Raw genomic sequence first — 55,202 nt, 5'->3', positions numbered from 1 at the left:
ACGCCGTCGGCGACGGAGAGGATGTGCGCGGGGTCGACGCCGGGGTTGGCGCCGACGTGGTAGGTCACCGGGTCGGCGTGCAGCAGGATCTGGAAGCCGTCGGGGGCGGCCTGGCGGACCGCGCGGACCGCGGTCTCCTGGAGCGTGCGGGCGGTTTCGTCGCGCCACGCGCGCGTGGCCGCCGCGTTCGACTCGCCGAGCAGCTTCTCGACGTCGGCCCAGCCCTCGTCGGCGACGGTGCCCTGCCACAGCGGTTCGAGACCGGCGCGTACGGCGGCCGCCAGCTCGTCGGCGTCCAGGCCCTGGGCGCCGTAGCCCTCCTTGCAGGTCGGGCAGAAGCAGAGCGCCATCAGGTACATCCCGGCGTCGCCGAGCGGCACCCCGCCGGTCTTGTCGTGCGCGTGCAGATGCTCGAGGCCGTACCAGCCGAGGGACTCCAGTTCCGTGCCGCGCGCTCCGGGCCGTACGGCGGCCTCGGCGGCCAGTTCGACGAGGTACGCGCGCGTGGCGGGCTGTGCGATGCAGGGGGCCCAGGGGTAGCGGTCGCCGTAGGCGTTGACGACCGAGGTGTCCGGGTGCTCGGCGCCCAGGCGGGAGTTGTGGGCGAGGACCACCCAGGTGTGCACCTCCAGACCGGCGGCGGTGAGCGCGGCGGCCGCCTCGCCGAAGGCGTCGCCGGGGGCCCAGTCACCGGCCGGGTACGGGCGCAGCGCGCGGCCCTGCCACCGGTCGTCCGTCGGGTACAGCACGGCCGCGTGTTCGGCGGTGACGATGCGGTGGCGCGGGTGGCGCGGGGTGAGGGCTCGGGTGGAGTGGTAGGCGGCGGCGAGCGTCACCTGTCGCACGCCGAGCGCGGCGATCCTGCCGGGCGCCTCCGGGTCTCCGTTGATGTCCCAGGGGTAGACGAATGTCGACGCCTTCACTTGGTGTCCTCCAGCTCCTTCTCCAGCAGCGCGTAGCCGCGCTCGACCATCTCGGCGAGCTGCTTCACATGATCCTCGCCCGGCTCGTGCAGCGGCGACCGGACCTCCCCCACGTCCAGGCCGCGCATCCGTACGCCGGCCTTGACCAGGGCTACGGCGTATCCGCGGCCCTGGGCGCGCAGCTCGACGAACGGGCGGTAGAAGCCGTCCAGGAGGCGGGTGACGGTCGTGTCGTCGCCCGCCTCCAGCGCCCGGTAGAAGGCGAGGGCGATCTCCGGGGCGAAGCAGAACACGGCGGAGGAGTAGAGGGTGACGCCGATCGCGCGGTAGGCGAGCTGGGTCTGTTCGGCGGTCGGCAGGCCGTTGAAGTAGAGGAAGTCGCCGGGGACCTCGGAGCGTACGGCGCTGACGATGCGTTGCATGAGGTCCAGGTCGCCGAGGCCGTCCTTGAGGCCGATGACACCGTCCGTGCGGGCCAGCTCGACGACGGTGGCCGGGGTGAACACGGCGTTGTCGCGCTGGTAGACGATCACGGGGAGCGCGGTCGCCGCCGCGACCTCCCGGTAGTGCCGCAGCAGCCCCTCCTGTCCGGCGACGACGAGATACGGCGGCAGGGCGAGCAGCCCGTCCGCCCCGGCCGCCTCGGCGAGCCGCGCGTACCGCACGGCGAGCGCCGTGCCGTACCCGGCGCCCGCGACGACCGGTACCCGTCCGTCGGCCGCCTCGACGGCCGTCCGGACGCACGCCTCGTACTCCTCGGGCGTCAGCGCGTGGAACTCCCCGGTGCCGCAGCAGGCGAACACGGCGGCGGCCCCCGCCTCGACGCCCCGGCGCACATGGGTGCGGTAGGTGTCGAGGTCGACCGTGCCGTCGGGGCCGTAGGCGGTGACGGGGAAGAACAGTGGCCCGCCGGGGACGCTGAGGCGTGCGGCGAGGGGGGCAGGCGTCACGGGCTCTCCCTGGAAGAGAACGGGCGAGTGCAGGTTTCTGATCGGAGTTTACATTTATGAACGATACCTCTGCCACCCTTGACGAAAGTGGGTAGAGATCCTTAACTGGTCCATGAATGTGAATACCAGGCATGCATGAGGCCGATGACTCAAGGAGAACCGAGGATGCCAGCGCCCCGCACCGTTCTGCTCACCGGCGCCGCCGGCGGCCTCGGCACCCTGATGCGGGACCTGCTCCCGGCGTACGGCTACGAGCTGCGGCTGCTCGACCTGCACCCCATCGAGGGCGAGCCGGACGCGATCGTCGCCGACCTCGGCGACCGGGAGGCGCTGCGCGAGGCCGTACGGGGCGTGGACGCGATCATCCATCTCGCGGGCATCTCCCTGGAGGCCCCGTTCGAGAAGATCCTGCGCGCCAACATCGAGGGCACCTACAACCTGTACGAGGCCGCCCGCGAGGAGGGCGTCGGACGGATCGTCTTCGCCTCCTCCAACCACGCGGTGGGCTTCACGCCCCGCCCCCAGGGCGACGACCCCCTCATCCCCATCGAGACCCCGCGCCGCCCGGACACCTTCTACGGCCTGTCCAAGTCCTTCGGCGAGGACCTCGCGCAGTTCTACTGGGACAAGCACGGCCTGGAGACGGTGTCCGTGCGCATCGGCTCCTGCTTCCCCGAGCCCACCAGCGTGCGCATGCTCTCGGTGTGGATGAGCCCGGCCGACGGCGCCCGCCTCTTCCACGCGGCCCTGACCGCCGAGCACGTCGAGCACACGGTCGTCTACGGCTCCTCCGCGAACACCCGCCTGTGGTGGGACCTGACCACCGCCCGCTCCCTCGGCTACGACCCGCAGGACGACTCCGAGCCCTACGCCGAGAAGCTCATCGCCGAGCAGGGCGAGCTGGACCCGGACAACATCGCGCACGCCTACCTGGGCGGCCAGTTCATCAGCGACCCCCCGATCTGGCCGTACTGACCGGAAAGAGTCGTCACGGACAGCGGGCGGGCACCGAACGGGCCCGCCCGCCGCCGTATTCGGGCAGAACCCGGGCTCGCCTCCCGCAGGCCAGGACACGGCACCACCACCCACCCAAGGGGCGCGGGGAACTGCGCGACCAGCCACGACGCGCCAGCAGCCACCACACGACCGCACCCCCCGAGCTCCGAGTCCGCCCCGGGCACACACAAGACCGAACGGGCACACACCGGGCAGTATCACCCCCGTAACAGACCTGGTCACCACCCCGCACCCGCTGTAGAACTTCCCCCAAGGCCCACAGCAGGGCCCGAACGGGCAGCCCAGCGAGAAGGCAGGTGACGACCATGAACCGAACCGCGGAGGAACGCCAGCGCGCAATCGTCCGCACCGCCCGCGCGAGCGGCTCCGTCGACGTCACCGCGCTCGCCGCCGAACTGGGCGTGGCCAAGGAGACCGTACGGCGGGATCTACGCGTCCTGGAGGACCACGGACTGCTCCGCCGCACCCATGGCGGCGCCTACCCCGTGGAGAGCGCCGGCTTCGAGACGACGCTCGCCTTCCGTGCCACCAGCCATGTCCCCGAGAAGCGCCGGATCGCGGCCGCGGCGGCCGAGCTGCTCGGGGACGCCGAGACCGTCTTCGTCGACGAGGGCTTCACCCCACAGCTCATCGCCGAGTCCCTGCCCACCGACCGGCCGCTGACCGTGGTCACCGCGTCCCTTCCCGTCGCGGGCGCCCTCGCCGAGGCCGAGCAGGTCTCCGTGCTGCTGCTCGGCGGCCGGGTACGGTCCGGCACGCTCGCCACCGTCGACCACTGGACGACGAAGATGCTGGCCGGATTCATCATCGACCTGGCGTTCATCGGCGCCAACGGCATCTCCCGCGAGCACGGCCTGACCACCCCCGACCCGGCCGTCAGCGAGGTCAAGGCGCAGGCGATCCGGGCCTCGCGCCGCGCGGTGTTCGCGGGCGTGCACACCAAGTTCGGAGCGGTCAGCTTCTGCCGGTTCGCCGACATCGGCGCACTGGAGACGATCGTGACGAGCACCCTTCTCCCGGCGGCCGAGGCCCACCGCTACTCCCTTCAGGGCCCCCAGGTCATCCGCGTCTGACAACCGACCCCACTCCCCAGGGGGCCTCCGCACGCCCCCACGCACCCCTTATCTCCCGATTTCCCCCAATCGTCCCCTAATCGTCCAGGAGCGATCCATGCGAACCCAGAGCCGACGACGGCCACCGCGAGCCACGCTCGCCATGGCCGCCGCAGGGACGCTGCTCGCCCCGCTGCTCTCCGGCTGCTGGGTCGGAGCCGGCGGGGCGGGGTCGGGCGGCGACTCGATCAACGTCCTGATGGTCAACAACCCCCAGATGACCGAGTTGCAGAAACTCGCCCCCCGCTTCACCGAAGAGACCGGCATCAAGGTCAACTTCACCGTCCTGCCCGAGAACGACGTCCGCGACAAGATCAGCCAGGACTTCGCCAACCAGGCCGGCCAGTACGACGTCGCCACCCTCTCCAACTACGAGATACCGATCTACGCCCGCAACGGCTGGCTGCACGAGATGAACTCGTACGTCGCCAAGGACCCCGGATACGACGAGCAGGACGTCCTGAGGCCGATGCGCCAGTCCCTGACCGGCGACGACGGCAAGCTCTACGGCCAGCCCTTCTACGGCGAGTCGTCCTTCCTGATGTACCGCAAGGACGTGTTCGAGAAGGAGGGTCTGACGATGCCCGCGCACCCCACCTGGCAGCAGGTGGCGGACCTCGCGGCGAAGACGGACGGCGCCGAGCCCGGCATGAAGGGCATCTGCCTGCGCGGACTGCCCGGCTGGGGCGAGGTGATGGCACCGCTCACCACCGTCGTGAACACCTTCGGCGGCACCTGGTTCGACAAGGACTGGAAGGCCCGGCTGGACTCCCCCGAGTGGGAGAAGGCGACGAAGTTCTATGTCGACCTGGTCCGCGAACACGGCGAGTCCGGAGCCGCCCAGTCCGGATTCGCCGAGTGCCTGAACAACATGACCCAGGGCAAGGTCGCCATGTGGTACGACGCCACTTCCGCCGCCGGTTCCCTGGAGTCGGCGAAGTCCCCGGTCAAGGGCAAGGTCGGCTACGCACCCGCGCCCGTGGAGAAGACGGAGTCCGCCGGCTGGCTCTACACCTGGGCCTGGGGCATCCAGCAGGCCTCCCGCAACCCGGACAACGCCTGGAAGTTCGTGTCCTGGGCGTCCGGCAAGCAGTACGAGCAACTGGTCGGCGACGAGATCGGCTGGTCCAACGTGCCGGCCGGCAAGCGTGCCTCCACCTACGCCAACCCGGCGTACCGCCAGGAGGCGGCCGCCTTCCAGGAGATGACGAAGGAGGCCATCGAGGGCGCCCGCCCGAACGACCCCGGCGTACAGCCGCGCCCCGCGCCCGGCATCCAGTTCGTCGGCATCCCCGAGTTCACCGACCTCGGTACCAAGGTCTCCCAGGAGATCAGCGCGGCCATCGCCGGACGCCAGTCCGTCGACTCGGCCCTGAAGAAGTCCCAGCAGCTCGCCGAGAAGATCTCCGAGGAGTACGAGGGGCGATGACAGCGACGACCACGGCCCCGGTGGCCACGACTCCGGTACGCACCACCCGTCCGTCCTCCGCCCGGCTGCGCGCCTGGGCGACCCGGGCCCCCTTGCTCCCCGCCCTGATCTTCATGATCGCGGTGACCCAGCTGCCGTTCGTGGCCACGCTGGTGATCTCGTTCTTCGACTGGAACTCCCTCTACCCGGACGCCCGGAAGTTCGCCGGCCTGGGCAACTACCAGGAGGTCCTCACCGACGCCGACCTGCGCCACTCGGTCTGGACGACCGTGCTGCTGACGGTCGCGGTGGTGCTGGCCAGCCTGGTCATCGGCCTGGTGCTCGCCCTGCTGCTGGACCGCAGGTTCAAGGGCCGCGGGGTGGTCCGCACCCTGCTGATCGCCCCGTTCCTGGTGGTCCCGGTGGCGGCGGCCCTGCTCTGGAAACATGTGCTCTACAACCCTGAATACGGCCTGTTCAATGGGCTGTTGCACTATGTGGGCGGCCCACAGCCGGACTGGATCTCCAACACGCCGCTCCTCGCGGTCGAGGCCTCCCTGGTCTGGCAGTGGACGCCGTTCATGATGCTGATTTTGCTGGCCGGCCTGCAGAGCCGTGACCACGAGCAGATCGAGGCGGCGCGCGTCGACGGCGCGAGCGACTGGCAGATCTTCCGCCACCTCACGCTCCCGCACCTGCGCCGCTACCTCGAACTCGGCGCCCTGCTGGGCTCGATCTACATCGTCCAGAACTTCGACGCGGTCTTCACGATCACATCCGGCGGCCTGGGCACGGCGAACCTCCCCTACACCGTCTACCAGAGCTTCTACCAGGCCCACGAGAACGGCCTCGCCTCGGCCGCGGGCGTCCTGGTGGTCATCGGCTCGATCATCATCGCGACCTTCGCGCTGCGCGTGGTGTCGTCCCTGTTCCGCGAGGAGGCGTCACGCGCATGAGTGCAGCAGCCGTACGACTCGGAACACGCAGCCGCCGCAAGGGAGTTGGCCTCGGCCTGGTGGCCTGGCTGCTCGGCATCCTGTTCTTCCTGCCGATCGCGTGGATGGCCCTGACGTCCTTCCACTCCGAGGAGGACGCGGCGACCAACCCGCCGTCCTTCGCCGCGTCACTGACGCTGGACGGTTACCGCGAGTTCTTCGGCGCGGGCGGCGGCGCGAGCCCCTGGCCGGCGCTGATCAACTCGACGGTGGCGTCGCTCGCGTCGACCCTGTTCGTCCTGGTCCTGGCCCTCCCGGCGGCGTACGCGTTGTCGATCCGCCCGGTGAAGAAGTGGACGGACGTCCTGTTCTTCTTCCTCTCCACGAAGATGCTGCCGGCCGTGGCAGGCCTCCTGCCCCTCTACCTGTTCGCGAAGAACACGGACATGCTCGACAACATCTGGCTGCTGGTCATCCTCTACACCTCCATGAACCTGCCGATCGCGGTGTGGATGATGCACTCCTTCCTGGCCGAGATCCCGGTCGCGATCATCGAGGCGGCGAGGGTGGACGGAGCGAAGCTACCGACGATCCTGACCCGCGTCGTAGCCCCCATAGCCCTCCCGGGCATCGCCGCGACGGCCCTCATCTGCTTCATCTTCAGCTGGAACGAGCTGCTGTTCGCCCGCGTGCTGACCGGCGTGGTGGCGGAGACAGCCCCCGTCTTCCTGACCGGCTTCATCACCAGCCAGGGCCTGTTCCTGGCGAAGGTGTGCGCCGCGTCGCTCGCCATCTCCCTGCCGGTGCTCGCCGCGGGGTTCGCCGCCCAGGACAAGCTGGTCCAGGGCCTGTCGTTGGGAGCCGTGAAATGAAGGCCGCCGTCATCGAGTCCGTGGGCAAGGCAGTCGTCGCCGAGGTCCCCGACCCGACACCCGGCCCGCGCGAGGTCGTCGTCGAGGTCGCGGCCTGCGGCCTGTGCGGCACCGATCTGCACATCCTCCAGGGCGAGTTCGCGCCCAAGCTGCCGATCGTGCCCGGACACGAGTTCGCGGGCGAGGTGGTCGGGGTCGGCACCCAGGTCACGGAGCTGTCGGTCGGCGACCGGGTGGCGGTCGACCCGTCGTTGTACTGCTACGAGTGCCGCTACTGCCGTACGGGCCACAACAACCTCTGCGAACGCTGGGCGGCGATCGGCGTGACCACGGCCGGAGGCGCCGCGCAGTACGCGGTGGCCCCGGTGGCGAACTGCGTACGGCTCCCCGAGCACGTCCGCACCCAGGACGCGGCCCTGGTCGAGCCCCTGTCCTGCGCGGTCCGCGGCTACGACGTCCTCCAGTCCCGCCTCGGCGCCCACGTCCTCATCTACGGGTCCGGCACGATGGGCCTGATGATGCTGGAGCTCGCCAAGCGGACGGGGGCGGCGAGCGTGGACGTGGTGGACGTGAACCCCGCCCGTCTGGAGACGGCACGCCGGCTCGGCGTCTCGGCATCCGCCGCCGACCCCGACGAACTGGACCGTCCCCAGGGCTGGGACCTCGTCGTCGACGCCACCGGCAACGCGGCCGCGATCCAGGACGGCCTGGACCGGGTGGCCAAGGCCGGGACCTTCCTCCAGTTCGGGGTGGCCGACTACTCGACCCGCGTGACGATCGACCCGTACCGCATCTACAACCAGGAGATCACCATCACGGGCTCCATGGCCGTCCTCCACAGCTTCGAGCGGGCGGCGGAGTTGTTCGCGAACGGGGTCCTGGACCCGGAGATCTTCATCAGCGACCGGATCCCGCTGGAGCGGTACCCGCAGGCCCTCGAACAGTTCGCATCGGGGGTCGGCCGCAAGATCGTGGTGGTCCCGTAGGCTCCTCCGCCCCTGCCGCCCCTACCCATCCCATCCCCAGGGGCTCCGCCCCTTCGACCCCGGGTCGTCCTCCGGGTGCGGCCCCGGTGCGGGCTGGTCGCGCAGTTCCCCGCGCCCCTTTAGGCCCTTCAGCCCGTCCGGCGTTGAGGACGAGGCCCGGAGGGCCGATCAGGGGGTCTGGGGGCGGAGCTCCCAGGGATGGGACGGGTAGGGGCGGCGGGGGCGAGAAACGTTGGGCTTGCCTCGCCGGGCCGCATCCGCCAAATGGTCGCCAGGTAAGGGAACGGTAAAACGCCCCCGCTCGTTCACCCGGCATGACAGCTATGACCCCCGGCTCGAACATCCCTCTCCCCGCCGCGCGCGTGACGGTGGACGTCGCCGCCCCGGTGCGGCTCGACGTATCGGGCCTGCTGCTCACCGCCGACGGCAAGGTGCGCTCCGACGACGACTTCATCTTCTACAACCAGCCCCAGGGCCCGGGCGTGACCTACCGCTCGGGCGGCGGCACCAGCCCCGACGCGATCACGGTCGACACCGCGGCCGTACCCCCCGGCATCGAGAAGATCGTCGTCACCGCCAGCCCGGACGCCGCCGGCCAGACCTTCCAGGGCATCGAACCGACCGCCACCATCCGTAACGCGGACGACAACAGCGTCCTGGCCACCTTCACACCCCCGCAGCTCGGCACCGAGACGGCACTGGTGATCGTCGAGGTCTACCTGCGCAACGGCGCCTGGAAGGCCCGCGCGGTCGGCCAGGGCTACGCCAACGGCCTGGCCGGCATCGCCACCGACTTCGGCGTCACGGTCGAGGAACCGGCCCCGGCCGCCACCCCCGCGGCCCCCGCCGCCCCACCTCAGCCCACCATGCAGCCCCCGGTCACTCCCCCGGCGCCCCAGGCCCCCGCCGCTCCCCCGGCCCCGCCCGCGCCGCCCGCGCCCCCCGCGCCCCCCGCGCCCGGCGCCGGGAAGATCAACCTCGACAAGGGCCGCGTCAGCCTCCAGAAGAACCAGACCGTGTCCCTCGTCAAGGGCGGCCGCCCCCTGCTCTCCCAGGTCAAGATGGGCCTCGGCTGGGAGCCGGCGTACCGCGGCAAGGACATCGACCTGGACGCCTCGGTCATCGCCTACGGCCCGCAGCGCAACCACATCGACAGCTGCTACTTCGGCAAGCTCCAGATCGTGCAGGGCGCGATCCGTCACTCCGGCGACAACCTCACCGGCGAGGGCGGCGGGGACGACGAGGTCATCACCGTCGACCTCGGGCGCCTCCCCCAGGAGGTCACCGGACTCGTCTTCACGGTCAACTCGTTCTCCGGCCAGAAGTTCACCGAGGTCGCCAAGGCGTACTGCCGGCTGATCGACGCCGCCTCCGGCGAGGAACTCGTCCGCTTCGACCTGACCAACGCCGAGGCCCAGACGGGCGTGATGATGGCCAAGCTGATCAAGCAGTTCTCCGGTGAGTGGGAGATGACGGCCATGGGCGACTTCGTGAAGTCCCGCACGGTGCGGGGCATGGTGAAGCCGGCGGCCCAGGCGCTGTAGAAACCCGAGTCCGCGGCACGACGTCCAGGGCGCCCCGGTCGAAGGGGCGCCCGGCGTGTATTCGGGAGGGCTCACATGCGGGGAGATCTCTCCTGCGGAGGGCTCACATCTTCGTCGCCCCCGCCGCCAGGTCCCGCAAGAAGTGCCGCGCCCCGATCAGGAACACGACGACCAACGGGATCACGCTCGTCAACGCCCCCGCCCTCATTCGCGAGAGTCCGTGAGCATGCACGTGAACATTGCCGTCGAGTATCCGGGCCGGAGGAAAGGCAATTGCGGCACGTCGGGGCGTACCCGGCTCCCGGGCCTCAAGTCGAAGCACCAGCCCTGCCGCGAGGCGTGCCCGGACTCAGGCCGACGTCCGCACCACCAGCTCGGGGACCACCCAGGCGTCGGCGCCCCGCAGCGGTTCCTCGCCTGCGCGTAGGCGGGCGACCTGTTCGACGGCCAGCCGTCCCAGCCGCCGTTTGTCGATATGCAGGGTAGTCAGGGCGGGCTCCACCAGCTCGCCCAGCGACAGGCCGTCGAAGCCCAGGACGGCCAGATCCTCCGGCACCCGTCGGCCCCGGCGCCGGGCGACGCGCATGGCGCCGACCGCGATCAGGTCGTTGAAGCCGAAGACGGCGGTGACGTCGGGGCAGGCGTTCAGCAGTCGCTCCATGGCGGCCTCGCCCCCGGCCACGCTGTGCTCGGCACACAGCGCGATCCAGCTGTCGTCGACCGGCAGACCGTAGCGCCGGACCTGCTCCAGGAAGGCCGCCCTGCGCGGGCCGGGCCCGTGCACCCCGTCCAGCATGCCGATCCTGCGATGCCCCGCGCCCACCAGATGGGCCATGCCCTGTTCGAGGCCGGCGGCGGCGTCGATGCCCACGGCCGCGAAACGGGTCTGCTGCGGGCCGCGCTCCAGCAACACCAGCGGTACACCTCCCAGGTGCCGGGCCAGCACGTCGTCCGGGCTCCTGAAGTAGCCGACGATGGCATCGGCCTGGTGGGACAGCACGTCGAGCGCGTCCCGCTCCCGGGCCTCGTCGATGCGGGAGTCCCACATCACCACCTGCCAGCCCCGCTGCTCGGCCGCCTCCAGAACACCGGCGGCCACCTCGGGGAAGAAGGGGTTCATCAGATCCGGGATCACCAGACCGGCCGTCACGGCGCCCTTCTGCACCATGCCGCGCGCGAAACGGCTCGGCCGGTAGTCCAGCAGCCGGGCCGCCTCCAGCACCCGTTCCTTGGTGGCCGGGTCGATCTCGCCCTTGTCGTTGACCGCGCGGGAGACCGTCTGCCGTGACACTCCGGCCAGCTTCGCGACGTCGTGGATCGTGGCCCGGCGGCGCGTGCCGTCAGGCCGCTCGACACTCGTCTCCCACTGCTGATCGTCCGCCCGCACGGGGGCACCTTAGCGCTCCGCTCGGCGGGCCGCGCAAGGGTCGTCGGTCGTGTGCGGCGCCATCGTGGCTGCTCGCGCAGTTCCCCGCGCCCCCTCGCAGGCCCCCCGACCGGGCACCCCAACGCCCCACTCGACGAGCCACACAAAAGACCGTCAACCGCGTGCGGCACCATCGCGGCTGCTCGCACAGTTCCCCACGCCCCCTCGCAGGCCCCCCGACCGGGCACCCCAACGCCCCACTCGACGAGCCACACAAAAGACCGTCAACCGCGTGCGGCACCATCGCGGCTGCTCGCACAGTTCCCCGCGCCCCCTCCCAGGCCCCCGACCGGGCACCCCAACGCCCCACTCAACGAGCCACACAAAAGACCGTCAATCGCGTGCGGCACCATCGCGGCTGCTCGCGCAGTTCCCCGCGCCCCTTGCGGGGCGCCCCCACCGGTCAGAACAGCGCGCTGTACGCGTTCAGCGCCGGCTGGCCGCCGAGGTGGGCGTACAGCGCGGTCGAGTCCCGTCCGATCTCCCCCCGGCCGACCAGGTCGATCATCGCGGCCATCGACTTGCCCTCGTACACGGGGTCGGTGACCATGCCCTCTGTCCTGGCCGCGAGGCGCATGGCCTGGAGGGTCGTCTCGTCCGGGATGCCGTAGGTGCCGGCGTGGTACCGGTCGTCGAGCTCGATGTCGGCTTCGGTCAACTCGCGTTTGACGCCGATGAGTTGAGCAGTATTGTGAGCGATCCGGGCGATCTGCGCGCGGGTGGTGGCGGGCTTGGCGGAGGCGTCGATGCCGAGGACGCGGCGCGGTCGGGCGCCCGCTTCCTCCAGGGCGGCGAAGCCGGCGACCATGCCGGCCTGGGTGGAGCCGGTGACCGAGCACACGATCACCGTGTCGAAGAAGACGCCCAGCTCCCGTTCCTGTTCGGCGACCTCGTAGGCCCAGCCGGCGAAGCCCAGTCCGCCGAGCGGGTGGTCGGAGGCGCCGGCCGGGATGGCGTACGGCTTGCCGCCCGACTCCTCGACCTCGCTGAGGGCCTGCTCCCAGCTCTCCTTGAAGCCGATCCCGAACCCGGCCCGCACCAGGCGTACGTCGGCGCCGGCGAGACGGCTGACGAGGATGTTGCCGACCTTGTCGTACACGGAGTCGGGCCAGTCCACCCAACTCTCCTGGACCAGAACGCACTTGAGGCCCGCGCGGGCGGCGACGGCGGCGACCTGGCGGGTGTGGTTGGACTGCACGCCACCGATCGAGACGAGGGTGTCACAGCCCTTGGCCAGGGCATCGGCGACCAGGTACTCCAGCTTGCGGGTCTTGTTCCCGCCGTACGCGACACCGGAGTTGCAGTCCTCGCGCTTGGCCCAGAGGGAGGCGCCGCCGAGGTGCGCGGTCAGGCGCTCCAAGGGGTGCACGGGGGACGGGCCGAAGAGGAGGGGGTAACGCTCATAGGAAGAGAGGGACATGGGGCGCCTCCACAGGGTCACGGCGTCGGTCGGTCGGAGTCGGCCAGGTCGGCGAGGGTGCGCCAGATCTCCGCGGTGACCCGGACCGCCCGGTCCACGTCAGCGGCGGCGCACGCCTCGATCAACCGTTCATGGAGCCCGGCCGAGCGGCAGGTCCCGCCCTCGCCGAAGCGCCGGCGCTCCAGGCGGCGGATGAGCGGGGTGTAGCGGGCGACGGTGGCGGCGGCCGCGCGGTTGCCGCTCACCCGGACCAGTACGTCGTGCAGTTCGTCGTCGGCCCGTAGCGCGAGGTCCACCGCGCCGGACGCGACGGCGGCGGCGAAGCGGTCGTTCGCGGCGCGCATGATCTCCACGTCCGCGGCCGTCAGCCGGGACACGGCGACCCGTGTCACCAGCTCGTGCATGGCGCCGACCACGGCGGCGGCGTCCCGTACGTCGGCGGCCACGACCGGAGTCACCCGCGTGTAGCTCTGCGGCTTGCTCTCCAGCAGCCCCTCGTCCACGAGCCGCGAGAACGCCTCGCGCACCGGCGCCCGCGACAGCCCGAGCCGCTCCGCGAGATCGGCGTCCCGCACCACCGCGCCGGGCTCGATCTCCCCGGCGACGATGGCGTCGCGGATCGCTTCGTACGCCCGGTCCCTCAGCAGGGTCCGGGCCACGGGCCGTATCGCCTCCATGAACTGAAATGTTAGATGTCAATCCGCCGCCCGGCAAGGGTGTGGCCCGCACCCCCGTGAGTGCGGGCCACGCTCCCGGCGCGCGCCGGACCTCAGACCGCCCAGGGCCAGTCGGCGTTCCGAGCGCCTTCGAGCAGCGGAACCATCCGGAAAGCGGCGTCCGACAGGCCGCCGAAGGTGTGCCGGTTCGCCTTCCCCGACGGGTCGTGGCCCGCCCGGTAGCCGGCGAGGTTCCAGGTGTAGACCGGCACGTCGGCGGGGACCTGCTCGGTCGGGTCGCCGTGGCGGCTGTACGCGTACTGCTCGTCGGTGACGATCAGCACCCGGTCGTGCTTGCGGTAGTGCCGGCGGACCGCCTCGGTGGTGTCGGTGCCGCCCAGGTCACCGAAGCGGCCCAGGATCTTCAGCACCGACTCGCCCCCGCGGAAACGCACCGGGGCGCTCGTGGAGCCGAACTCCACCAGGTCCGCCTTCTTCGCCCGCAGCGCCAGCGCCGTACCGAAGATCGCCGCCGCGTCGGCCCGGTTGAGCTTGGAACGGTCGGACAGCGGACTCCACATCGAGCCGGAGCGGTCGACCAGGATCAGCGTCCGGCCGGGCAGCGCGGGCACATTGGCCAGCGCGTGGCCGAGCGCCTGCTCCAGCGGGTACGCCCAGCGCAGCGACGGCGCGTGCTGGTACGCGGCGAGGTACCGGAAGGGGAACTGCCGCGACCGTACGACCTCGGCTGGGTCGCTGATCCGCGCGGCGACCTGGGCCGCCACCTCGTCGGACACGCCCGCCTCGTCGAAGTTCCGCAGGTTGCGGATCAGCGCCATGGAGCCCATGGACGGGATGACGGCCTCCCAGGCCGCCCTGTCCATCGGGCCCTGCAGCCAGCCCGCCAGCGCCTCCCACGTCATCCCGGCCGCCGCGAGCCGCTCCGCCCCGCCCCGCGACGTGACCACCGCGCGCCGCTCCTCGACGGGCAGCGCCATCAGCTCGCGGTGCGCGACCAGCGTCCGGGCGGACGCGGGCGGCACGGCGGTGTCCGGGTTGTGCCGGCGGTCGAGGGCGTACTGGAACAGCTCGCCCTGCCACGGCTTGTCCGGGTCCGGCGCCGCGTGCACCAGGTTGAGGATGTCGCCGAAGCGGTATCCCTTGGACGCGGTGTCGTACTTCAGCAGCGACTTGCCGCTGTAGAGACGGCGTACGGCGTCGGCGACGCCGCGCTTGACGGGCTTCGGGACGTTACGGCCGTACAGCGCCGTCCAGTACGCGAGCAGCTCGCCGGGCTCGTCAGGCCGCTGGAGCACGGAGGCGACGACCTGCCGGTTCGACGGACCGTCGGTGGCCCCGGCGTCCAGGCGGGCCTTGACGTACTCGGCGGCGCCCACGATGGACGCGGTGCGGAGGTTGCCCTCGCCGCGCAGCCAGCCGAGCAGGCCGGCCGTCCACACCGGGTCGGTGACAGCGAGCTCGCGCACGAGCCGCGCGAACCGGTCGTCGCGGTCGGCGCCGGTCTCGTAGAACGTCTGCTGCGAGACGAAGTTGGCGACCGACAGCAGGAAGAGCTCGGAACGGGCGTCCCGCTCACGGCCCCGGCCGCCCTCGTAGGTACGCAGTACCCGCCCTGTCGATGTCACTCGCGAAGTGGGGCGCGCCTTGGCGGCCCGCGTGTTGAATCGCGCCATGCTGAATTCCCCCGAATTCACTGTGCTTTCGGAGGGAGGCGCAGCAAAAGGAGGGTGCCCGAGTTCGAAGTCGGCTGCGGTTGCTTATAACTGGCGCGTCTTCCGTTCCGCCACACCGACCCGAAGTCGATGACGGGATTCGAACCCGCACGAGGGGTTTCCCTCACCAGCTCCCGAAGTATCCGCTGCCTGCGCACCGGGCACCCACCTTGAGCTGCGCCTCCCGAGATCAAAATGCTCGCACCGGGAGGTGCATGAAGTTGTGGTGTCCAGAGTTCAGATCGGCGGAACCGACATTAGGTGCTCTGCCGCTGAGCTACACCGGCTCGTGGAACCGGTGGCGGGATTCGAACCCGCGGCCTCCCCATTAAGAGTGGAAGTAGGTCCTGCCTTCGCACCTGGACGTTCATCACTCTAGGAGGGGTGCCGCGGGCCGGGCGAGCGAATTAAGTTCAGCCGCGCTTCTGGCGCTTCCAAGGACCGGTGATCGCCAGCATGACGCCCGGCGTCTGGATGTTGGCGTAGAGGGTCTTTCCGTCGCACGAGAAGGTGACGCCGGTGAACTCGCTGTATTCCGGGTCGTCTTCCGTGCCGATGTTCAGCTCGTTGCGGGCGATGGGGTAGGTGCGGCCGCTGTCGGTGGCGCCGAAGAGGTGCTGGACGCCCTCGCCGTCCTCGGCGATGACGAGGCCGCCGTAGGGGGAGACGGTGATGTTGTCGGGGCCGTCGAGGGCGCCGTCCTGGGACGGGTCGGGGTTGACGCCGAGGAGGACCTTCAGGGTGAGGGTGCGGCGCTTGGGGTCGTAGAACCAGACCTGGCCGTCGTGCTGGACGGGGCTCTCCTCGCGGGCGTAGGAGGAGACGATGTAGGTGCCGCCGTCGCCCCACCACATGCCCTCGAGTTTGCGGGCGCGGGTGATCTCACCGTCGGCGAACTGCTTTCGCACGGGCGTGCTCTTCGCGTCGCGGTCGGGGACGTCCACCCAGTCGACGCCGTACACCGTGCCGATCTTCGTGGCGCGGGAGAGGTCGTCGACGAACTTGCCGCCCGAGTCGAAGCACTTGGGGGCCTGCAGGACACCGGCGTCGTCGGCCAGCGTGCGGAACTTGCCGTGGCCGTACTCGAAGCCCTTCGGCGGGGTCCAGCGGAACAGCAGGCCGTTGGGGCCCGCGGCGTCCTCGGTCAGGTAGGCGTGGCCGCGCCTGGGGTCGATGACGACGGCCTCGTGGTCGTAGCGGCCGAAGAACTTCAGCGGCTTGGGGTCGCGGTTGGCGCGGCGGTCGACGGGGTCGACCTCGAAGACGTAACCGTGGTCCTTGGTCATGCCGTTGGTGCCGGCCCGGTCGGAGTTCTCCTCGCAGGTGAGCCAGGTGCCCCAGGGGGTGCGGCCGCCCGCGCAGTTGGTGGAGGTGCCGGCGATGCCGACCCACTCGGCGACCTGCCCGCCGGGACGGACCTCGACGACCGTGCAGCCACCGGCCGCGGCGGGGTCGTAGACGAGGCCGTCGGTGAGCGGGACGGGGTACTGCCAGTTGGCGCGCGGGCCCTTCAGCTCGTGGTTGTTGACGAGGAGGGTGGTGCCGCGCGGCCCGTCGAAGGTGGCCGTGCCGTCGTGGTTGGAGGGGGTGAACTCGCCCGACTCCAGCTTGGTCTTGCCGCTGTAGGTGATGACGCGGTACGTGAACCCGGCGGGCAGCGCGAGGATGCCCTTCGGGTCCGGGATCAGCGGGCCGTACCCGACGCCGCCCCCGTGGGCGTCCGCCGGCTTCTCGCCCTCGGCCGCGGCCTCCGTGGACGCGAGCGCGTTCGGCGCGCTGGCCAGCACGCCGGCACTGCCCGCCAGCGCGACACCGGCACCGGTGATCGCGGAATTCCTGGCGAAGTCCCTACGGGTGAGCGACATGGTGTCTCCTGAGACAGTGGGTGCCGTGGAGGGTGGCGGACCTCGAGTCGGCGCTACGGTCCCGCCCATGCCTGAACGCGGGTTGAACGTGAGACGTCCTCAGGGCGCCCACTTCCATGAATCAACGCCGGGCGCGGCAACGCCCTTAGGGGCGCGGGGCGGTGTCAATATGCGGCTCCGCCGCGTGGGCGCGACCAGCCCCCACGCACCCGCACCCGCAAGCAGCCGTCACCCACCCTGCTGCGACCGCGCCTTGAAGGCAGCCTTACGCGCCTCCTTGGCGATCCTCTTGTCCGGATGCAACCGCCCCATCGCCTCCAGCACATCCGCGGTCGCCGGATGATCCACCCGCCAGGCCGCCGCGAAGAACCCACCGTGCTGCGCGGCCAGCCCCTCCACCAGCGCCCGCAGCTCGTCGGAGTTCCCCTCCGCCGCCAGCTGCGCTGCCACCGTGTCGACGGTCAGCCAGAACACCAGGTCCTGGGAGGGCGCGGGAACGTCGGAGAACCCCGCCTCGGTGAGCCAGACCCGGGCCAGTCCGCCCAGCTCGGGATCGTCGAGGACCTCCCGGAGGGCCGGCTCGGCCTCCGCGCCCAGCAGGGACAGCGCCTGCTGGCAGCGCAGCCGCCGCAGCGGTGCCCCGGCGTCCAGGCCCCGTGCCGCAGCCAGCAACTCCCGTGCCGCGGCGAGGGATTCGCGCCGGGCCAGCCACATCTCGGTCTCGGCGCGCGCGGCGACCTGGGGGAAGGTGGCCGTGCCGTCGAGCAGGGCGTCGGCGCCCTTGTCCGCGAGGTCGCCGACGGCGGGTGCCTCGAAGCCGGCCTCCAGCAGCCGCGACCGCAGCCCGTACAGGCCGAGCGGGGTCAGCCGCACCATGCCGTAGCGCGAGACGTCAGTCTCGTCGACGGCGGCCGACGTCCCCTCGGCTGCCTCGGCCTCGGCCTCCGCATCCGCGTCCGCGTCCGCGTCCGCCATCAGCGCCTCGTCCACCGGCCGGTAGTCCACGAGCCCGACCGGCGCCAGGACCCGGAACTGGTCGTCGAGGCGCATCATCGCGTCGGAGACCTGCTCCAGCACGTCGTTGGTGGGCTCGCCCATGTCGCTGGGCACGATCATCGACGCGGCGAGGGCGGGCAGCGGCACGGGGGCGTCGCCGGGGCCGTCCTCGCTGGCGGTCAGCAGGTACAGGTTGCCGAGGACTCCGTCGAGGAACTCCGCCTCGGCCTCCGGGTCCCAGTCCAGCGAGGAGAAGTCGATCTCGCCGCCCGTGTCGATGGCGTCGACGAGGTCGTCGAGGTCGGGCACGCACGCGTCGGCGATCACCGTCTCCAGCGCCGCCAGCCACACCCCGAGCACGTCCTGCGGCGAACCGCCGGTCAGCAGCGCCAGCTCCGCGCCGGTCCCGACCGTGCCCGCCTCCTCGTCGACGATCTCGACCAGCCCGGTGTCCACGGCCACGCGCCAGGCCTCGCTCGCGTACGCGGCGGCGTCGTCGCCGCTCAGCCCGAGCGCCTCGGCGGCCGCCGGCAGTTGCTCCTCGACGAGGCCGCCGCCGGCGTCGACCCGGGTGTCGGGCCCGGCCCAGCGGGCCAGCCGCGTGGCCCGGGAAAGCAACGGCGTGGACAGCGCGTCCCGCGCCAGCTCCGCTTCGGGGTGCAGCCGCACCGGCGGCAGGGAGGAGCTGTCTGACATCGGCTGTTTCTCCTAGGGCGTTCTGCATGGCCGTAAGCGACACGGCCCTCGGCCGTACGCATCACGGCTCAACCGCTCAGCCTAGACGGATTTCCACCCATGCCACCTGGTTCATCTCCCCGTCGGGCACCGTACATGGCCGAAACCTTGACAAGTGGCTTGACCAGGCAGGAGATTGACGCGCGTAGAAACCGAGCGGACATCTGTTCACTGTATTTTCTACGCGCGTCGCCACCGCCCCACCGGTCGCGCCTGCACCAGCCTTTGCACCCACCGTTCCACGCACCACCCTCGTCCCGGCGCTCATTCACGTCCCCGGAGGGATTTACGTTGCCGAGCAAGAAGTCCGCACGTCTCGCCGCGCTCACCGTCGCCGCCGTGTGTTCCGCTGCGTCCACCGTCGTCCTCACCACTCCCGCGCACGCCGACTCCGTGCGCATCCATGACGTCCAGGGCAGCACCCGCATATCGCCGTACGCCGGCAAGCAGGTCACGGACGTGGCCGGAATCGTCACCGGCGTACGCACCTACGGCTCGTCCAGAGGCTTCTGGATCCAGGATCCGGACGCGGACGACAACCCCGCCACCAGCGAGGGCGTCTTCGTCTTCACGAGTTCCGTCCCGAAGGTCGCCGTCGGCGACTCGGTCCTGGTCTCGGGCACGGTCTCGGAGTACGTCCCGGGCGGCACCTCCTCCGGCAACCAGTCGCTGACCGAGATCACCAAGCCGGTGATCACCGTCGTCTCCAGCGGCAACGCCGTCCCGGCCGCGACGGTCGTCGACGAGGACTCGGTGCCGGACCGGTACACGGGGGCCGGCGACACGGCCGCGAACGGTTCGCTCAACGGGCTGACGCTGCGCCCGGCGAAGTACGCCCTGGACTACTACGAGTCCCTGGAGGGCATGAACGTCCGGGTCGACGACGCCCGTGTGGTCACCGCCACCGACCCGTACACCGAACTGTGGGTCACGGTGAAGCCGTGGGAGCACCGCAACCGGCGCGGCGGCACGGTCTACGGCTCCTACGAGTCCCAGAACACCGGACGTCTCCAGATCCAGTCCCTGGGCAAGCCGGCCGACTTCCCGGTCGCGAACGTCGGTGACACCCTCACCGGCGCCACCGCGGGTCCGCTGGACTACAACCAGTTCGGCGGCTACACCCTGGTCGCGAGCGAGCTGGGCACGCTCAAGAGCGGTGGCCTGAAGCGGGAGACGACGCGGAAGCAGGGGCGCGGCGAGCTGGCGGTCGCGACGTACAACGTCGAGAACCTGGACCCGTCCGACGGCACCTTCGCCGCGCACGCCTCCGCGATCGTGAACAGCCTCCAGTCGCCCGACATCGTGTCCCTGGAGGAGATCCAGGACAACAACGGCGCGAAGGACGACGGTACGGTCGCCGCCGACCAGACGATGCAGAAGCTGATCGACGCGATCGTCGCCGCGGGCGGACCGGCGTACCAGTGGCGCTCGATCGACCCGGTGGACAAGGCCGACGGCGGTGAACCGGGTGGCAACATCCGTCAGGCGTTCCTGTTCAACCCGGAGCGGGTCTCCTTCGTGGACCGTGCGGGCGGCGACGCCACGACGGCCGTCGGTGTGACCAAGGTGAAGGGCAAGGCCGCGCTGACGGTCTCCCCGGGCCGTGTCGACCCGGCGAACGCGGCCTGGGCGAACAGCCGCAAGCCGCTGGCCGGTGAGTTCGCCTTCCGTGGCCGCACGGTCTTCGTGATCGCCAACCACTTCGCCTCCAAGGGCGGCGACCAGTCGCTGCACGCGCAGTACCAGCCGCCGGTCCGCAGCTCGGAGACCCAGCGCCACCTCCAGGCGACCGCGGTGAACGCGTTCGTGAAGGACATCCTGGCCGTCCAGAAGAACGCGGACGTCGTCACGCTCGGCGACATCAACGACTTCGAGTTCTCCGGCACCGCCAAGCTGCTGGAGGACGACGGCGCCCTGTGGTCGGCGATCAAGTCGCTACCGCAGAGCGAGCGTTACTCGTACGTCTACCAGGGCAACGCGCAGACGCTGGACCAGATCCTGATCAGCCCGTCGATCCGGAACTCCTGCGACTTCGAGTACGACAGCGTGCACGTCAACTCGGAGTTCAACGACCAGATCAGCGACCACGACCCGCAGGTGCTGCGGTTCCGCCCGTAGTCACGTCCGGGCTCAGGGCTGGCTGAACACGCCGTTCAGCCAGCTCTGCCAGGCGGCTTCGCACTCCTTGATGTCGGCGCCCGGCGTGAAGTCGTGCAGGGAGATGCCGACCGGGTGGCCCCAGTGGTTGCGTCCGAAGACGCGGGTCAGGCCCCGGTCCGTGCGCAGCCCGATGAAGTACGGGTTGCGGAAGTCGACCACGGCGTCGAACTCGTCGGGGCCGTGGACGCGCACGCTCGTACCGGCGGCCACGTCCTCCCCCACGCCGAGGGCCCGCCCCACGGCGGCGAGGGCGTCGGCCGCCTTCGAGGCGTCGGGCCCGTCGAAAGTGGCGAAGGCGGCCGGCCGGGGCGCGAAGTGGACCAGGTACTCGCGCAGGGTGTGCAGATAGAAGTCGGTGTGCCGGGCGGCGCCGTCGTACTGGTTGTCCCAGTCGTCGACGAAGATGCCGCTGTGCACGTACCGCACCCAGGCGCGCCGGCCCTCGTCGCGCGGCTCGATGGTGTAGTCGAGCTGGTTCATCGTCTGCTCGGCGATGCCGTCGACGTCCTCGACACGGTTGGTGTAGCGGTGCGGCGGGTCCCAGGCGGTGACCTTCGACCCGAACGGCCCACGGCCGCCGACCCTCGGCTCCGGCGGTTCCATCGGCCAGAGATAGCCTCCGGTGCCGGTGGTGACCGCCTCCCAGACCTCCTCGGGCGTGGCGTCGACCTCGAACTCGCGGGCGATCTCGAATTCCTTGGACATGGCGGGCTCCTGCGTCCTACTGCTCGATTTCCTGGGTTGGCTGCTGGTCCTTGACCGCGGGGTGGACGGCGACGACGATCCGGTGATCGCGGCCGCCCTCGGTGTCGGGCGCGTCGTACTTCTGGATCAGGGCACTCACGCCGACCGTCAACTCCTCGATGAACGCCGCCCGTTCGGCGGCGGAGGCGAACCTCACCTCGCCGTCCAGCGCGTACGTCGCCAGCCGCTTGCGGGCCTTCGCGGCGCCGGTGATCAGCGAACCGACGTCCCGGACGAGCCGGGCGCCGAGCGCGAGCAGCCAGCGGGCGGAGAGCTGGTCGCGGAAGCGGTCCGGGTCCGGCTGCACGGAGGCGAGCGCGAGCGGCGAGATGACGTACGACGCCGCCGTCGCCCGCATGAGCCGTTCGGTGACGTTTCCCTTGCGGCGCTCCCCGGCCAGCTCGACGAGGCCGTGCCGCTCCAGTGCCTTGAGGTGGTAGTTCACCTTCTGCCGGGGCAGTCCGACCTTGCCCGCCAGCATGGCGGCGGACGCGGGTCCACCCGCCAGTTCGGCGAGCAGCCGGGCCCTTGTGGGGTCCAGGGAGACGGCTGCGGCCTCGGGGTCCTCGATCACGGTGACGTCCAGCATGCGTCCACCGTCCCACCGAAAACTTTTTTTGTCCAGACGGATCGAGTTTTCGGTGAACCCAGAGACGGACGGACCTTCAGACGGGCAGAAGTCCGAGCGCGTGGTCGTACCGGCTGACCGTGCTGCCCTTCAGCCCCGGCCAGTTCTGCACGCGGTGCCACAGCTCCGTCGCCGAGCCGACGCCGTCGCCGGGGGCGGCGAGGGCGTCCGCGTGGGCCTGCGCGCTCTCCCACTCGGCGTAGTTGAGGACACGGGTGCCGTCAGTGCTGAGGTGGAAGTGGGCGGAGATGCCGCCGGGGTGGGGGTTCGGCTCGGCCTCCAGCGCCTCCAGGACGGCGTCCACCCAGGCCCGCTGCCGCTCGGGGTCGGGCCCCTCGAACTCGATGTCGACGATCACTACGCAGCCGGGGACCCGTGGGTTGCCCTCCCGCCGTGCGCTGCGGTAGCGCCGGTACCGGCCGAGCCCCAGCCGCTCGATGCCCGGTACGGCGGTGTCGATCTCGTCGACGCGTTCCTGCCGGTGTGTCCGTACGAATGCCTCGTAGGCCTGCTCATCGCGCCACTGCGAGTGGTGGAGGAGGGTGGAGCCGTCGTGGCCGATGTAGACGTGGTAGCCAAGCAGACCGTCGGCGGGCCAGGGACGTGCCTCCCAGGTGCCGGCGATGGCCTCGACGGTCTGCTTCTGCCGCAGGGGGGTGCCCACCCGCCAGGTGCTGAAGAAGGGGGCGCCGACCTCGGGGTGGGTGAGGTCGGGGCGGGTGAGGTCGGGGCGGGGGTGGGCGTCGGTGCGGCGGGTCATGGCGGCCTCCGGAGCGGGTGGTCGATGCGTGCACCGATCACCTTTCGGCCTCAACCGGACTTGAGGTCAAGAGGCCGGTCCGGCGACGGGCCTCGGGCGGGGCGACCCTGGCTGGGGCGGGGCGGGGCGAGGCTGGCCGGGGCGGGGCGGGGCTGGCCGGGCCCGGCAGGGCGGGACCGCCGGGGCGGGCCGGGCAGGGCAGGGCGGGCCGACCGGGACGGGGCCGCCAGGGCGGGGCCGGGCAGGGCGGGACCGACCAGGGCGGGACCGCCGGGGCGGGCCGGGCTGGGCGAGACCGACCAGGGCGGGACCGCCGGGGCGGGCCGGGCTGGGCGAGACCGACCAGGACGGGACCGGACAGGGCGGGACCGACCAGGGCGGGACCGCCGGGGCGGGCCGGGCAGGGCGAAACCGACCAGGACGGGACCGGACAGGGCGGGGCCGCCGGGGTGTGGCCGCCCCTGACTTCGCCGTACCGGTGTGCTCCGCGGTACCGCGCCTGTCTCAGCGCCGCCCGGCATCATTCAGCCCGTCCGGCGTTTGAGGACGAGGCCCCTTCAGGGCCGATGCGGGGGCCTGGGGGCGGCAGCCCCCAGACCCGTTCCGGCAGACGCGGTCAGACGGCTCAGCGCCCCCGCCTGCGCAGCACCCGTGTCGCGACGACCGCTCCCACCACCGCCCCGACGATCAGCACCGGCCGCGGATGCCGCAGGCCGGCCTGTACGACGGTGCGGACGGGGCGCGGGACGCTGTGCTCGACGACATGGCCCGCGTGGGTCGCCTTGTCCTGGACGGTGTGGCCGGTACGGCTCGCCCGGTCCTGCACGGTGTGCCCGGCCTGCGCGGCGCGGTCCTGCACCACGTGCCCGGCCTGCGCGGCGCGGTCCTGCACCACGTGCCCGGCCTGTGCGGCCCGGTCCTGCACCACGTGCCCGGCGCGCGCCGCCCGGTCCTGGACCACGTGCCCAGCCTGGGCCGCGCTGCTGCGCAGCTGCACGGTCATCGCGCCCGCCTTGTCCTTCAGGTCGGCGGCGCGGGCCATGGCCCGGCCCTTCACGTCCGCCTTACCGGCCAACTCCTCGACGGTGTCGCCGAGTTCGCCCCGCGTCCGCTCGATCTGGCGGCGCAGTTCATCAGGTCCCTTGGCCCCGCCGCCCGCCTTCTTTGCCGCGGCCTTCCCCGCGGCCGCCGCTTTCCCGGAGGCCTTCTTCGCGGCCTCCCCGCCGCCCGTCGCCCCCGCCTTCTTGTCCGTCATCGGTGCGCCCTTCCCTTCATCTCCTCGACATCGGCCCTGACACTGCCGAGGGCCTCCTCCGGTGTGGGAGGGGCGGCGCGCCGCAGCTGGGCGCGGCCGGTCGCGGCCAGCAGGCCGGCGAGGGCGAACAGGGCCCCCGTCACGATCAGCGCCGCGGCCCACACGGGCAGCGTCAGCGAGAGCGCGGCGGTGGCCGCCGCGGCCAGGAACAGCAGACCGGCGTACGCGACGGCACCGGCGGCGCCCAGCAGGCCGCCGCCGCGGCCGGCGCGCCGGCCCTTCTCGGCCAGCTCCTCCTTGGCGAGGGCGACTTCCTGCCGTACGAGCCGGGAGAGCTGTTCGCCGGCCTGTCCGACGAGTTCGCTCACCGAGCGATGCTCGTCGCGCAGCCGCTCGGGGGTCATGGAACCGGTCACGGTGTTCCGCCTCCTCTCGGTTCGGAACACCCGGGTACCCGTCGCGGCCCCCGCTATCCCTTCCGCTATCCCTTCCGGCCGCCGCCCGGTCCGCGCTCGCCCAGCCGGGCCAGCTGTGCCTGGAACCAGTCCAGGCGGGCCTGCAACAGCGCGGCCTCGGCGGTGAGTTCGGGCACTCCCGGCTCATCGCCCGCGGCGAGGCCGGCGACGGCCACGGACACCCCCTGCCCCGCCACCACCCGCAGCCCCTGCCCCGCCAGCCGGGCGAATCCGGCGAGCGAGACGGACGTACGGCCACGCAGACAGCCCGCACAGGAGGGGGCGAGGGCCTGCCATCCGGGGCGACCCCAGCCGGCGTCGGCCAGGGCGGCGGCGACCGTACCGCAGGCGCACGGGCCGGCCGTGGCGGTGCGCACACGCTGACGGGCGTAGCGGAAGCCGCGCTCGAAGCGGATGTACCGGCCCAGCACGGTGACCTCGAGCAGTGCGGCCGCGCGGTGCTCGGCCGTGCACAGCAGCGCCTCGGCCGTCGTACGGTCGTGGACGCAGTGGAAGCCGCAGTCGCAGCGGCGGCTCGGCGCCGGGTGCCGCAGGCCGTAGACGCAGGACGCGTCGGCCAGGACCCCGTACGGCAGCGCGCCGCCCAGCGACACACCGGTGAACCCGGCCCGGGTGCCGTCCTGCGACAGCACCGGGTGGGCGATCTTGTATCCGGTCGGCGGCTCCGTCGGGCGTTCCTCCGGAAGCCGCAGCCTCATCGGGTGACCGGGACCTCTTCGGCCACCGACGCCGCTTCGACGGTCCCGGTCTCGGCGATCTCCGCGATCTCCTCGACCTCCTCGACCTCCTCGACCTCCTCGACCTCCTCGGCGAGGCCGACTTCCCCGTCGTGGCCCTGCGGCCGCTCCTGCGCGACTCCGGCGGCGAGTGCCTTGCCGAGCTTCATGACGCCTCCCATGACCAGGGGTCTTTTCACCGTCCTGGCCATAGTGGCCCATGGCGCCCGACTTGGACATAGGGCCTACGACGGCCCTGATCAACCCCCACCTCGCAGCATTACTTACCTATATCCCGTAGAAGAATTAAGTAGAGCTTCACAGTCATCCCGCCGACACTACTGCCATGACGACGAAGCCCTCCCCCGCCCCGCCCTTCGGCCGCGCCCTCTGCGCCATGATCACGCCCTTCACCGAGGCGGGCGCGCTCGACCTGGACGGGGCGCAGCGGCTGGCCGCGTGGCTGGTGGACGAGGGCTGTGACGGGCTGGTGCTCTCCGGTACGACGGGCGAGTCGCCGACCACGACGAACGCCGAGAAGTCGGAGCTGGTCAGGGCCGTCCGGGAGGCGGTGCAGGGCCGGGCGTCGGTCGTCGCGGGCGTCGGCACCTTCGACACCCGGCACACCGTCGAACTGGCCCTGGCGGCCGAGAAGGCGGGCGCCGACGGCCTGTTGGTGGTCGCGCCGTACTACAGCAGGCCCCCGCAGGACGCCGTCGAGGCGCACTTCCGCGAGGTCGCGGACGCGGCCGGACTGCCCCTCGCGCTGTACGACATCCCGGCCCGCACCGGCACCCGCATCGAGCCGGAGACGCTGATCCGGCTCGCCGAGCACCCCCGGATCGTGGCCGTGAAGGACTGCTCCTACGACTTCCTCGGCGCCCAGAAGGTGCTGGCGCGCACGGAGTTGGCGTACTACGCGGGCTGTGACGAGCACAACCTGGCGCTGTACGCGGTGGGAGGCGCCGGTTACATCAGTACGGTCGCCAATGTCGTGCCGGCCCGAATGCGGGCCGTACTGGACGTGTTCGAGGCGGGCGACACCCCCGTGGCCGCCCGCCTCCAACAACGCGCCACGCCGCTCATCGAGTCGATGATGTCGGCGGGTCTGCCCGGCACGGTCACCGCCAAGGCCCTGCTCAACGAGCTGGGCCTGCCGGCGGGTCCCGTCCGGGCACCGCTGCGGCCCGCCGACCGCGAGGCGGTCGACAGGCTGCTGGCGGTCTACCAGGAGTTCGTCACCGGCTGATCAGGACCCGGCTTGGTCAGGGCCGTCTCCCGATCAGCGTCCGGTGCGCCGCGCACTCGGTGCTCAGCGCTCGGCGAAGACGGGCTCCCAGCGTCCGGCGTCCCCGTCGTTGCCCTTGCGGAAGCCGCTGAGGGGGACCGTCTTGGCGCTGCCGATGGTGACCTTCACGAGCCGCTGATGGAACTCGTTCTTGCTGTCCGGCCCCATGTCCCAGGCGATCAGCGACGTGTCGCCGACCCAGGCGAGCAGCTGCTGCCCGCGCACCTCGGTCTTGCGGCCGGTGCGCGCGTCGATGACCCAGGAGGACGTCTTCCACTTCTTGCCGGCGAAATCACCGGCGACCAGGCTGCCGCTGGGCGACTGCCACGCGTCGACGTACCACTGGAGGTGCTTCTGGTCCGCCGGGACGGGAACCTCGGCGCCGGCGAAGTCGTAGAACTGCTTGCCGATGTCCCCCATGGGGTTGCCGGCCCAGACATGCCGGCCGTCGGGGCTGAGGGCGAAGTCCTGGCGGGCGTTGATGAAGCCTGCGCCCATGGGGTCGTTCGGGTCGCCCTTGAGCTTGACCTCGCTCCAGGAGCCCTTACCGGAGAGGGTGTCCAGGAGGTAGAAGCCGGTCCGGGTCGAGGGCTGCTTCTGGTCCCAGAAGTCGGAGCCCTCGGTCTTGACCAGCTGGTCGGGGTTCTCGCCGTAGGTCGTCGCGACCAGCTTCAGACCGTCGCGCGAGAAGGAGAGCCCAGCGACCTTGTGGTCGAGCTCGATCCACCGCTCGACCTTGCCGGTGGCCAGGTCGAGCATGCCGATCCGCGAGGCGGGCAGCTCGCGCTCCAGCACGGCGGCGGTCTTCAGCCCCGGGGCGACGGCGACGTAGGACCACTTGGTGGTCTTCACGTAGGTGTCCGTCTTCTGGTCCAGCAGCCAGTAGTCGCGGACGAGTTCGGCCTGGCCGGCGGAGTGCTTGACGGTCCGGGGGACGTAGTAGGCGGCCAGCACGGTGTTCCCCGCCGAGATCAGATCGCGTGGCGGGGACTGGTCCGGGTGCGCGACGTCCTCGCTCTTCTGTACGACGTCCGCGGGGCGCACGTCCTCCTTGCCGGAGTCCAGCAGCGGCACCGCCACGCCGATGGCGACTACGGCCGCCGTGACCGCGGCGACGGAGGCGATCCGCCGGGTGCGGCGCCGCCGGCGCGTCACCAGGACCCGGTCGGCGAGCCCAGGTCCGGCCGACGTCTGCTCGTCGGCCAACTCCCGCAGGGAGTCACGCACGAGTTCCTCGACGTTCACGGTCGTACCTCCACGGGCGAGAAGTCACGGGACGGCGGCTGCGACTCGACCTCGGCCGGGCCCAGGGCCGCCAGCTCGGGGGCCAGCGCGCGCAGCCGGGCGAGGGAACGGTGGGTGGTGGACCGTACGGTGCCCACGGAGCAGCCCAGGACGCGGGCCACGTCGGCCTCCGGCAGGTCCTCGAAGTAGCGCAGCACCAGCACCATCCGTTGCCGTGCCGTCAGCCGGGCCAGCGCACCGCGCATCAGCAGCCGCAGCTCCGCGTCGGGCGCGGCGTCCGGGCTCGCGCCGGTCTCGGGCGGCTCGGCGACGGTGAGCTCACGCCGGCGCCACTTCAGCCGCCAGCGGCTGATCTGCTGCCGGTACAGGATCTGCCGTACGTACGCCTCCGGCTCGTCGATGCGGTGCCAGCGGTCGGCCGCCTTGACCAGAGCGGTCTGCAGAAGGTCCTCCGCGGCGTGCCGGTCGCCGCCGCTCAGCAGCACCGCGGTCCTCAACAGCGCGGACGACCGGTTCTCCACGAACTCGCGAAACCTGTCCTGCGCTTCGGCATCCATCGTCACCTTCTCTTCCCCCGGGCCGGGCCCGGCGCCCGCCCACTCCTACTTCTGGTGACGCGTGCGACGGCCGGCCGCTATGCCACCCCACAGAAAATAATCAGGAAACGGGCCGGGGCCCGTACCGCGGTGCAAGCGGTACGGGCCCCGACCCGTGCTGTATGCCTGACGGCTGATGCCCGATTACCTGATCAACCCCACTTGTACCCGTCACCGAAGAGCAGGAAGTGCTCCAGCACATCCTCCATCGGATCGTCCACCTGCCCGACATTCACCAGTCCGATCCGGGGGCCGTTGTGCGAGCCCGTGTTCGTCTCGTCGGCATACGCGCTCCCCGCCGGCAACCAGCACACCGCCCCCACGGCCAACGCCCCCACCACCAGCCGGAGCACAGCCCTGCTCCGCACGCTCGTCTTCCCTCGACCCGTCATCGGCCCTCATTTCGTCGGTTCGGCTTGTGATCGGAAACTGCGTCCAACCGTTCATCTGCCTGGACCGGGGTGAGGTCACGTGGAGTAACCCGTACGTGAGGGGGTGGGGTTGTCGACGGGGGCAGTTGTGGCTCTTCTGAACCCGTTGCGGGTCACGGGCTCATGTCGCCTCACGGGCCGTATCGGGGCCGTCGTCGGTGTCGCCCGGGTTCCGGGCCGTCTCTGGGCGAGCGATGTCAGCCGAAACCGAAAGGTGCATCCACCACCGTCCCGGGCCAACAGCGCGGGGGCGACCCAGTCCTGCTTGGTGTCGAAGTACTCGCCGAAGTGCTTGGCGTGGAGGCGGTCGACCTTGCGGTTGTCCTTGTCGACGTTGTTCGGGTCGGGGACGGGGAGGATGGTCGGGAGGTCGAGGAGCGGATACGGTCCCGGGCCATGGCGAATGGGAATGGTGTGCCGGAGAAGGTGGCGTGGATCCTGGTTCGGAACGACCGAGTGCTGGTGACTCGTAGTCACGGCAGGGATCGCTTCTACTTCCCGGGCGGTCATCGTGAGCCGGGCGAGTCCGACAGCGAGACCCTGGTGCGGGAGATCGACGAGGAACTGCAGGCAACGATCGACCCTGGTTCCATGGTGCATTTCGGCACTTTCGAGATCGGCGAGGGCCATCCGGGGCATGGCCCCTTCCGGATGATCTGTTACACCGCCGATTACCGCGGCGAGCTGATCCCGTCGCGCGAGATCGCCGAGAAGGCATGGTTCCGCTACGCCGATCGGGACCGGGTCTCGGTCGTCGAGGAGATGGTCTTCGACGCGCTTCACGAGGCCGGGCAGCTTTCCTGATCCCGTGACCGCTGTACAGCAGCGAAGTACAACAACCACCGTGAGCGCAGCCGACCACAGCCAGCCTCAGAAGTCCGGCTGCCCGGACGACCAGACCTCATCGACCGTCCTGTCGACAGTTCGCATCGAGGAAACACCATCTTGGCGGTCGCCCAAGCGACGGGGGCAGAAGCATCCGCCAAGCGCCTTCTAAGCCCCGGGTAGCTCACTGCGTCATGATCTGTTGATGGATGAGTATGCATGGCCCACGGGCCCGGATCTGCCGACCGCGGGCGTAGTTCTCCAGAGCTGGGCGGCAACTGTCGCAGCCTTGCCTGTGGGGACCCACATCACTGGAGAGGTCATCGGCCGCCAGCCCTTTGGCGTCTTCATACGTATGGACGGTGTACCCAACGCCGTGGCTCTGGCCGAGATCACCGCCATGCCGCTGGGGATGGAGCTGCCCGCCCTCGGGGCCTCCGTCGAGGGCGAGGTCTTCTGGCACACCCACAACCACCAAGTGAGGATCCGGCTGGATGAGTGGAGGACGTCTGCCGAGTGATCGTTCCCTGGGCCGGCGAATCCCCAGGTCATGAGGGCCTGGAAACGCCGGCACACCCCCAGGGTCTCGTCGCTGGGCTCAGCCCCCGTGAGCGAAGGCGCCCGTCTCATAGCGAACCACCGAGTCCACGTCGTACCCGTCGTCCTGACTCTGGCCGATCCGCCATGGCAGCAGGACGTCTGGCTTGACCCGCTGGCGTTCGAGAACGTGGACCACGTCTTTCACACGCTCTTTGATGACTTCTGCGACGCCGACGAGCCAGAGCGATGGCTCGGAGTCAGTCTGAGAACTGAGGAAGAGGTCGCTCTCATGCGTGAGCTGGGCATCACACTCAACGCCGCGGCGGCCGAGGCACCCCACGACACCGACGCGGAGTATCTGCGGAGCCCTCGTGGCCGAAGGTCGTGGCGGTCGCGGGTCGTCTCGCTCAGGTCATGGTCGCGAACGACCTCAAGGAACTCGCTGCGCTGCACCACGCAAGCGCCCTCCCGGGCCGCCCTGGGGCCGTGGAAGGGCGCTCAACGATGACCAACGCCGACAACTGCCGACAGCTCAGCAGCAGGTCAGGGCGCTGATCGTTTAGGCGGCCGCAGGTCACGGCCGCCGTTGATCAGTTGTGGCTGTGCAGGATCTCATTCAGCCCACCCCACACCGCGTTGTTCGGGCGGGCCTCGACCGTGCCGGTGACCGAGTTGCGGCGGAAGAGGATGTTGGAGGCGCCGGACAGTTCGCGGGCCTTGACGATCTGCCCGTCGGGCATGGTCACGCGGGTGCCCGCGGTGACGTAGAGGCCGGCCTCGACGACGCACTCGTCGCCGAGGGCGATGCCGACGCCTGCCTCGGCGCCGATCAGGCAGCGCTCGCCGATGGAGATGATCACGTTGCCGCCGCCGGAGAGGGTGCCCATGGTCGACGCGCCGCCACCGATGTCGGAACCGTCGCCGATCACGACGCCGGCGGAGATACGTCCCTCGACCATCGACGTGCCGAGGGTGCCGGCGTTGAAGTTGACGAAGCCCTCGTGCATGACGGTGGTGCCCTCGGCAAGGTGCGCGCCGAGGCGGACCCGGTCGGCGTCGGCGATACGGACGCCCTTGGGGGCGACGTAGTCCGTCATCCGCGGGAACTTGTCGATCGAGGTCACCTGGAGGTGCAGGCCCTCGGCCCGCGCGTTGAGGCGGACCTTCTCGATGTCGTCGACGGCGACGGGGCCCAGCGAGGTCCAGGCGACGTTGGCGAGGAAGCCGAACTGGCCCTCCAGGCTCAGGCCGTGCGGCTTGACCAGGCGGTGGGAGAGCAAGTGCAGGCGCAGGTAGACGTCGTGCGCGTCGATCGGCTTCTCGTCGAGCGAGGCGATGACCGTGCGGACCGCAACGACCTCGACGCCCCGACGCGCGTCCGGCCCGATCGCCGCGGTGGCACCGCCACCGAGCAGCTCCGCGGCCTGCTCGGCCGACAGCCGCTCACTGCCGGAGGGACCGGGCTCGGCAACGAGCTCGGGCGCGGGGAACCAGGTGTCGAGAACAGTGCCGTCGGCGGCGATCGTGGCGAGGCCGGCGGCCACGGCGCCGGTGGTACGAGGAGCAGTCGTGTCGGTCATAAGGGCAACCTAACGTGGCCCGCACCGCGGGGGCGAACCGACGGGGGCGCGTCTCACGTGCCGGGCGGTACGCCCTTCAGCCCACCCACCCGCACCCCCCAGCCCCCCAGCCCCCCAGCCCGTCCGGCGTTTGAGGACGAGGCCCGAAGGGCCGACAGCGGGGTCGAAGGGGCGGAGCCCCTTCAAGGGATGGGACGGGTAGGGGCGGCGGGGGCGAAGAACCGCCGGGCGGTCACGGAATGACCCGCGCCAGCACCTCCCGCGCGTACTCCTCGTCATACGGCACCTCCGTGAGCAACACCTGCAGACAGATCCCGTCCAGCAGCGCCACCAACGCCCGCGCCGTGACCGCGTCCGTACGGCAGGACAGACGATCGGCGAGGTCACGCGCCCACTCAGCGGCGACCGGCCGCAACGCCGGACGGCGCAGAGCGGCGAGATACAGCTCGTACTCCAGCTCCACACCCGTACGATCGCCGGCCAGCCACTCACCCATCCACCCCGCGAGCTCAACGGCCAGATCAGCCCCCGGATCCTCCAGCCCACCGCGCGAGGCGATCACCTTGGCGAACCCCTCGTTCGCCTGGCGCAGGGCCGCGACCAGCAGGTCGTCGAGGGTCTTGAAGTGGTACGTGGTCGAGCCGAGCGGCACATCCGCCTCGGCGGCGACAGTGCGGTGGCTCAGCCCGGCGATCCCCTTCTCCCCGACGACCCGGATCGCCGCGTCGATGATCCGCTGCCGCCGCTCGGGGTCGTAGCGCCGGCCCATCAGTGCGCACCGCCCAGGTTCAGCACGACGACCCCGGCGATGATCAAGGCGATGCCCGCGGCCTTGACGCCGGTCATCCCCTCCCCCAGGAACAGGATCCCGATGGTGGCGATGGCCGCGGTGCCGACCCCGGCCCAGATCGCGTACGCCGTGCCCATGGAGACGGACTTCAGTGTCTGGGCGAGCAGCGTGAAGGAGACGAGGTATCCGACGGCGGTCAGCATCGACGGCCCCAGCCTGCTGAAACCGTCGCTGTACTTCATGGCCGTAGTGGCGGCCACCTCGGCCGCTATGGCTCCGGCGAGCAGCAGGTATCCCATATGTACGAGCGTACACAACGTTGCGTACGGCCGTACACAAAGGATTCGATCTGGATACGGCTCGTTCCGAACAGCTACTCCAACTCCCCAGCAGCCACTAGTGTTTCACCGTTCACATACCGGGCCTTCGCAGCCGCGGCTGTCGTCGCGTGCCCCCGCTGGAGGAACAGCGCATGCCAGAAAACAAGCCCCGGCCGCCCCAGGACCAACCTTGGGAGAACGGCTGGGCCCCGGACACCTCGCGGGCGCCGGGAACGCGCCGTCTGTGGCTGGCGGGCACGATGGCGGTGGCGACGATCGTCGCGTGCGCCACGGCGATCGTCGTGACGGACCGGGCGCCTGACGGTCAGTCACGTTCCGCGCCGGCCGACGACAAGGCGTCGGTCCCCGGCCTGATCTCCTTCGCCACCCCCTCGGAGACTCCCCCGGCGGGCAAGAGCGGCCTGGCGACGGAGAAACCGACCACCAGGGCGCCTCGCCAACAGGACGCCGGCACCCCCGAACCCGCGCCGAAGCCGTCCAAGTCGGCTCCCCACGAGGCGAGTTCACCGCCCGCCGCCCCGAAGCCGCCGGCCACCACCTGGCGATCCGTCCGCTCGGTCAACTATCCCGACCGTTACTGGCATGCGAGCGGCGGCTTTGTGACCCTGGGCCCGGTCCGCGGCTCCGAGTCCCGCGAGGACTCCACCTTCAAGCAGGTCAAGGGCCTCGCCGACCGCTCCTGCCACTCCTTCGTCACCCAGGACGGCAGCTACCTGCGCCACCGCGACTTCGTCCTGCGCCCCGAACGCGACGACGGCTCCGCCCTGTTCGGCCGGGACGCCACCTTCTGTCCCCGGAGCTCCTCCTACTCCGGCGCGGTCATGCTGGAGTCGGTCAACTACCCCGGATACTTCCTCCGCCACAAGAACTTCGTCGTCCGCCTCGAACGCTTCGAGTACAGCTCCCTGTACCTGGCGGACTCGTCGTTCCGGCTGGTGGGCGGGCTGGCCTGAGCACTCGGGGAGAGCGGGACACAGAAAAGCGGCGGCACCCGGAAGGTGCCGCCGCTCTCACGTGTGCTCAGACGTCTCTCACGTGTGCTCAGACGTTGAACCCGAGCGCCCGAAGCTGCTCGCGACCGTCGTCCGTGATCTTGTCCGGGCCCCACGGCGGCATCCACACCCAGTTGATGCGCAGCTCGCTGACGAGACCGTCCGTGGCGGACTTGGCCTGGTCCTCGATGACATCCGTCAGCGGGCAGGCCGCCGAGGTCAGGGTCATGTCGAGCGTGGCGATGTTCGCCTCGTCGATGTGGATGCCGTAGATCAGGCCGAGGTTGACGACGTCGATACCCAGCTCGGGGTCGACGACGTCGTACAGCGCCTCGCGGACCTCTTCCTCCGAGGCCGGCTTCATCTCAACGGTCTCGCTCATGCCGTCTTCCTTTCGGCGTCGGCTCCGCCCAACACCTGGGCCGTCGCGTCCTTCCACGCCATCCAGCTGAGGAGGGCGCACTTGACCCGGGCCGGGTACTTGGAGACCCCGGCGAACGCGACCGCGTCCTCCAGGACCTCCTCCATGGCGTCGTCGGGTTCGATCTTCCCCTTGGACTGCATCAGCTCCAGGAAGGTCTCCTGGATCTTCTGCGCGTCCGCCAGTTCCTTGCCGACCAGCAGTTCGTTCAGCACGGACGCCGAGGCCTGGCTGATGGAGCAGCCCTGGCCCTCGTACGAGACGTCCTCGATCTTCGTGCCGTCGTACTTCACACGCAGGGTGATCTCGTCGCCGCACGTCGGGTTCACGTGGTGCACCTCGGCGTCGCCATCCCTCAGACCACGCCCGTGCGGGTTCTTGTAGTGGTCCAGGATGACTTCCTGGTACATCGAATCCAGCTTCATGCGTCGCTCGTCCCGTCCCGTCAGCCGAAGAAGTTCCGTACGTGCTCCAGGCCGTCCACCAGAGCGTCGATCTCGGCCGGCGTGGAGTACAGATAGAACGACGCTCGCGTGGTCGCAGGAATTCCGTAGCGCAGGCAGACGGGGCGGGCGCAGTGGTGGCCGACCCGGACCGCGATGCCCTGCTCGTCGAGGACCTGGCCCACGTCGTGCGGGTGGATGTCCCCGAGCGTGAAGGAGATCGCGGCGCCGCGGTCCTCGGCCGTCGTCGGGCCGATGATCCGCAGGTCGGGGACCTCTCCCAGCCGCTTCACCGCGTACTCGGTGAGCGCGTGCTCATGGGCGAGGATCTTGTCCATGCCGATCGAGTTGAGGTAGTCGATCGCCGCGCCCAGGCCGATGGCCTGCGAGATCGGAGGCGTGCCCGCCTCGAACTTGTGCGGGGCCGGGGCGTAGGTCGAGGAGTGCATCGACACCGTCTCGATCATCTCGCCGCCGCCGAGGAACGGAGGCAGGTCCTCCAGCAGCTCCTGGCGGCCCCAGAGGACGCCGATGCCGGTCGGGCCGCACATCTTGTGGCCGGTGAAGGCCACGAAGTCGGCCTGGAGGGACTGCACGTCCATCGGCATGTGCGGCGCCGCCTGCGAGGCGTCGATGCAGACCAGCGCACCGACCTCCTGTGCACGGCGCACTATCGCCTCGACCGGGTTCAGCGTGCCCAGGATGTTCGACACCAGCACGAAGGAGACGATCTTCGTCTTCTCCGTAATGATCTCGTCGATGTTGGACAGGTCGAGACGGCCGTCGTCGGTGAGGCCGAACCACTTCAGCTTCGCGCCCGTGCGCTGCGCGAGCAGCTGCCACGGCACGATGTTGGAGTGGTGCTCCATCTCGGTGATGACGATCTCGGTCTCGTGGTCCACCCGGTAGGGCTCGTCGGCCCAGCCCAGCATGTTGGCCACGAGGTTCAGCGACTCGGAGGCGTTCTTGGTGAAGATCACCTCGTCGCGCGAGGGCGCGTTGATGAACTCCGCGACCTTGTCGCGCGCGCCCTCGTACAGCGCCGTGGCCTCCTCGGCGAGGACGTGCACGCCACGGTGGACGTTGGCGTTGTGCTGCTCGTAGTACTCGGAGAGCACGTCGAGCACCTGGCGCGGGGTCTGCGAGGTCGCCGCGTTGTCCAGGTACACGAGCTTCCTGCCGTCGTGGACGACGCGGTCCAGGATCGGGAAGTCCTTGCGGAGCGCCTCGGTGTCGAGGAGGCCCGGCAGCTGTGTCACGCGGATGCGCCACCCTTCACGTACTTGTCGTAGCCCTCGGCCTCGAGCTGGTCCGCGAGCTCGGCTCCGCCGGACTCGGCGATACGGCCGTTCGCGAACACGTGCACGTGGTCGGGCTTGATGTAGCGCAGGATGCGCGTGTAGTGCGTGATCAGCAGGGTGCCGACCTCGCCGGTCTCACGGACCCGGTTCACGCCCTCGGAGACGACGCGCAGGGCGTCGACGTCCAGGCCGGAGTCGGTCTCGTCGAGGATCGCGATCTTCGGCTTGAGCAGCTCCAGCTGAAGGATCTCGTGGCGCTTCTTCTCACCGCCGGAGAAGCCCTCGTTGACGTTGCGCTCGGCGAAGGAGGAGTCCATGTTGAGGCGCTCCATGGCCTCCTTGACCTCCTTCACCCAGGTGCGCAGCTTGGGGGCCTCGCCGCGGACGGCGGTGGCGGAGGTGCGCAGGAAGTTGGAGACGGAGACGCCGGGGACCTCGACCGGGTACTGCATCGCCAGGAACAGGCCCGCGCGGGCGCGCTCGTCGACGGACATCTCCAGGACGTCCTCGCCGTCGAGGGTGACGGAGCCGCTGGTGATCGTGTACTTCGGGTGACCCGCGAGGGAGTAGGCGAGGGTCGACTTGCCCGAGCCGTTGGGGCCCATGATGGCGTGCGTCTCGCCCTGCTTCACGGTGAGGTCGACGCCCTTGAGGATCTCCTTCGTGGCGTTGTCGGCCTCGACGGTGACGTGCAGGTCTCGGATTTCAAGCGTTGCCATGGGTGCCTCAGGACTCCTGGGTGAGGGAGACGAGAACGTCGTCCCCTTCGATCTTTACGGGGTATACGGGGACGGGGCGCGTCGCGGGGAGGCCGGACGGCTTGCCGGTGCGCAGGTCGAACGCGGAGCCGTGCAGCCAGCACTCGATCTGGCAGTCCTCCACCTCGCCCTCGGAGAGCGAGACGTTCGCGTGGGAGCAGATGTCGTGAATGGCGAACACCTCGCCCTCGGTCTGCACGACCGAGACCGGCGTGCCGTCGAGTTCCACCCGCTTCGGGGTGTCCTCCTCCAGCTCGCTCAGCCCACAGGCGCGTACGAAAGCCATCAGACCGTGGCCTCCAGCTCCTCGTCGATCTTCACGAGGAGGCGCTCTTCGATGTCGTCGACGCCGATCTGCTGGACGAGCTCGGCGAAGAAGCCGCGGACGACCAGGCGACGGGCCTCGTCGGCCGGGATGCCGCGGGCCATCAGGTAGAAGAGCTGCTCGTCGTCGAAGCGGCCGGTCGCCGAGGCGTGGCCGGCGCCGACGATCTCGCCGGTCTCGATCTCCAGGTTCGGCACCGAGTCGACGCGGGCGCCGTCGGTCAGAACCAGGTTGCGGTTCATCTCGTAGGTGTCCGTGCCCTCGGCCTTGGCCTCGATCAGCACGTCGCCGATCCACACCGCGTGCGCGGCGTCCCCCTGGAGCGCGCCCTTGTAGACGACGTTGGACTTGCAGTGCGGGACGTTGTGGTCGACCAGGAGGCGGTGCTCCTGGTGCTGACCGGCGTCCGTGAAGTACAGACCGAGCAGCTCGGCCTCGCCGCCGGGGCCTGCGTAGGTGACGCGCGGGTGGAGGCGTACGAGGTCGCCGCCGAAGGTCACCACGACCGACTTGAAGCTCGCGTCCCGGCCGATGAGGGCGTTGTGCTGGGCCACGTGCACGGCCTTGTCGTCCCAGTCCTGGACGGAGACGACGGTCAGCTTGGCGCCGTCGCCCAGGATGTAGTCGACGTTGGCGGCGAGCACCGCGTCACCGGTGTGGTCGATGACGACGACGGCCTCGGCGAAGGCTCCGAGCTCCACGACCTGGTGGCCGTAGGCGACCCCGCCCTCGCCGTGCACGGCGATGCGGATCGGCTCGGTGAGGACCGTCTCCTTGGGGACGGTGACCACGCCGGCCTTCTCGAACGCCGAGTACGCCTGGGCGGCGACGCGGTCCACCGGGATGCCCGCCTTGCCGATCCGGGCGTCGCCGCGGTCGACGGCCTCGACGGTGACGCCCTCGGGGGCCTCGACCGCGACCTTCACGCCCTCGCCGGTGGCGACGGCGGTGCCGTCGTGCAGCCCGCGCAGGCGCTCCAGCGGGGTGAACCGCCACTCCTCCTCGCGGCCGTGCGGGACCGGGAAGTCCGCGACGTCGAAGGACGGGGGCGCGCTCATGCGCGTGGCGACGGTCGACTCGGCGGCCACCGCGATCTGGCCCGCGGTGGTGGAGCCCACGGGGATGTTCTGAGCCTCAGCCATGGCTGTCGGTCTGCTCTCTTTCCTACGTCAGATTTCGCTAGCTGCTTGCGGAGGGACCGGTCTTAACCGACCGCGCCTTCCATCTGCAGCTCGATCAGCCGGTTGAGCTCGAGGGCGTACTCCATGGGCAGCTCCTTGGCGATCGGCTCGACGAAGCCGCGCACGATCATCGCCATCGCCTCGAACTCGCTCAGACCGCGGCTCATCAGGTAGAAGAGCTGGTCCTCGGAGACCTTGGAGACGGTCGCCTCGTGGCCCATGGACACGTCGTCCTCACGGACGTCCACGTAGGGGTACGTGTCGGAGCGGGAGATGGTGTCGACGAGCAGCGCGTCGCACAGCACGTTGGACTTCGAGCCGTGGGCGCCCTCGCCGATCTCGACCAGACCGCGGTACGAGGTACGGCCGCCACCACGCGCCACGGACTTCGACACGATGTTGGAGGAGGTGTTCGGCGCCATGTGGACCATCTTGGAGCCGGCGTCCTGGTGCTGCCCCTCGCCCGCGAAGGCGATGGACAGGGTCTCGCCCTTGGCGTGCTCGCCCATCAGGTAGACGGCCGGGTACTTCATCGTCACCTTGGAGCCGATGTTGCCGTCGATCCACTCCATGGTCGCGCCCTCGTAGGCGACGGCGCGCTTGGTGACCAGGTTGTAGACGTTGTTCGACCAGTTCTGGATGGTCGTGTAGCGGCAGCGGGCGTTCTTCTTGACGATGATCTCGACGACCGCGGAGTGCAGCGAGTCCGACTTGTAGATCGGGGCGGTGCAGCCCTCGACGTAGTGCACGTAGGCACCCTCGTCGACGATGATCAGGGTCCGCTCGAACTGGCCCATGTTCTCCGTGTTGATGCGGAAGTAGGCCTGGAGCGGGATCTCGACGTGCACGCCCGGCGGCACGTAGATGAAGGAGCCGCCCGACCACACGGCGGTGTTCAGCGACGCGAACTTGTTGTCGCCGACCGGGATGACGGTGCCGAAGTACTCCTTGAAGAGCTCCGGGTGCTCCTTCAGGGCCGTGTCGGTGTCCAGGAAGATGACGCCCTGCTCCTCCAGGTCCTCGCGGATCTGGTGGTAGACGACCTCGGACTCGTACTGGGCCGCGACACCGGCGACGAGGCGCTGCTTCTCCGCCTCGGGGATGCCGAGCTTGTCGTACGTGTTCTTGATGTCCTCGGGCAGGTCCTCCCAGGACTCCGCCTGCTTCTCCGTGGAACGCACGAAGTACTTGATGTTGTCGAAGTCGATGCCGGAGAGGTCCGAGCCCCAGTTCGGCATGGGCTTCTTGTCGAACAGCCGCAGGCCCTTGAGACGAAGCTTGGTCATCCAGTCCGGCTCGTTCTTCTTCGCGGAGATGTCACGGACGACGTCCTCGCTCAGACCACGCTTCGCAGAGGCGCCGGCTTCGTCGGAGTCGGCCCAGCCGTATTCGTACTTGCCCAGGCCCTCGAGCTCAGGGTGGGCAGTCTCCTCGATGGGGAGAGTCATGCGGGGTTCCTCCCGGCCGTGCTTGCAGATGCGTTATGTGAGGTGTGGGAAATCTTTGGGATGAACGTCGTGCAGACGCCGTCGCCGTGCGCGATGGTCGCCAGTCGCTGGACGTGCGTTCCGAGCAGCTCGGCGAAGATCTCGGTCTCCGCCTCGCACAGCTGGGGGAACTGCTCCGCGACATGGGCGACCGGGCAGTGGTGCTGGCAGAGCTGCTCGCCTTTTTGAGGGAGGGGTGCGCTGCGCGCCGTAGCAGCGTACCCGTCGGCGCTCAGGGCCTTGGCCAGGGCTTCGGTGCGCTCGTCCGGGCTGACGGCCTCGATCGCCTTGCGGTACGCGCTCGCCTGGGCGGCGATCCGTGCCCGGGCGAAGGCGGCGACCGCCTCGCTCCCGCCCTCGCGTTCGGCGATCCACTTCAGGGCGTCCGCGGCGAGCTTGTCGTACGACTGGTCGAAGGCGTCGCGGCCGCAGTCGGTGAGCGCGAAGACCTTGGCGGGACGGCCGCGCGTGCGCGTGCCGTACACCCGCTGTTCCCTGGCCTCCACGACATCGTCCACGACCAGCGCGTCCAGATGCCTGCGGACGGCGGCCTGGGTGAGCCCCAGCCGGCCCGCCAGCTCGGCGACGGTCGACGGCCCGTGGTCCAGGATGGACCGCGCGACCCGGTTGCGCGTCGAGCGCTCCCCGGTCGCGAGCTCCTCCTGAGGGGCCCCCGTGGGGGTCTCCCGAGCCTCGCCGACGTTTTTCACAACGCCATTGTTGCGTAATTCCTCAGGACCGGGCAAGCCGCGCCCGGCCGCCTCGACGGTGCGCTGCGTCACTTAGGTCTACCTAATCTGACCTGCGGAAATGATCTCTGATCGATCAATTCGGTGGCGTCGTACGGACCCGTCCGGAACACTCCCGAAGCATGTCCGCACCCCCTCCCACCGGCCCTCTTGTCACCCGGGGCACCCTCGGCGAGCAATTGCGCGAGCTGGGCGTCCAAAGCGGTGAAACCCTCCTTGTGCACTCCTCGCTCAGCTCGCTCGGCTGGGTCTGCGGAGGCCCCGTGGCGGTCGTCCAAGGTCTGCTCGACGCCCTCGGCCCGGACGGCACTCTGGTCGTCCCCAGCCAGAGCGGAGACCTGTCCGACCCGGCGGTGTGGAGCAACCCGCCCGTGCCCGAGGAGTGGTGGGAGGCGATCCGGGCCACCATGCCCGCGTACTACCCCCTGGTCACGCCCACACGCGGGGTCGGCGTCATCCCCGAAACCGTACGGACCTGGCCCGGAGCCCTGCGCAGCGCGCACCCGCAGACCTCCTTCGCCGCCGTCGGCCCGCGCGCGGCCGAGGTGCTGGACGGCCACGCCCTCGACTGCCGGCTCGGTGAGCGCAGCCCGCTGGCCCGGCTGGAGGCGCTCCACGCGCGCGTACTGCTGCTCGGCGCCGGCTACGACGCCTGCACTGGCTTCCATCTGGCCGAGTACCGGATCCCGACGCCGCTGGTGAAGGTGGGACGTCCGGGGCCCGCGGGCTGGGAGGTGGTCACCGAGGTGTCGATCAGCTCGGACCGGTTCGACGAGCTGGGTCACGACTTCGAGCGGGACCGTCCGGTCGTCCGCGGGAAGGTGGGCGCGGCCGACGCACGGCTGTTCCCGCTGGCGGACGCGGTGGCGTACGCCGAACGGTGGCTGGGGATACACCGGCCCCGCGCGGAGGAGATGTGAACCCGGCCGTTCGGGTTACCCGCCCCGTACCTAGACTCTGGAGCCATGCGAACTGAGCCCGTGCTCCAGGTCCAGGCCCTGGTGAAGCGGTACGGCGGCAAAACCGCGGTGGACGGCCTCGACCTGGTGGCCCGGGCCGGTGTCACCGCCGTACTCGGACCCAACGGCGCGGGCAAGACGACGACCGTGGAGACCTGCGAGGGATACCGGAAGCCGGACTCCGGCACGGTGCGCGTCCTTGGTCTGGACCCGGTGAGACAGTCCGGCGAGCTGCGGCCCCGGATCGGCGTGATGCTCCAGTCCGGCGGCGTCTACTCGGGCGCGCGGGCCGACGAGATGCTGCGCCATGTCGCCAGGCTGCACGCGCATCCCCTGGACGTCGACGCGCTCATCGAGCGGCTCGGGCTGGACAGCTGCGGCCGGACCACGTACCGCCGCCTCTCCGGCGGCCAGCAGCAGCGGCTCGCGCTCGCCATGGCCGTCGTCGGACGCCCGGAGCTGGTGTTCCTCGACGAGCCCACCGCCGGACTCGACCCGCAGGCCCGCCGGGCCACCTGGGACCTGATCCGGGACCTGCGCTCCGACGGCGTCTCCGTGATCCTCACCACCCACTACATGGACGAGGCCGAACAGCTCGCCGACGACGTGGCGATCATCGACGCCGGCCGGGTCATCGCCCAGGGCTCCCCGGAGGAGCTGTGCCGGGGCGGCGCCGAGAACACCCTGCGCTTCACCGGGCGTCCCGGCCTCGACGTGGGGTCCCTGCTGAAGGCCCTGCCCGCCGACTGCACGGCCGCGGAGCTCACGCCGGGCTCCTACCGCGTCGTCGGCAAGGTCGACCCCCAGCTGCTCGCGACCGTGACGTCGTGGTGTGCGCAGCACGGGGTGATGCCGGACCGCATCTCGGTCGAACGGCACACCCTGGAGGACGTCTTCCTGGAGCTCACCGGTAAGGAGTTGCGCGCGTGACCGCCGTCGGAACAGGTTCGGGTACGGGTACGTACGTCCCGAAGCCGGGTGCCGCCCCCCTCCCCCGCATGATCGCGGCGCAGGCGGCCCTGGAGACGAAGATGCTGCTGCGTAACGGCGAGCAGCTGCTGCTGACCGTCGTGATCCCGACCCTGCTGCTGGTCCTGTTCAGCTCGGTGGACATCGTCGACACCGGCTCCGGCGAGGCCGTCGACTTCCTCGCCCCCGGCATCCTCGCGCTCGCCGTGATGTCGACGGCGTTCACGGGACAGGCCATCGCCACGGGCTTCGAACGCCGGTACGGCGTGCTGAAGCGGCTGGCCTCCTCACCGCTGCCGCGCTGGGGCCTGATGACGGCGAAGACGGTGTCGGTGCTGGTCACCGAGGTGCTGCAGATCGCCCTGCTGACGGGGATCGCGTTCGCGCTCGGCTGGTCGCCGCACGGCAACCCGCTGGCCGTCCTGCTGCTCCTGCTCCTCGGCACGGCGGCCTTCTCCGGGCTGGGCCTGCTGATGGCCGGCACGCTCAAGGCGGAGGCCACGCTGGCCGCCGCCAACCTGGTCTTCCTGCTGCTGCTCGTCGGCGGCGGCGTGATCGTGCCGCTGGACAAGTTCCCGTCCGGCGCCCAGGACGTGCTCGGTCTGCTCCCCGTCTCGGCGCTCTCCGACGGACTGCGCGACGTGCTCCAGCACGGGGCCGGAACGCCCTGGGGCGACCTGGGGATCCTGGCCGTGTGGGCGGTCGTCGGGCTGGCGGCGGCCGGGCGCTGGTTCCGCTGGGAGTGACCTGGCGGGCAGGCCGAGCGGGACCCTCGTGAAAGCGTGCACAAGCGGCCGCCTACGATAGGGCGCGTGCCAAAGCTGACCCGCGCCGACGCCGTAGCGGCCGTGCGCAACCCGCTCGCCTTCATCGCCGCCCGCTGGACCCCGACCCCGAGGACGGTCCAACGGGCGGCTCTCGCCGCACTCGTGATGTCGGTGATCATCGTGGTCACCGGCGGCGCGGTGCGGCTCACCGGGTCCGGGCTCGGCTGCCCGACCTGGCCCAAGTGCACCGACGACTCGCTCACCGCGACCAGCGAGATGGGCCTGCACGGCGCCATCGAGTTCGGCAACCGCATGCTGACGTACGTGCTGTGCGCCGCCGTCGGCTGGGCGATCATCGCCGCGCGCTCCGAGAAGCCGTACCGGCGCGGTCTGACCCGGCTGGGCTGGGCCCAGTTCTGGATCGTGATGAGCAACGCGGTGCTCGGCGGCATCGTCGTGCTGGTCGGCCTGAACCCGTACACGGTCGCGGCCCACTTCGTGGCGACGTCCGCCCTGATCGCGGTCGCCACCGTGATGTGGCAGCGCACCCGGGAGGGCGACGCCACACCGCGGCCGCTGGTCGGCAAGGCCGTGCAGCAGCTGGTGTGGGTGCTGGTCGGGGCGTCGGTGCTGCTGATCCTGGTCGGCACGGTGGTCACCGGAGCCGGGCCGCACGCGGGCGACTCCAGCGAGGTCGAGCGGATGCCGGTCGACTGGGAGACGGTCACCAAGCTGCACGCCGTACTGGCCTGGATCGTGGTCACGCTGACCTTCGCCCTGTGGTTCGTCCTCAAGGCGGTCGACGCCCCGAAGGGCCCGCTGAACCGCACCCGCGACCTCTTCCTGATCCTCCTCGCCCAGGGCGTCATCGGTTACGTCCAGTACTTCACGGACCTCCCGGAGATCCTGGTCGGTCTGCACATGCTCGGCTCGGCCGTGACCTGGATCGCGGTGCTGCGGGTGATGCTGGCCCTGCGGGAACGGCCGTTCGACGAGACCGCGGTCCCGGCCCCGGCGGCCGAGGCGGCGGTCGGCACGCGCGCGTGAGTCAGCCGTACGCCGTCACCAGCCCGTCGATCGCCGGTCCCAGGTAGCCCCGCGTCAGCCCGGCCCTGCGCGCCGTCCACGCGCCGGTCGGCGCCGGCGCGGCGGCGTCGTAGCGGCGCCTGCGGATGTCCTCGACGACCTCGGCGGGCGCCCCGAGGCCGGGGAGCAGGTCCAGGGCCTCGCGCTTGGAGATCAGCCGGCCGTCACGCAGGGTCACGCTCGCCCGGGCGAAGGTGATCGTCCCCAGGTCGACCCACACATCGCGGGTCCACAGCGGGGCGTTGTCGACGGCCGGCCGCCAGAAGTCCCGCTGATCACGTAGGACGAACTCGGCGAGCTCACGGTCCCGCACCGGCGGCAGCAGCCCGGCGGGCGCCCGCCCGTGCAGCACCCGGCCGAAGACGTGCAGCTCGCGCCGGGTCACCGGGCTCACCGTCCGTTTGAACAGCTCCTGGTGCGCCCAGGTGAGGTGACGCCGGCCGGCGTCGTCCGCCGTGTCCGGCGTCAGGTACGTGCAGTGCAGCAGCGCCGCGAGCGGCTCGGCCCGCAGCCTGGCGTGGAGCTTCGCCAGCCGCCAGACGGTGCCCGGGGTCAGCGGGCCTTCCAGTACGGCGATCAGGTCCAGGTCGCTGCGGCCCTCCTGGTAGTCGCCGCCGGCGAGCGACCCGTGCGCCCAGACGGCGACGGGCTCCAGTGCGGTCAGTTCGTGCAGGAAGCGGTCGAGTAAGGCATCGGTCGGCATGGGCCCAGTCTGGACAGCTCACTCCACCCCGTAAACCCGTCTTGCGTTGCCCGCCGCCACCATCCCGGCCACCCGTTGCGCGTCCCCCAGGGACCACGCCCCCTCGGCGACCCACCCGCCGAGCACCCTGGCGAGCGCCTCGCGGAAGAGCCGGGCGCCCACCACGTGCAGCTCGGGCAGGCCCTGCGCCCCGCTGGAGAAGAGGATCTTGCCGAAGGGGGCCATTTCGAGGATCTCGGCGAGGATCGTGGCCGCGCGGGCGCCGGTGCGGATGAGGGCGGCGCCGGAGTCGGCGTAGACGTGCGGGAAGACGCCGGCCAGGTGGGCGGCGTGCCGGTGGTACGGGTAGCCGTGCAGCAGGATCAGGTCGGTGCCGAGGCCGGCCGTGGCCCGGACGAAGTCCGTGAGCAGTACCGGGTCCGTACGGTCGATGCGCAGCCCCGGCTCCCCCAGCCCGGCGTGCAGTTGCAGCGGCAGCCCCGAGGCCACCGCGATCCACAGCAGATGGCGCAGCAGCACCGGGTCGCTCAGCTCGCCGCCGACCCTGCGCGCGGCCAGCCAGCGGCCCGCCGCGCCCCGTACCTCTCCCGGCCCGGGCGGTTCGGGCGCGAGCGCGAGACCGTGGCGTACGCCCGCCACGGAGGTGAAGGCCACCGCGTTCGCCGCCGCGCCGTGCACCGACTCGGCGAGGTTGGCCAGGAAGGACTCGACGGTGCCGGAGGTGTCGGCGACCTGTTCGGCGAGGAGTTCGAGCCGCACGATCTCGTGGACCTCGGCGGACGCGGTGGACGCCATCTCCGGGGGGCCGGTGAGGTCGCCGGGCAGGCCGGTGTCGATCAGATACGTCGTGATGCCGCTGCCCCGCAGCAGCCGCCGGCCCGCCTCCAGTACGCCGAGCTCACGACGTCTGGCCAGGTAGTGGGCGGGAGCGCAGTGCGGTTCCAGGCCGAGTAACGGCGGGCACCAGCGGCGTACGGCGAACCCGGTCTGGGTGTCGAAGAGCGTGGTGCCGGGCGCGGGCGGGCCCTCGGTGCGGGCCAGCTGGGCCTCGAAGGTGCCGAGACCCAGCTCTGTTCTGAGCACCCCGTGGCAGTACTGGTCCACGAGGGACGGCGTTTCGATCATCCGGGCTCCCCGTCAGCAGGACCGTGTGCTTCTCACAGGTCCTAACGGGTGAACCGGGGAGGAGGTGGCGCCGCAGAGCTCGGGTGGTGCGGTGATTTGGCGACTACAGGTCGCATGTGGTTGATCGCGCAGTTCCCCGCGCCCCTTACGGGGCGCTGCTCAACCGCCGATTTGGATACCGGCCATCCTCTTCCACTCGTACTCGCTCGTCGTCACCTTTGCCGCGAACTCGCCGTCGAAGGACTCGTGGCGGGTGATCCCGGCCTTCTCCACCGCCTGCTCGGCGATCTCGTACGTCGGTGCCACCAGGTCGCCCCAGCCGCCGTCCTCGCCGACGAGCACGATGCGGGCGCCGCGCTGTCCGATGTACGCGACCTGGGCCTCGGCGCCACCGTGGGACTTCGCGAAGGCGTTGATCTGCTTGGCCAGCTTGGCCACCTTGTCTGCCATGGCCAGGATGCTACCGACGAGTAGATCGAATGGCGACGGGTGGGGTGCGTGACCCGCGCCTCAGGGCCCCTGCTCAGGGCCCCGTGTCCCAGGGGCGCCTACCGCAGGAAGGGATCCACCGCGACGGCCACGAACAGCAGCGACACATAGGTGATCGACCAGTGGAACAGCCGCATCTCCTTCAGCTTCCCGCCCGTCACCTCGGCCTTCGCCCGGTTCTGCAGGGCGTGCGCCTCCCACAGCCACCAGCCGCCCGCGGCCAGCGCGACCGCGGTGTAGAACCAGCCCGTGTAGCCGAGCGGCGTCAACAGCAGGGACACCGCGACCATCACCCAGCTGTAGATGACGATCTGCTTGGCGACGACCTTGTTGGAGGCGATGACGGGGAGCATGGGCACGCCCACGCGCGCGTAGTCCTCTTTCACCTTCATGGACAGCGGCCAGTAGTGCGGCGGCGTCCAGAAGAAGATGACCAGGAAGAGGATGAGCGGCGCCCAGGTGAGGGAGTTCGTGACGGCCGTCCAGCCGATCAGCACCGGCATACAGCCCGCGATACCGCCCCACACGATGTTCTGCGAGGTACGGCGCTTGAGGATCATCGTGTAGACGACGACGTAGAAGAGGAGTGCTCCGAGGGAGAGCCAGGCGCTCAGCCAGTTGACGGTGAGGCCGAACAGCAGCGTGGAGGCGACGGCCAGCGTGATGCCGAAGGCCAGGCACTCGCGCGGGCTCACCATGCCGGTGACCAGCGGGCGCTGCGAGGTGCGGTCCATGAGCGCGTCGATGTCGCGGTCGATGTACATGTTCAGCGCGTTGGCGCCGCCCGCGGACAGGTAGCCGCCGACGCAGGTGAGCAGCACCAGACCGAGGTCGGGCACGCCCTGCTCGGCCAGGAACATCACCGGAACGGTGGTGATGAGCAGCAGCTCGATGATCCGCGGCTTCGTCAGCGCCACGAACCCCATGACCCGGGCCCTGACCGGCCGCCGGCTCGGGCTCTGGCTCGTCCCGATAATCCCCGCTGGACGGGATTCAACGGCCGTCACGCACACCCCTGACAGAGACATCCCAGCGAGCCTCCCCGTGTGAAGTCCCGGTAAAGGCTCGCGCGTACCACGCCACTGTAGACGTTGCCCAGACCCGGACATTCGCGGGGGTGGGGTCGTGTTGGAGGGCACCGTCCGACGGGCGCGCCGAAGCTCGATTGAGCACCCGGATGAGCGGCTGCGTATTCACTTGCCGAATGCGGAACGACCCGGTCGGGAGGCACATCCCGGCGACTCCCGGCAGTCTGGAATGACTCGAAAAAACGCACGTACTTCCGGGGGTAGGCTCGACAACGGCCGGCCGACGCCGAGAACGCCGGCAGCCGGTGGGCGTGTGCCCGTGACACCGGCAACCGACATGTGGAGAGGAGCCCTGACCCAGGGTGAGCACCAAGCCGACCACCACAGACCTCGAGTGGACCGAGTTGGACCAGCGGGCCGTGGACACCGCCCGCGTCCTGGCCGCCGACGCCGTACAGAAGGTCGGTAACGGCCATCCGGGTACGGCGATGAGCCTGGCGCCTGCCGCCTACACCCTCTTCCAGAAGGTGATGCGGCACGACCCGGCGGACGCCGACTGGGTCGGGCGCGACCGCTTCGTGCTGTCCGCCGGCCATTCGTCCCTGACCCTCTACACCCAGCTGTACCTGGCCGGCTTCGGCCTGGAGCTGGACGACCTGAAGGCGTTCCGGACGTGGGGCTCGAAGACCCCCGGCCACCCGGAGTACGGCCACACCACGGGCGTCGAGACGACGACCGGCCCGCTGGGCCAGGGTGTCGCCAACGCTGTCGGCATGGCGATGGCCGCCCGCTACGAGCGCGGTCTGTTCGACCCCGAGGCCGCCGAGGGCACCTCCCCCTTCGACCACTTCGTCTACGTCATCGCCGGTGACGGCTGCCTCCAGGAGGGCATCTCCGCCGAGGCGTCCTCGATGGCCGGCCACCAGAAGCTCGGCAACCTGGTCCTGCTGTGGGACGACAACCACATCTCGATCGAGGGCGACACGGAGACGGCCGTCTCCGAGGACACCGTCAAGCGGTACGAGGCGTACGGCTGGCACGTCCAGCGCGTCGAGCCGCAGGCCAACGGCGACCTCGACCCGGCCGCCATCTACGACGCGATCCAGCAGGCGAAGGCGGTCACCGACAAGCCGTCCTTCATCGCGATGCGCTCGATCATCGCCTGGCCGGCCCCGAACGCGCAGAACACCGAGGCCGCGCACGGCTCGGCGCTCGGCGACGACGAGGTCGCGGCCACCAAGCGCGTCCTCGGCTTCGACCCGGAGCAGTCCTTCGAGGTCTCCGACGAGGTCATCGGCCACACCCGCGGCGCCCTGGAGCGCGGCCAGGCCGCCCGTGCCGTGTGGGAGAAGTCGTTCCAGCAGTGGCGGGACAACAACCCGGAGCGCGCGGCCGAGTTCGACCGCATCAGCAAGGGCGAGCTGCCCACCGGCTGGGAGGAGAAGCTCCCGGTCTTCGAGCCCGGCAAGGGCGTCGCGACGCGTGCCGCGTCCGGCAAGATCCTCCAGGCGCTGGGTGCGGTCATCCCGGAGCTGTGGGGCGGCTCGGCCGACCTGGCGGGCTCCAACAACACGACGATCGACAAGACGTCGTCGTTCCTCCCGGCGGACAACCCGCTCCCGGAGGCGAACCCGTACGGCCGCACGATCCACTTCGGTATCCGCGAGCACTCCATGGCCGCGGAGATGAACGGCATCGCGCTGCACGGCAACACCCGTATCTACGGCGGCACGTTCCTCGTGTTCTCCGACTACATGCGCAACGCCGTCCGGCTGTCGGCGCTGATGCACCTGCCGGTGACGTACGTGTGGACGCACGACTCCATCGGTCTCGGCGAGGACGGCCCGACGCACCAGCCGGTCGAGCACCTCGCGTCGCTGCGGGCGATTCCGGGACTGAACGTGGTCCGTCCGGCCGACGCCAACGAGACCGCCATCGCCTGGCGCGAGATCCTCAAGCGCTGGACCAAGGAGTTCGGCAAGGGCGCCCCGCACGGCCTCGCGCTGACCCGCCAGGGTGTGCCGACGTACGAGGCCAACGAGGACGCCGCGCGCGGCGGTTACGTGCTGTTCGAGGCAGAGGGCGGCGACGCCCAGGTCGTCCTGATCGCGACCGGGTCCGAGGTGCACGTGGCCGTCGAGGCGCGCGAGCAGCTGCAGGCCGACGGGGTGCCGACGCGGGTCGTGTCGATGCCGTCCGTGGAGTGGTTCGAGGAGCAGGACCAGGGGTACCGGGACAGCGTCCTGCCGCCGGCCGTCAGGGCGCGGGTCGCGGTGGAGGCCGGGATCGGTCTCACCTGGCACAAGTACGTCGGGGACGCGGGTCGCATCGTTTCCCTGGAGCACTTCGGTGCTTCCGCCGACGGCAAGGTCCTCTTCCGGGAGTACGGCTTCACTGCCGAGAACGTGGCTGCTGTCGCACGGGCTGTGCTTGATTCGACTACGGGCCTCGCCGCGACCCAGCGCTGACGCTCATATACGAGACGTAGGAGTTTGATTTTCCATGACAGACGCACTGAAGCGCCTCTCCGAGGAGGGCGTCGCGATCTGGCTGGACGACCTGTCGCGCCAGCGCATCACGTCCGGCAATCTCGCCGAGCTGATCGACCAGCAGCACGTCGTGGGTGTCACGACCAACCCGTCGATCTTCCAGAAGGCGATCAGCGGCGGTGAGGGCTACGAGCAGCAGGTCGCCGACCTCGCCGCCCGCAAGGTGACGGTCGAAGAGGCCATCCGCATGATCACCACGGCGGACGTCCGGGACGCCGCCGACATCCTGCGCCCGGTCTTCGACGCGACCGGCGGCCAGGACGGCCGGGTGTCGATCGAGGTCGACCCGCGGCTGGCCCACAACACCAAGGCGACGGTCGCCGAGGCCAAGCAGCTGGCCTGGCTGGTGGACCGCCCGAACACCCTGATCAAGATCCCGGCCACCAAGGCGGGCCTTCCGGCGATCACCGAGGTCATCGGCCTCGGCATCAGCGTGAACGTCACGCTGATCTTCTCGCTGGAGCGTTACCGCGAGGTCATGAACGCCTACCTCGCGGGCCTGGAGAAGGCCAAGGCCAGGGGCCTGGACCTGTCCAAGATCCAGTCCGTGGCGTCCTTCTTCGTCTCCCGTGTGGACACCGAGATCGACAAGCGGATCGACGCGCTCGGCACCGACGCGGCCAAGGCCGCGCGCGGCAAGGCGGGCGTGGCCAACGCTCGGCTCGCCTACCAGGCGTACGAGGAGGTCTTCTCCGACGGCCGCTGGAGCGCGCTGGAGAACGCGGGCGCCAACAAGCAGCGTCCGCTGTGGGCCTCGACCGGCGTGAAGGACAAGGCCTACAAGCCGACCCTGTACGTCGACGACCTGGTCGCGCCGAACACGGTCAACACCATGCCGGAGGCCACCCTGGAGGCCACCGAGGCCCAGGGCGAGATCACCGGCAACACCATCGCGGGCACCTACCAGCAGGCACGCGCCGACCTGGACGCGGTGGAGGCGCTCGGCATCTCGTACGACGAGGTGGTGCAGCTGCTGGAGGACGAGGGCGTCGAGAAGTTCGAGGCGTCCTGGAACGACCTGCTCAAGTCGACCGAGGCAGAGCTGGAGCGCCTCGCCCCCTCGGAGGGCTGATCCCTTGTCACCCTTTACCGTCACGGAAGCGAACCCGCTTCGTGACGCCGCCGACCGACGGCTCCCGCGTATCGCGGGGCCGTCGGGCCTGGTGATTTTCGGCGTTACGGGCGATTTGTCACGTAAGAAGCTGATGCCGGCGGTTTATGACCTCGCCAACCGGGGTCTGCTGCCGCCGGGTTTCTCGCTGGTCGGCTTCGCCCGCCGCGAGTGGGCCCACGAGGACTTCGCTCAGGAGGTCCACGACGCGGTCAAGGAGCATGCCCGCACCCCCTTCCGTGAGGAGGTCTGGCAGCAGCTCATCCAGGGCATGCGCTTCGTGCAGGGCACCTTCGACGACGACGACGCCTTCGAGCGGCTGCGCGGCACCATCGAGGAACTGGACAAGGCGCAGGGCACGGGCGGCAACTTCGCCTTCTACCTCTCGGTGCCGCCGAGCTCCTTCCCGGTGGTCATCCAGCAGCTGAAGAAGCACGGCCTCGCCGACCAGACGAGCAGCTCCTGGCGCCGCGCGGTCATCGAGAAGCCGTTCGGGCACAACCTGGAGTCGGCCGAGGAGCTCAACAAGGTCGTCCACGAGGTCTTCGCCCCGGACCAGGTCTTCCGGATCGACCACTACCTGGGCAAGGAGACCGTCCAGAACATCCTGGCGCTGCGCTTCGCCAACACCATGTTCGAGCCGATCTGGAACCGTTCCTTCGTGGACCACGTCCAGATCACCATGGCCGAGGACATCGGCATCGGCGGCCGCGCCGGCTACTACGACGGCATCGGCGCCGCCCGTGACGTCATCCAGAACCACCTCCTCCAGCTCATGGCCCTGACGGCCATGGAGGAGCCCGCCTCCTTCGACGCGGACGCGCTGGCGGCGGAGAAGACCAAGGTGCTCGGTGCCGTACGGCTGCCGAAGGACCTGGGCCGGGACACGGTGTTCGGGCAGTACGCGGCCGGCTGGCAGGGCGGCGAGAAGGCGGTCGGGTACCTCCAGGAGGAGGGCATCGACGCCAACTCGAAGACCGACACGTACGCCGCGATCAGGCTGGGCATCGACAACCGCCGCTGGGCGGGCGTCCCCTTCTATCTGCGCACCGGCAAGCGGCTCGGCCGCCGTGTCACCGAGATCGCGGTCGTCTTCCAGCGCGCCCCGCACTCCCCCTTCGACCACACGGCGACGGAGGAGCTCGGCAAGAACGCGATCGTCATCCGCGTCCAGCCGGACGAGGGCGTCACGGTCCGCTTCGGTTCGAAGGTGCCGGGCACGTCGATGGAGATCCGGGACGTGTCGATGGACTTCGCCTACGGCGAGTCGTTCACCGAGTCCTCGCCCGAGGCGTACGAGCGCCTGATCCTGGACGTCCTGCTGGGCGACTCGAACCTCTTCCCGCGCACCGAGGAGGTCGAGCTGTCCTGGAAGATCCTCGACCCGATCGAGGAGTACTGGGACCAGCACGGCAGGCCCGCCCAGTACCCGGCTGGTACCTGGGGCCCCGTCGAGGCGGACGAAATGCTCGAGCGAGACGGACGGAGCTGGCGCCGGCCATGAAGATAGACCTGACCGACACCACGTCCAGCAAAATCAACAAGGCGCTGGTGCAGGGCCGTCGGGCCATCGGCACGCCGGCCGTCGGCATGGTGCTCACGCTGGTCATCGTGACGGACGAGGAGAACGCGTACGACGCCCTGAAGGCGGCGAACGACGCCTCGCACGAGCACCCCTCGCGCACACTGGTCGTCATCAAGCGCGTGTCACGCTCGCCCCGCGACCGTACGCAGTCCCGGCTGGACGCCGAGGTGCGGGTGGGCGCGGACGCGGGCAGCGGCGAGACGGTGGTGCTGCGGCTGTACGGCGAGGTGTCCGAGCACGCGCAGTCGGTGGTCCTGCCGCTCCTCCTGCCGGACGCCCCGGTGGTGGTCTGGTGGCCGGTGAACGCCCCGCTCGACCCGGCGAACGACCCGCTGGGCGCGCTGGCCCAGCGCCGGGTGACCGACACCTACGCCTCGGAGCAGCCGGTACGCGAGCTCTCGGCGCGGGCCGACACGTACACCCCCGGCGACACCGACCTGTCCTGGACCCGGATCACGCCGTGGCGCTCGATGCTCGCGGCGGCTCTGGACCAGGTGGTCTGCGAGGTGAAGGCCGTCGAGGTGGAGGGCGAGGAGTTCAACCCGAGCTGTGAGCTGCTGGCGATGTGGCTCGCGGACCGGCTGGACGTCCCCGTCAAGCGGTCGCTGTCCTCGGGCCCCGGTCTGACGGCGGTGCGTATGGACACCGACTGCGGCCCGATCACGCTGGACCGTGCGGACGGCTCCCTGGCGACCCTCTCCATCCAGGGCCAGCCGGACCGCGGTGTGGCGCTGAAGCGGCGCGAGACGGCCGAGCTGATCGCGGAGGAACTGCGGCGGCTCGACCCGGACGACACGTACGCGTCGGCCCTGCGGTTCGGGGTGGAGCGGCTGAACTCCGGGCTGGTTTCGGCGGTTCGGGGCGCCGAGGCCGCAGAGGCGGCGGTGGCGAAGGCCGTGCAGGCCGTGGCGCTGGCCGAGGCCGCTGTGGCGAGGGCGGAGGAGTCGCCCGCGGACCAGGGCGAGGGGTCCGCTGCGGGCGAGGCCGACGCGGGCGGGGCCGATGCGCGTGGGGCCGATGCGGGTGGGGCCGGGGAGGGATCGCCGGCGCCGGCCAAAGGAGCAGCCGTCGGAACGCCCGCCGAGATCGCTGCGAAAGCAGCCGCGGCATCCGCGTCCGCGAAGGAAACGAAGGCGCAGGAACCGGTGACGAAGGCGGCGGCGAAGTGAGTACTCCGCAGCTGGTCGTGCACCGCGACAAGGCACTGATGGCGCAGGCCGCGGCGGCCCGGCTGATCACGAAGATCGTGGACGCGCAGGCCTCCCGGGGCAGCGCGTCCGTGGTCCTCACGGGCGGCCGCAACGGCAACGGTCTCCTCGCCGCGCTCGCGGCCGCCCCCGCGCGGGACGCGATCGACTGGAGCCGGCTGGATCTCTGGTGGGGCGACGAACGCTTCCTCCCCGAGGGCGATCCGGAGCGCAACGTCACGCAGGCCCGCGAGGCCCTGCTGGACTCTGTGCCGCTGGATCCGAAGCGGGTGCATGCCATGCCGGCGTCGGACGGGCCGTTCGGCGCGGATGTGGAGGCGGCCGCTTCCTCGTACGCGGAGGAGTTGGCGAGGGCCGCGGGCCCCGAGAACCACGGATCCGTGCCCACCTTCGACGTCCTGATGCTGGGCGTGGGGCCCGACACGCATGTGGCCTCGCTCTTCCCCGAGCTTCCCGCGGTACGGGAGACGGACCGCAGTGTCGTCGGCGTCCACGGGGCGCCGAAGCCGCCGCCGACGCGGGTGACGCTCACGCTTCCCGCGATCCGGGCTGCGCGGGAGGTGTGGCTGCTGGCGGCCGGCGAGGACAAGGCTCGGGCCGCGGCTATCGCCCTCTCCGGGGCGGGGGAGATCCAGGCGCCGGCCGCCGGGGCGTACGGGCGTTCCCGGACGCTGTGGTTGCTGGACGCGGCGGCGGCATCGCAGCTGCCTCGGTCGCTGTATCCGCCGGCGTCGGCGTGAGCGGTTAGGGCCGACGGGGGTCTGTTTTCGCCCCCGCCGCCCCTACCCATCCCATCCCCAGGGGCTCCGCCCCTTCGACCCCGGGGTCGTCTTTCGGGTGCAGCCCGGCGGGGGCTGGTCGCGCCCTCGCGGCGGAGCCGCAAATCGACACAGCCCCGCACCCCTTCTGGGGCTCCGCCCCAGACCCCGCTCCTCAAACGCCGGAGGGGCTGAATTTGCCGGACCGGGGCTGGATCTTTCAACCCATCCGGCGTTCGAGGACGAGCCCCCGTC

At 70.5% G+C, this 55,202-nt stretch carries 55 protein-coding genes (1 of these 55 running past the window's edge); 22 read left to right on the top strand and 33 right to left on the bottom strand.

What is annotated here, in order from left to right; genetic code table 11:
- Together AQJ67_RS15200 and AQJ67_RS15195 are read right to left on the bottom strand one after the other, a co-directional pair.
- Positions 1-923, bottom strand: the 5' portion of a protein-coding gene (locus AQJ67_RS15200) for a hypothetical protein (protein WP_062719238.1). It extends 241 nt beyond the left edge of the window; only the first 923 of its 1,164 coding nucleotides appear in the window; the start codon lies at positions 921-923; the stop codon falls past the left edge of the window.
- Positions 920-1,873: a 5-dehydro-4-deoxyglucarate dehydratase gene (locus tag AQJ67_RS15195; RefSeq protein WP_062719237.1), complete on the bottom strand. Its 954-nt coding sequence runs from the start codon at positions 1,871-1,873 to the stop codon at positions 920-922. Before AQJ67_RS15195 ends, AQJ67_RS15200 begins: the two co-directional genes overlap by 4 nt.
- Positions 1,874-2,038: 165 nt before the next feature.
- Between AQJ67_RS15195 and AQJ67_RS15190 the strand changes: the two genes are divergently transcribed.
- From AQJ67_RS15190 to AQJ67_RS15160, 7 genes are all read left to right on the top strand, one after another.
- Positions 2,039-2,848 carry an NAD-dependent epimerase/dehydratase family protein gene (locus tag AQJ67_RS15190; protein ID WP_062719236.1) on the top strand — a complete coding sequence of 270 codons (810 nt, stop codon included), beginning with the start codon at positions 2,039-2,041 and terminating at the stop codon, positions 2,846-2,848.
- A 347-nt stretch (positions 2,849-3,195) separates the two neighbouring features.
- Positions 3,196-3,963 carry a DeoR/GlpR family DNA-binding transcription regulator gene (locus tag AQJ67_RS15185; protein ID WP_062719235.1) on the top strand — a complete coding sequence of 256 codons (768 nt, stop codon included), beginning with the start codon at positions 3,196-3,198 and terminating at the stop codon, positions 3,961-3,963.
- Between the two features lie 97 nt (positions 3,964-4,060).
- The gene (locus AQJ67_RS15180) at positions 4,061-5,431 is read left to right on the top strand and encodes an ABC transporter substrate-binding protein (RefSeq protein ID WP_062719234.1); all 1,371 of its coding nucleotides are present in this window, start codon (positions 4,061-4,063) and stop codon (positions 5,429-5,431) included.
- A complete protein-coding gene (locus tag AQJ67_RS15175; protein WP_062719233.1) occupies positions 5,428-6,366 on the top strand; it encodes a carbohydrate ABC transporter permease in 939 nt (312 codons plus the stop codon). The genes AQJ67_RS15180 and AQJ67_RS15175 overlap by 4 nt, the downstream gene beginning before the upstream one ends.
- The gene (locus tag AQJ67_RS15170) at positions 6,363-7,217 is read left to right on the top strand and encodes a carbohydrate ABC transporter permease (protein WP_062719232.1); all 855 of its coding nucleotides are present in this window, start codon (positions 6,363-6,365) and stop codon (positions 7,215-7,217) included. Before AQJ67_RS15175 ends, AQJ67_RS15170 begins: the two co-directional genes overlap by 4 nt.
- Positions 7,214-8,203, top strand: coding sequence for a zinc-dependent alcohol dehydrogenase family protein (locus AQJ67_RS15165; RefSeq protein WP_062719231.1), 990 nt, complete (start codon positions 7,214-7,216; stop codon positions 8,201-8,203). Before AQJ67_RS15170 ends, AQJ67_RS15165 begins: the two co-directional genes overlap by 4 nt.
- A gap of 323 nt (positions 8,204-8,526) precedes the next feature.
- Positions 8,527-9,747 (top strand): TerD family protein, encoded by a 1,221-nt coding sequence (locus AQJ67_RS15160; protein WP_208614974.1) that lies wholly within the window; start codon positions 8,527-8,529, stop codon positions 9,745-9,747.
- A gap of 349 nt (positions 9,748-10,096) precedes the next feature.
- Here the strand turns inward: AQJ67_RS15160 and AQJ67_RS15155 are convergent, their stop codons facing one another.
- From AQJ67_RS15155 to AQJ67_RS15130, 6 genes are all read right to left on the bottom strand, one after another.
- Positions 10,097-11,134, bottom strand: a complete 1,038-nt coding sequence (locus tag AQJ67_RS15155) for a LacI family DNA-binding transcriptional regulator (protein ID WP_079055967.1) — start codon at positions 11,132-11,134, stop codon at positions 10,097-10,099.
- Positions 11,135-11,576: 442 nt separating this feature from the next.
- Positions 11,577-12,593, bottom strand: a complete 1,017-nt coding sequence (locus AQJ67_RS15150; RefSeq protein ID WP_062719229.1) for a 1-aminocyclopropane-1-carboxylate deaminase — start codon at positions 12,591-12,593, stop codon at positions 11,577-11,579.
- Positions 12,594-12,610: 17 nt separating this feature from the next.
- Complete coding sequence (locus AQJ67_RS15145) at positions 12,611-13,270, bottom strand: GntR family transcriptional regulator (protein WP_062719228.1); 660 nt, start codon at positions 13,268-13,270, stop codon at positions 12,611-12,613.
- A gap of 92 nt (positions 13,271-13,362) precedes the next feature.
- On the bottom strand, positions 13,363-14,943 hold the full coding sequence (locus AQJ67_RS15140; RefSeq protein WP_062719227.1) for a TROVE domain-containing protein: 1,581 nt from the start codon (positions 14,941-14,943) through the stop codon (positions 13,363-13,365).
- A 452-nt stretch (positions 14,944-15,395) separates the two neighbouring features.
- A complete protein-coding gene (locus AQJ67_RS15135; RefSeq protein ID WP_062719226.1) occupies positions 15,396-16,847 on the bottom strand; it encodes an alkaline phosphatase PhoX in 1,452 nt (483 codons plus the stop codon).
- Positions 16,848-17,075: 228 nt separating this feature from the next.
- Positions 17,076-18,539, bottom strand: a complete 1,464-nt coding sequence (locus AQJ67_RS15130) for a hypothetical protein (protein ID WP_062719225.1) — start codon at positions 18,537-18,539, stop codon at positions 17,076-17,078.
- A 330-nt stretch (positions 18,540-18,869) separates the two neighbouring features.
- On the opposite strand from AQJ67_RS15130, the gene AQJ67_RS15125 reads away from it, so the two are divergent.
- Positions 18,870-20,696 carry an endonuclease/exonuclease/phosphatase family protein gene (locus AQJ67_RS15125; RefSeq protein ID WP_062719224.1) on the top strand — a complete coding sequence of 609 codons (1,827 nt, stop codon included), beginning with the start codon at positions 18,870-18,872 and terminating at the stop codon, positions 20,694-20,696.
- Positions 20,697-20,708: 12 nt separating this feature from the next.
- On the opposite strand, the gene AQJ67_RS15120 is transcribed toward AQJ67_RS15125, so the two are convergent.
- The 7 genes from AQJ67_RS15120 to AQJ67_RS46740 all read right to left on the bottom strand — a co-directional run bounded on the left by AQJ67_RS15120 (position 20,709) and on the right by AQJ67_RS46740 (position 25,487).
- Positions 20,709-21,443, bottom strand: coding sequence for an SRPBCC family protein (locus AQJ67_RS15120; RefSeq protein ID WP_062719223.1), 735 nt, complete (start codon positions 21,441-21,443; stop codon positions 20,709-20,711).
- A 16-nt stretch (positions 21,444-21,459) separates the two neighbouring features.
- Positions 21,460-22,071, bottom strand: a complete 612-nt coding sequence (locus tag AQJ67_RS15115) for an ArsR/SmtB family transcription factor (protein WP_062719222.1) — start codon at positions 22,069-22,071, stop codon at positions 21,460-21,462.
- Between the two features lie 76 nt (positions 22,072-22,147).
- Entirely contained in the window at positions 22,148-22,870 is a 723-nt protein-coding gene (locus AQJ67_RS15110; protein WP_062719221.1) for an antibiotic biosynthesis monooxygenase, read from the bottom strand.
- Between the two features lie 625 nt (positions 22,871-23,495).
- Positions 23,496-24,125 carry a DUF3618 domain-containing protein gene (locus tag AQJ67_RS15105; RefSeq protein ID WP_079055966.1) on the bottom strand — a complete coding sequence of 210 codons (630 nt, stop codon included), beginning with the start codon at positions 24,123-24,125 and terminating at the stop codon, positions 23,496-23,498.
- Positions 24,122-24,529: a phage holin family protein gene (locus AQJ67_RS15100; RefSeq protein WP_079055977.1), complete on the bottom strand. Its 408-nt coding sequence runs from the start codon at positions 24,527-24,529 to the stop codon at positions 24,122-24,124. The genes AQJ67_RS15105 and AQJ67_RS15100 overlap by 4 nt, the downstream gene beginning before the upstream one ends.
- Positions 24,530-24,606: 77 nt before the next feature.
- Positions 24,607-25,299: a hypothetical protein gene (locus AQJ67_RS15095; RefSeq protein ID WP_062719219.1), complete on the bottom strand. Its 693-nt coding sequence runs from the start codon at positions 25,297-25,299 to the stop codon at positions 24,607-24,609.
- Positions 25,296-25,487: a hypothetical protein gene (locus AQJ67_RS46740; protein WP_159058768.1), complete on the bottom strand. Its 192-nt coding sequence runs from the start codon at positions 25,485-25,487 to the stop codon at positions 25,296-25,298. Before AQJ67_RS46740 ends, AQJ67_RS15095 begins: the two co-directional genes overlap by 4 nt.
- Before the next feature lie 176 nt (positions 25,488-25,663).
- Here AQJ67_RS46740 and dapA point away from each other — a divergent pair, with 176 nt between their 5' ends.
- Positions 25,664-26,566 carry a 4-hydroxy-tetrahydrodipicolinate synthase gene (dapA, locus tag AQJ67_RS15085; protein ID WP_062719217.1) on the top strand — a complete coding sequence of 301 codons (903 nt, stop codon included), beginning with the start codon at positions 25,664-25,666 and terminating at the stop codon, positions 26,564-26,566.
- Positions 26,567-26,629: 63 nt separating this feature from the next.
- Here the strand turns inward: dapA and AQJ67_RS15080 are convergent, their stop codons facing one another.
- From AQJ67_RS15080 to AQJ67_RS15070, 3 genes are all read right to left on the bottom strand, one after another.
- Positions 26,630-27,850 carry a hypothetical protein gene (locus AQJ67_RS15080; RefSeq protein ID WP_062719216.1) on the bottom strand — a complete coding sequence of 407 codons (1,221 nt, stop codon included), beginning with the start codon at positions 27,848-27,850 and terminating at the stop codon, positions 26,630-26,632.
- Entirely contained in the window at positions 27,847-28,407 is a 561-nt protein-coding gene (locus AQJ67_RS15075) for a SigE family RNA polymerase sigma factor (RefSeq protein ID WP_062719215.1), read from the bottom strand. The genes AQJ67_RS15080 and AQJ67_RS15075 overlap by 4 nt, the downstream gene beginning before the upstream one ends.
- Before the next feature lie 191 nt (positions 28,408-28,598).
- Complete coding sequence (locus AQJ67_RS15070) at positions 28,599-28,838, bottom strand: hypothetical protein (protein ID WP_062719214.1); 240 nt, start codon at positions 28,836-28,838, stop codon at positions 28,599-28,601.
- A gap of 336 nt (positions 28,839-29,174) precedes the next feature.
- On the opposite strand from AQJ67_RS15070, the gene AQJ67_RS15065 reads away from it, so the two are divergent.
- The 3 genes from AQJ67_RS15065 (at position 29,175) to AQJ67_RS45090 (ending at position 30,750) form a co-directional block, all read left to right on the top strand.
- Entirely contained in the window at positions 29,175-29,681 is a 507-nt protein-coding gene (locus tag AQJ67_RS15065) for an NUDIX hydrolase (RefSeq protein WP_425264154.1), read from the top strand.
- Between the two features lie 376 nt (positions 29,682-30,057).
- Positions 30,058-30,222 (top strand): hypothetical protein, encoded by a 165-nt coding sequence (locus tag AQJ67_RS48580; protein ID WP_208614962.1) that lies wholly within the window; start codon positions 30,058-30,060, stop codon positions 30,220-30,222.
- A gap of 87 nt (positions 30,223-30,309) precedes the next feature.
- On the top strand, positions 30,310-30,750 hold the full coding sequence (locus AQJ67_RS45090) for an SCO4402 family protein (protein WP_244190460.1): 441 nt from the start codon (positions 30,310-30,312) through the stop codon (positions 30,748-30,750).
- Between the two features lie 82 nt (positions 30,751-30,832).
- On the opposite strand, the gene dapD is transcribed toward AQJ67_RS45090, so the two are convergent.
- The 3 genes from dapD to AQJ67_RS15040 all read right to left on the bottom strand — a co-directional run bounded on the left by dapD (position 30,833) and on the right by AQJ67_RS15040 (position 32,911).
- Entirely contained in the window at positions 30,833-31,822 is a 990-nt protein-coding gene (gene dapD / locus AQJ67_RS15050; RefSeq protein WP_062719211.1) for a 2,3,4,5-tetrahydropyridine-2,6-dicarboxylate N-succinyltransferase, read from the bottom strand.
- A 232-nt stretch (positions 31,823-32,054) separates the two neighbouring features.
- Positions 32,055-32,591: a TetR/AcrR family transcriptional regulator gene (locus tag AQJ67_RS15045; RefSeq protein ID WP_062719210.1), complete on the bottom strand. Its 537-nt coding sequence runs from the start codon at positions 32,589-32,591 to the stop codon at positions 32,055-32,057.
- Positions 32,591-32,911 (bottom strand): DMT family transporter, encoded by a 321-nt coding sequence (locus AQJ67_RS15040; RefSeq protein ID WP_062719209.1) that lies wholly within the window; start codon positions 32,909-32,911, stop codon positions 32,591-32,593. The genes AQJ67_RS15045 and AQJ67_RS15040 overlap by 1 nt, the downstream gene beginning before the upstream one ends.
- 173 nt (positions 32,912-33,084) lie before the next feature.
- Between AQJ67_RS15040 and AQJ67_RS15035 the strand changes: the two genes are divergently transcribed.
- Positions 33,085-33,906 carry an AbfB domain-containing protein gene (locus AQJ67_RS15035; protein WP_062719208.1) on the top strand — a complete coding sequence of 274 codons (822 nt, stop codon included), beginning with the start codon at positions 33,085-33,087 and terminating at the stop codon, positions 33,904-33,906.
- 88 nt (positions 33,907-33,994) lie between these two features.
- Here AQJ67_RS15035 and AQJ67_RS15030 read toward each other — a convergent pair whose 3' ends face one another.
- The 8 genes from AQJ67_RS15030 to AQJ67_RS14995 form a co-directional block, all read right to left on the bottom strand.
- The gene (locus AQJ67_RS15030) at positions 33,995-34,327 is read right to left on the bottom strand and encodes a metal-sulfur cluster assembly factor (protein ID WP_053670670.1); all 333 of its coding nucleotides are present in this window, start codon (positions 34,325-34,327) and stop codon (positions 33,995-33,997) included.
- Entirely contained in the window at positions 34,324-34,791 is a 468-nt protein-coding gene (sufU, locus tag AQJ67_RS15025) for a Fe-S cluster assembly sulfur transfer protein SufU (protein WP_062719207.1), read from the bottom strand. The genes AQJ67_RS15030 and sufU overlap by 4 nt, the downstream gene beginning before the upstream one ends.
- A gap of 20 nt (positions 34,792-34,811) precedes the next feature.
- Positions 34,812-36,068 carry a cysteine desulfurase gene (locus tag AQJ67_RS15020; RefSeq protein WP_062719206.1) on the bottom strand — a complete coding sequence of 419 codons (1,257 nt, stop codon included), beginning with the start codon at positions 36,066-36,068 and terminating at the stop codon, positions 34,812-34,814.
- Positions 36,065-36,829 carry a Fe-S cluster assembly ATPase SufC gene (gene sufC / locus AQJ67_RS15015; protein ID WP_062719205.1) on the bottom strand — a complete coding sequence of 255 codons (765 nt, stop codon included), beginning with the start codon at positions 36,827-36,829 and terminating at the stop codon, positions 36,065-36,067. Before sufC ends, AQJ67_RS15020 begins: the two co-directional genes overlap by 4 nt.
- Before the next feature lie 7 nt (positions 36,830-36,836).
- Positions 36,837-37,154: a non-heme iron oxygenase ferredoxin subunit gene (locus AQJ67_RS15010; protein ID WP_030948995.1), complete on the bottom strand. Its 318-nt coding sequence runs from the start codon at positions 37,152-37,154 to the stop codon at positions 36,837-36,839.
- Positions 37,154-38,335, bottom strand: coding sequence for a Fe-S cluster assembly protein SufD (gene sufD / locus AQJ67_RS15005; protein ID WP_062719204.1), 1,182 nt, complete (start codon positions 38,333-38,335; stop codon positions 37,154-37,156). Before sufD ends, AQJ67_RS15010 begins: the two co-directional genes overlap by 1 nt.
- A 62-nt stretch (positions 38,336-38,397) precedes the next feature.
- On the bottom strand, positions 38,398-39,822 hold the full coding sequence (sufB, locus tag AQJ67_RS15000; protein ID WP_062719203.1) for a Fe-S cluster assembly protein SufB: 1,425 nt from the start codon (positions 39,820-39,822) through the stop codon (positions 38,398-38,400).
- Positions 39,819-40,571: a helix-turn-helix transcriptional regulator gene (locus AQJ67_RS14995; protein WP_062719202.1), complete on the bottom strand. Its 753-nt coding sequence runs from the start codon at positions 40,569-40,571 to the stop codon at positions 39,819-39,821. The genes sufB and AQJ67_RS14995 overlap by 4 nt, the downstream gene beginning before the upstream one ends.
- 161 nt (positions 40,572-40,732) lie before the next feature.
- Between AQJ67_RS14995 and AQJ67_RS14990 the strand changes: the two genes are divergently transcribed.
- The 4 genes from AQJ67_RS14990 (at position 40,733) to AQJ67_RS14975 (ending at position 44,352) form a co-directional block, all read left to right on the top strand.
- The gene (locus AQJ67_RS14990) at positions 40,733-41,530 is read left to right on the top strand and encodes an AAC(3) family N-acetyltransferase (protein ID WP_062719201.1); all 798 of its coding nucleotides are present in this window, start codon (positions 40,733-40,735) and stop codon (positions 41,528-41,530) included.
- Between the two features lie 45 nt (positions 41,531-41,575).
- Positions 41,576-42,499, top strand: a complete 924-nt coding sequence (locus AQJ67_RS14985; RefSeq protein ID WP_062719200.1) for an ABC transporter ATP-binding protein — start codon at positions 41,576-41,578, stop codon at positions 42,497-42,499.
- Between the two features lie 68 nt (positions 42,500-42,567).
- Positions 42,568-43,284, top strand: a complete 717-nt coding sequence (locus AQJ67_RS14980) for an ABC transporter permease (protein ID WP_062719374.1) — start codon at positions 42,568-42,570, stop codon at positions 43,282-43,284.
- 75 nt (positions 43,285-43,359) lie between these two features.
- Positions 43,360-44,352: a COX15/CtaA family protein gene (locus AQJ67_RS14975; RefSeq protein ID WP_425264157.1), complete on the top strand. Its 993-nt coding sequence runs from the start codon at positions 43,360-43,362 to the stop codon at positions 44,350-44,352.
- Between the two features lies 1 nt (position 44,353).
- Here the strand turns inward: AQJ67_RS14975 and AQJ67_RS14970 are convergent, their stop codons facing one another.
- The 4 genes from AQJ67_RS14970 to AQJ67_RS14955 all read right to left on the bottom strand — a co-directional run bounded on the left by AQJ67_RS14970 (position 44,354) and on the right by AQJ67_RS14955 (position 47,736).
- The gene (locus tag AQJ67_RS14970) at positions 44,354-45,094 is read right to left on the bottom strand and encodes a nucleotidyltransferase domain-containing protein (protein ID WP_062719198.1); all 741 of its coding nucleotides are present in this window, start codon (positions 45,092-45,094) and stop codon (positions 44,354-44,356) included.
- An 18-nt stretch (positions 45,095-45,112) separates the two neighbouring features.
- Positions 45,113-46,219, bottom strand: coding sequence for an amidohydrolase family protein (locus tag AQJ67_RS14965; RefSeq protein ID WP_062719197.1), 1,107 nt, complete (start codon positions 46,217-46,219; stop codon positions 45,113-45,115).
- A 159-nt stretch (positions 46,220-46,378) separates the two neighbouring features.
- Complete coding sequence (locus AQJ67_RS14960; protein ID WP_062719196.1) at positions 46,379-46,669, bottom strand: hypothetical protein; 291 nt, start codon at positions 46,667-46,669, stop codon at positions 46,379-46,381.
- Between the two features lie 98 nt (positions 46,670-46,767).
- Positions 46,768-47,736, bottom strand: coding sequence for a heme o synthase (locus AQJ67_RS14955; RefSeq protein WP_208614961.1), 969 nt, complete (start codon positions 47,734-47,736; stop codon positions 46,768-46,770).
- Between the two features lie 362 nt (positions 47,737-48,098).
- On the opposite strand from AQJ67_RS14955, the gene tkt reads away from it, so the two are divergent.
- The 5 genes from tkt to pgl are packed head-to-tail and all read left to right on the top strand — an operon-like array spanning position 48,099 to position 54,929.
- Complete coding sequence (gene tkt, locus AQJ67_RS14950) at positions 48,099-50,204, top strand: transketolase (RefSeq protein ID WP_062719194.1); 2,106 nt, start codon at positions 48,099-48,101, stop codon at positions 50,202-50,204.
- A 34-nt stretch (positions 50,205-50,238) separates the two neighbouring features.
- Complete coding sequence (tal, locus tag AQJ67_RS14945) at positions 50,239-51,357, top strand: transaldolase (RefSeq protein ID WP_062719193.1); 1,119 nt, start codon at positions 50,239-50,241, stop codon at positions 51,355-51,357.
- 4 nt (positions 51,358-51,361) lie between these two features.
- Complete coding sequence (gene zwf / locus AQJ67_RS14940; RefSeq protein ID WP_062719192.1) at positions 51,362-52,900, top strand: glucose-6-phosphate dehydrogenase; 1,539 nt, start codon at positions 51,362-51,364, stop codon at positions 52,898-52,900.
- Complete coding sequence (gene opcA, locus AQJ67_RS14935; RefSeq protein WP_062719191.1) at positions 52,897-54,150, top strand: glucose-6-phosphate dehydrogenase assembly protein OpcA; 1,254 nt, start codon at positions 52,897-52,899, stop codon at positions 54,148-54,150. Before zwf ends, opcA begins: the two co-directional genes overlap by 4 nt.
- On the top strand, positions 54,147-54,929 hold the full coding sequence (gene pgl, locus AQJ67_RS14930; protein ID WP_062719190.1) for a 6-phosphogluconolactonase: 783 nt from the start codon (positions 54,147-54,149) through the stop codon (positions 54,927-54,929). Before opcA ends, pgl begins: the two co-directional genes overlap by 4 nt.
- The last annotated feature ends 273 nt before the right edge of the window (positions 54,930-55,202 follow it).

The organism is Streptomyces caeruleatus, assembly GCF_001514235.1.
In the GTDB taxonomy this organism is placed as follows: Bacteria; Actinomycetota; Actinomycetes; order Streptomycetales; family Streptomycetaceae; genus Streptomyces; species Streptomyces caeruleatus.
The sequence above is the reverse complement of the archived record's forward strand: the minus strand, read 5'-3'. Positions and strand labels throughout refer to the sequence as shown.

Excerpts from the sequence above, each read along its gene's own strand:
- AQJ67_RS15095 (WP_062719219.1), bottom strand. The coding sequence starts at position 25,299 with ATGAGGCTGCGGCTTCCGGAGGAACGCCCGACGGAGCCGCCGACCGGA.
- dapA (WP_062719217.1), top strand. The coding sequence starts at position 25,664 with ATGACGACGAAGCCCTCCCCCGCCCCGCCCTTCGGCCGCGCCCTCTGC.
- AQJ67_RS48580 (WP_208614962.1), top strand. The coding sequence starts at position 30,058 with ATGGACGGTGTACCCAACGCCGTGGCTCTGGCCGAGATCACCGCCATG.
- AQJ67_RS15135 (WP_062719226.1), bottom strand. The coding sequence starts at position 16,847 with ATGTCGCTCACCCGTAGGGACTTCGCCAGGAATTCCGCGATCACCGGT.
- sufU (WP_062719207.1), bottom strand. The coding sequence starts at position 34,791 with ATGAAGCTGGATTCGATGTACCAGGAAGTCATCCTGGACCACTACAAG.
- AQJ67_RS15140 (WP_062719227.1), bottom strand. The coding sequence starts at position 14,943 with ATGGCGCGATTCAACACGCGGGCCGCCAAGGCGCGCCCCACTTCGCGA.
- AQJ67_RS15030 (WP_053670670.1), bottom strand. The coding sequence starts at position 34,327 with ATGAGCGAGACCGTTGAGATGAAGCCGGCCTCGGAGGAAGAGGTCCGC.
- AQJ67_RS15130 (WP_062719225.1), bottom strand. The coding sequence starts at position 18,539 with ATGTCAGACAGCTCCTCCCTGCCGCCGGTGCGGCTGCACCCCGAAGCG.
- AQJ67_RS15185 (WP_062719235.1), top strand. The coding sequence starts at position 3,196 with ATGAACCGAACCGCGGAGGAACGCCAGCGCGCAATCGTCCGCACCGCC.
- AQJ67_RS15010 (WP_030948995.1), bottom strand. The coding sequence starts at position 37,154 with ATGGCTTTCGTACGCGCCTGTGGGCTGAGCGAGCTGGAGGAGGACACC.
- AQJ67_RS15175 (WP_062719233.1), top strand. The coding sequence starts at position 5,428 with ATGACAGCGACGACCACGGCCCCGGTGGCCACGACTCCGGTACGCACC.
- AQJ67_RS14960 (WP_062719196.1), bottom strand. The coding sequence starts at position 46,669 with ATGGCAGACAAGGTGGCCAAGCTGGCCAAGCAGATCAACGCCTTCGCG.
- AQJ67_RS14990 (WP_062719201.1), top strand. The coding sequence starts at position 40,733 with ATGTCCGCACCCCCTCCCACCGGCCCTCTTGTCACCCGGGGCACCCTC.
- AQJ67_RS15180 (WP_062719234.1), top strand. The coding sequence starts at position 4,061 with ATGCGAACCCAGAGCCGACGACGGCCACCGCGAGCCACGCTCGCCATG.
- AQJ67_RS15120 (WP_062719223.1), bottom strand. The coding sequence starts at position 21,443 with ATGTCCAAGGAATTCGAGATCGCCCGCGAGTTCGAGGTCGACGCCACG.
- AQJ67_RS15115 (WP_062719222.1), bottom strand. The coding sequence starts at position 22,071 with ATGCTGGACGTCACCGTGATCGAGGACCCCGAGGCCGCAGCCGTCTCC.
- AQJ67_RS14965 (WP_062719197.1), bottom strand. The coding sequence starts at position 46,219 with ATGATCGAAACGCCGTCCCTCGTGGACCAGTACTGCCACGGGGTGCTC.
- sufD (WP_062719204.1), bottom strand. The coding sequence starts at position 38,335 with ATGGCTGAGGCTCAGAACATCCCCGTGGGCTCCACCACCGCGGGCCAG.
- AQJ67_RS15070 (WP_062719214.1), bottom strand. The coding sequence starts at position 28,838 with ATGACGGGTCGAGGGAAGACGAGCGTGCGGAGCAGGGCTGTGCTCCGG.
- AQJ67_RS15110 (WP_062719221.1), bottom strand. The coding sequence starts at position 22,870 with ATGACCCGCCGCACCGACGCCCACCCCCGCCCCGACCTCACCCGCCCC.
- AQJ67_RS15045 (WP_062719210.1), bottom strand. The coding sequence starts at position 32,591 with ATGGGCCGGCGCTACGACCCCGAGCGGCGGCAGCGGATCATCGACGCG.
- AQJ67_RS15105 (WP_079055966.1), bottom strand. The coding sequence starts at position 24,125 with ATGACGGACAAGAAGGCGGGGGCGACGGGCGGCGGGGAGGCCGCGAAG.
- dapD (WP_062719211.1), bottom strand. The coding sequence starts at position 31,822 with ATGACCGACACGACTGCTCCTCGTACCACCGGCGCCGTGGCCGCCGGC.
- AQJ67_RS14985 (WP_062719200.1), top strand. The coding sequence starts at position 41,576 with ATGCGAACTGAGCCCGTGCTCCAGGTCCAGGCCCTGGTGAAGCGGTAC.
- sufB (WP_062719203.1), bottom strand. The coding sequence starts at position 39,822 with ATGACTCTCCCCATCGAGGAGACTGCCCACCCTGAGCTCGAGGGCCTG.
- AQJ67_RS14980 (WP_062719374.1), top strand. The coding sequence starts at position 42,568 with ATGATCGCGGCGCAGGCGGCCCTGGAGACGAAGATGCTGCTGCGTAAC.
- AQJ67_RS15170 (WP_062719232.1), top strand. The coding sequence starts at position 6,363 with ATGAGTGCAGCAGCCGTACGACTCGGAACACGCAGCCGCCGCAAGGGA.
- AQJ67_RS15165 (WP_062719231.1), top strand. The coding sequence starts at position 7,214 with ATGAAGGCCGCCGTCATCGAGTCCGTGGGCAAGGCAGTCGTCGCCGAG.
- AQJ67_RS15150 (WP_062719229.1), bottom strand. The coding sequence starts at position 12,593 with ATGTCCCTCTCTTCCTATGAGCGTTACCCCCTCCTCTTCGGCCCGTCC.
- AQJ67_RS14970 (WP_062719198.1), bottom strand. The coding sequence starts at position 45,094 with ATGCCGACCGATGCCTTACTCGACCGCTTCCTGCACGAACTGACCGCA.
- tal (WP_062719193.1), top strand. The coding sequence starts at position 50,239 with ATGACAGACGCACTGAAGCGCCTCTCCGAGGAGGGCGTCGCGATCTGG.
- opcA (WP_062719191.1), top strand. The coding sequence starts at position 52,897 with ATGAAGATAGACCTGACCGACACCACGTCCAGCAAAATCAACAAGGCG.
- AQJ67_RS15190 (WP_062719236.1), top strand. The coding sequence starts at position 2,039 with ATGCCAGCGCCCCGCACCGTTCTGCTCACCGGCGCCGCCGGCGGCCTC.
- AQJ67_RS15040 (WP_062719209.1), bottom strand. The coding sequence starts at position 32,911 with ATGGGATACCTGCTGCTCGCCGGAGCCATAGCGGCCGAGGTGGCCGCC.
- AQJ67_RS15075 (WP_062719215.1), bottom strand. The coding sequence starts at position 28,407 with ATGGATGCCGAAGCGCAGGACAGGTTTCGCGAGTTCGTGGAGAACCGG.
- AQJ67_RS14955 (WP_208614961.1), bottom strand. The coding sequence starts at position 47,736 with ATGTCTCTGTCAGGGGTGTGCGTGACGGCCGTTGAATCCCGTCCAGCG.
- AQJ67_RS15100 (WP_079055977.1), bottom strand. The coding sequence starts at position 24,529 with ATGACCCCCGAGCGGCTGCGCGACGAGCATCGCTCGGTGAGCGAACTC.
- AQJ67_RS46740 (WP_159058768.1), bottom strand. The coding sequence starts at position 25,487 with ATGAAGCTCGGCAAGGCACTCGCCGCCGGAGTCGCGCAGGAGCGGCCG.
- AQJ67_RS15145 (WP_062719228.1), bottom strand. The coding sequence starts at position 13,270 with ATGGAGGCGATACGGCCCGTGGCCCGGACCCTGCTGAGGGACCGGGCG.
- AQJ67_RS15035 (WP_062719208.1), top strand. The coding sequence starts at position 33,085 with ATGCCAGAAAACAAGCCCCGGCCGCCCCAGGACCAACCTTGGGAGAAC.
- AQJ67_RS15160 (WP_208614974.1), top strand. The coding sequence starts at position 8,527 with ATGACCCCCGGCTCGAACATCCCTCTCCCCGCCGCGCGCGTGACGGTG.
- sufC (WP_062719205.1), bottom strand. The coding sequence starts at position 36,829 with ATGGCAACGCTTGAAATCCGAGACCTGCACGTCACCGTCGAGGCCGAC.